This window comes from Bacteroides sp. 3_1_13 (genome assembly GCF_001185845.1).
GTDB lineage: Bacteria > Bacteroidota > Bacteroidia > Bacteroidales > Bacteroidaceae > Bacteroides > Bacteroides xylanisolvens.
The window spans coordinates 96,179-153,849 of record NZ_KQ236958.1; the positions used below are offsets into that span (position 1 = coordinate 96,179).

A 57,671-nucleotide genomic window follows, 5' to 3' on the forward strand; every position below is an offset into this window, starting at 1 on the left:
TCGGAACTACCGTAAGTACCGGAGTATTGCGTGAAAGGAACAATCTTCCCATTAATGGAAATTCCCGAAGCGGTATATACGTATGCTTGTGTTGTGGTGCTGTATGCGGTGGTTCCTCCCGAGTTACCTGTGATACCGTAGCTCACTCTCAATTTCAGGTTGTCCAGCCAACTACGTGTCTTTTCCATAAATGCTTCGTCCGATATTCTCCACGCCAGTGCGCCTGCGGGGAAAGCATCCCATTTATGTCCGGTGGAGAATTGTGAAACACCGTCCCACCGCGTAGAGAAATTAAACAGGTATTTGCCTTTGTATGAATAGTTCAGACGGAAGGCAAAAGACATTTTCTGCGTCTGTGCGAAGTCGGATTCTACATGTTGGGAAGTGCCCGATGTCAGTCGCCAGAAAGACCATTGATCTACCATTTGACCGCTGGCGGCAGCCATGCTACTTTCCGACTGGTTCTTATTCCAGGAAGTAATCAATGAACCTCCCAGATTATGGTCTTTGGCGATGGTTGTGTTGTATGTGAGAATATTTTCCCAAGTGTAATTCCAGGCATTGTTGTTGGTGATGGAAGCATGCGGTGAACCTGCATAAGACGGACGGTTGGCATTGCACTTCTCTCCCCAGTATTGCCCGCGGCGTGAGTGATTCAACGTACCATTGACACGACTGGTAAAAGTCAGGTCTTTGACGGGAGTTAGTTCGACATAGCCGCTCATGTTCAGATAGGTGGAACGTGTGTTGTCTACATACTGGTTCTCTATAAAATCACTCATCGGGGAATATTGTCCCGTGATGTATTCGTGATTGATCTCCCCTTTTTCGGTATAAGCATCACCCAACGGGATGGCGGAGAGAGATTTGGTGAATGTGTTTTTTACGCCGGAGTTCAAGTCCCGGTAGACTAAATTGGAGGTAAAGCCCACCTTTGCCCATGAAAATATCTGTTGATCCAGGTTGAGGCGTAACGAATATCTGTTCAGATTTTCGTTATTAAGTAAACCCTCTTCCCGGTTGTAGGAAGTCGAAGCAAATAATTTTGTCTTTTCAGTGCCACTGCTGACCGAAAGACTGTATTTCTGTGTGGTAGCCGTGTTGCCCGACACTTCATCTATCCAGTCTATCCATTTGCCGTCGTTGTATGCATCTATAAAATCTTGTTTCCCTAGTAGGGCAGACATATCGGTAGGATAGTCACCGTTTTTATATTTATAGGCTTCTTGCTGGTAGGTGCCCCATTCATCCCGCGTCATCCCATGTCTGTAGTTGGGTGAACCGCTGAATCCGTAATAAGCATCGAAGTTTACGGTCACTTTTCCCTCTTTTCCTCTTTTGGTGGTGATGATGACAACGCCGTTTGCTCCTGCGGAACCATAAATGGCGGTGGAAGAAGCATCTTTCAATACATCTACACTCTCGATGTCTGACGGGCTGACCTGGCTATAGCTGCCGGGGATTCCATCGATAATAAACAATGGTTCGTTGCTGCCATAAATAGATCGTGAACCACGTAACAGGATAGTGACATCACCTCCTACCTGTCCCGAAGTTTTGGTGATATCCATTCCGGGTATCTTGCCTTGAAGGGCTTCCATCACATTATTGGTAGGAGCGGCTAGTACTTCCGCACTCTTGACGGAGGTGACTGCCCCCGTCAAATCCCGTTTTTTGACCGATCCATATCCTACCACCACTACTTCATCAATCAGTCTGGCATCTTCCGTCAGTATGATTTCCAGCTTGTTCTTGTTGCGTGTATTGACATCCTGCTCCGTGTATCCCATATAAGATACCTTTAATACTGCATTGGGCGATACGCGCAGTGTGAACAGTCCGTCTACATTCGTAATCGTCCCGTTGCTGGTACCTTTTTCAACGATATTCGCTCCGATAATCGTCTCTCCTTGAGAGTTTTTCACTATACCCGATATCGTTCTGTTCTGTTGGCAATAAGCCCGTGTTGATCCAAGTATCGATAATGAACCTATTAATAGGAATAATAGGTAAAAATTCATTCTATAAACAGTCTTTAGGGGATTATTCTCCCCTATGTTTGTTTTATCAGAAAATGATTTCATGCTTTTTGTTTAATTGTATGTTTACTAATTTGTTTTTGGATAGCTAAATTCCAGGATGATTTAAAGCTATGTTTCGATTGTAATGACTTTACTTACCCCATAGGCTATTAGATTTTATTGGTTAAATGATGATTGTTCAGAATGTCAATGCCAATTGAACATTATTCTGTTACTGTTTTGAATGTGGCGCCACGATTCATGTCAGTAAAAAAACTGACAGGGCAAAATTATGCATATAGAATTGGGGATTGAAAAAAATAAAGTTGACTTTTATCAGGACAGAGTTGTTTCTTACTACCTGTTGTATATTTGATTTTATTAAGGTAATATTGTTGTTGATTAAACCTTTACCCGTCGTAAACTTTACAGTAGTAAAGTTTTAGAAGTAGATAAAAATGATAAAGACCGGGATAAAATAGATCTAATTAGGTTATATTCAAAAGAGAAACAGATAGAAAGCTGTCTTTTTCAAAGGGCGATATGTAGTTGCGAATTTTATTTTCATTATCTTTGTCTCAATGTATTTACTAAAGCAACAATGATATGGATATTAAAGTAAAAGACAAGGTGAATCAAAGGCATGTCGGTCGCAATCTGCAAAGAATCCGTGTATATCTAGGTATGAAACAGGAAGCGTTGGCTTCTGATCTGGGTGTTAGTCAACAGGAGATCTCGAAAATAGAGAAACAAGATGAAATAGAGGATGGACTGTTAACCAAAATAGCTGAAGTCTTGGGAATATCTACTGATGTCATCAAGGATTTTGATGTTGAAAAAGCCATTTGTAATATTAATAATTATAAAGATGCTACCATTTCTCCGGGAGCAATTGCTACTGTTTATGCTCATAACCAACAGATTAATCCTCTAGAAAAGGTGGTTGAACTGTATGAACGCTTGTTGAAAAGTGAACAGGAGAAAATAGAGATTCTAAGAGAGTGCATAAAGCAGGGAAAATAATCAACAGACTGGAATATGGAAACGGAAAAGTACACAAATACGATTCATCTGGGAAGAAAAATTGAACGGGTGCGTCGGCTTCGGGGAATGACTCAAGCGGAACTCGGTGATCTGTTAGGTATAACGAAACAGGCTGTTTCAAAAATAGAACAAACAGAGAAGTTTGACGATGAACGATTAGGCGAGATTGCTTCAGCATTAGGCGTTACTGTAGATGGCCTGAAGAATTTTAATGAAGAGACAATCTTGTATAATACTAATAACTTCTACGAGAATTGCGGTGTTAAAAGTGCTGTCAGCAATACAGGCAATAATCAGACCTTTAATAGTTTCCCTGTTGAACAGGTAATTGAGATTTTCGAAAAGTTGTTGGATAAACAAAAGGAGCAATTTGAAACTTTAAAAAAAGAGAAGAAATAAATATCTCCAAGATATTGAATTTTATCAGTCGTAATTATACTCCTAATGCAATGATAGCTGAATTGATTTCTTCAAAAAATAAGGAAATAGATTGGTTGAAAGAAGAAATTAAGTTTTTAAGAGGGGAAAATGAAAAATTGCTGTGGATTGTGAACGAAAGGACATCTTCGCTATAATAATTGTGATTTTAAACATAGAGGTATCCAAACTCTCTTCATTCCAAGAAGTTTGGATACTATTTTTTTAGTTTGTTGCATTATGACGTAACGTTCACAGTACAAAAGCTGCTATCTCAGGTGATAAAATAATACTTCTGTCTTCACTAAAAACTATGAAATTAGCATTGTACAATGCATTGAGTATTTCATTGTACGTTGTTTTTCCTAACCCTTCGAGTCGTTTTAATCTACTCCACCCGTATTGGTAAGTGAATTGTAGTAGCTGATATACGGTTTCTGCTCTTTCATCTTTTTCCTTGAAAGAAAAATGGTGATACTTTTACTACTTTCACGCCTGAAATATCGATGAATAAGGAGATTGACGCAAGGGTGAGGATGCGAGGGTAAAACTGATAATAACCTTTATTTGATGACTAATTTAGGTATTCTGAGCATTTTTACTTTCTGTATCATTATTATAATCCATACAGATATAACAAAGGGAGCGGTTAAGGTAATAATACCCAAACTCATTCATAGAATTTGTAATACGGTGAACAGTAAGACAGAGCATCCTGTCCATAAGCCACTTTTCCAGGTCGTCCCTTCTAAAGCTATGGCACATAATACACCATTATAGCTCATTAATCCGGCATTTAAGTTTATAGCATCCACTTCAAGTGAAATGGCTAGGGGGCTAGGAAGAAGCGCTCCCAAGATAGTATAGAGACTTGCCTTTCGAGAATTAATCAAAATGCCTATAAGGAAAAATAATCTGGCTAGAACTGTATTTCCCTGAAACATGACTTGCCCTAAACCTAAACAGAAGGCTTGGAAATAAGTAATATTCTGTGTAGTATCAATAACCGTATCGGAAACTAATAGTAAATCTGGTATAAGCTAGCTGCAAACTCCCAACATTCCCCATACAGCAAGAATGAAAGGAACTGTAAAGCCAGAAATTAAACGTTGCTGACAGAAAAAATAGGCAATCCATGTGGAAAGGGCCGAAGCGATAATCAACATGATTAAACCTTCTACCGATAATTGTAGAAATACGCCAACTGTTATACCTGCTAAAGTTCCATTAAATCTGTATAATCCATTTTTAATATCATCATACTTATATCCCGAAAAATAGGCTGTCAGTATACTTATTATATTACCGCAGACTGCTAGTGTTCCCATTTGCCATGAGTTTAGAAATATTCCAATTAGCATTAATAATCCCGAGAAAGCATTATTCTGAAACATCACTTCTCCTATTCCACGTTCCAGAATGAGCAATAAATTGTGTATAAAGGCCATTCGTGTAAATTATTAACTAATAAAATGATGACAAAAGTATAATCTTCAGTTGAGAATATCAAGATTAAGAAATGTGTAATAAAGGATTGTGATATTATAAATTAGTAGTATGCATTTGTGGAGGCTCGTTTTATGAACAATTAAAGTTTTCTTTGTGGATTATTTGTGTTGAAATAATAGGATGAATTCTTCAAGATTGAGCAGTCTCAAAATTATGTAATATATTGCCAATATAAGCCCTACTATGGTATAATTATTTCTATATTTTAATGGATTATTACAGATTGGATGATTTTATTACTCTAATGATTAACTTTTATTCATTTGACTGGTAGAATCATTATAGTGTACTTTATCGGATGCTTACATAATTTCCATTTAAGTAGGTTTAGCCGGTGACCTGACGTTATGCGTATCCCGTACTATCGTGATGATGAGATGGAATGTTTTTCAAAATTTCGGCAGTATTTTCTTGTTACTGCCGAAATTTTGATATATATTTGTTCGTGAATTATAAAGAATATATATGAATAGCAAGTTGCAAGAAAGTAAGGTGAAACAGTTATTTGCTCAGCAGGAAGTTATCACCAATACGGATATACTTTATTTATATAGAGAAAAGGAACCTGAAATACCGGAGGCGACCGTAAACTGGCGGATATATCATTTGGTTCAGAAAGGGGTTATCCAAAGAATCGGCAGGGGAAAATATCGTGAGGGCAAAGCACTAACCTTTTCCCCCGAATTGTCGGCGAAGACTATAAAGGCTGGAAAATTTGTCGGGAAAGAATTTCCCTATATTAATTATTGTATTTGGGAACTGTCGGCAATCAATAGTTTCAGCCAACATCTGATTAATTATAACGTGGTTTTTCTGGAAGTGGAACGTGAAGTTATTGATTCTGTTTACAGAGCTTTGAAGGATATGAGGTACAAGGTTGTCCGTATCAAGGATATAAAAGAGGATTTGTCCGATTTTGCCGGATATGTTTGTGTGCGTGCATTGGTTACCGAGGCTCCCGTACTGAAAGAAAAGAGTGGTCAAGTAGCTTCGCTGGAAAAAATATTGGTCGATTTGTATTGCGACAAAGAGTTTGCACCCTTTCAGGGGAACGAGATATACCATATATATAAGAATGCTTTCGATGACTATACCGTAAATGAAAGCACTATGTTAAGATATGCAAGACGCAAGGATAAAAAGACGGAAATAGAGGAAGTTATTAATTCTATAAAACGGTAGTAATTCACTTGTACTGCCAAAATTTTGATATTATGATAGATATAGAAAGTATTGAAAAATACTGGATTGAGAGTATTTCCAAGAAAAAGAAAGTCGATAAAATCCTTATAGAGAAAGTTATCAGGGCATTGATGCTACTGGAGGGATTAAGCAGCTCCGGTTTGGATTTCGTTTTTAAAGGTGGAACCGCCCTTATGCTGTTGTTAGGTACAACCAAACGTCTGTCTATAGATATTGACATTATTGTACCTAACAAGAGCGTTGACTTGGCTGATTATCTGGATAAGTTCATAACAGAAAAAAGATTTACCCGATACGAGAAACAGGAGAGAAAAGTACAAAGCAACATAGAGAAGGAACACTATAAACTGTTCTTTATATCTGCACTTAACGGAAAGGAATCGCATATCTTACTGGACGTGCTGAAAGAGGATATTCATTATAAAACTCTTGTAAAAACTCCAGTCGGCAGTAGTTTCCTTAAAGAAACGGGGACTCCCGTCATGGTTACCACTCCTGACTTTAATAATATATTGGGAGATAAACTGACTGCGTTTGCTCCTACTACAACCGGTATTCCTTATATTAAAAAGGATAAAGAGATGGGTATGGAGATTATTAAACAAATGTATGATGTGGGGTGCCTATTTGATGAGATTGATGATATAAGCATGGTTAAGGACGTATTCAAAGCCTTTGCCGCCATTGAACTAGAGTATAGGGGAAACACACATACAATCTCTGACGTATTGGATGATACGTTTTATACTGCATTGGCTGTCTGTTTCAGAAAGAATATTCAGAATACCAATTTTACTGTTTTGAATAATGGGATTATTTCAATCAAGTCTTATATATTCTCTGATTCCTTTCACTTGGATAAAGCTGTTACATACGCCGCTAAAGCTGCTTATTTGGCTATATTGATAAAATACTCCAAAGAAGAAATAATCAGATTTGACCCTAAAGTAAACTTAAAGGATTTAGAAATAAAGCAGTTCAATCCGGAACATCCTTTGAATGAATTGAACAGGCTGAATAAACTGAAAAAATCCAATCCGGAAGCTTTCCATTACTGGTATCAGATTTATAAGATTATTCAAGAGAATAAATAAATTCAGATAAGAAAAACAGCCGTTGCAACTGTCAATCACAGTGTAACGGCTTTCTTTTAGAGTTTAAAATCGGACCAAAACAAAGTCCACCTATTTCGGCTCAGTTGTAATTCTTGGGGGATTAAGTTTAGTCAATTCCCTTCATGCATATACCTTTGCTAGCCTAAAAAGGAAGAAGCTCATATCCACTACTCCTCTAAATGATGCCCTAAATGCTTTGATTTTAGCATTAAATGCTTCCGCTGCTGCATTTGTACTCCTGTTCACAAAGAAGTTCAGAATCCTTTCATAATGATTCTCAATAGAGTTTGCTACTGTTGTGAATGTATCGTATCCATATTCTTCAATCTTATTATACCATAGTGCCAGCTTTGCTCTTGCTACATCCTTGTCATAGTTTGTGGAAAAGATCTTTCCCAACTCCAATGAGTAGTAATATACGTGCTTAATATCTTCAAACTGCTTGAAAAGTAATTCTGCCCTGATTTTCTGACTCTTGGTCCATTTATCAGGTGATTTAAATAATAAATATCTGCTTCTGGCCAATAATTGCCTGAGTGTATCTCCGTTTTCGAGTTCTTCTGCTTTATATACTTCCCCCTTCTCTTTTGCCGCTTTCATAGCTTTATTCTCCTCTTTTATCACTTGCCATCTATATGTAATGCGCAACTCTTGTACAGCTTCGTATACAAGTTTTTGTACATGAAACCTATCAATCACCTGCATGGCACGTGGAAAGCACGTTTTGGCAATCTTTTGCATGCTCCCTGCCATATCCAGTGTAATTTCTTTGACCTGATTACGCAGCTCCTGTGGCATCTTTGTAAGTACCGCAATGATATCATCGGTTTTAGTGCCCTGAATTACAGCTATAATAGAACCTTTCCTACCTCGCTTATCTCTATTTATTAAGATGGTATAAAGATCTCCCTTACTTAAAGCCGTTTCGTCAATACATAGGTGATAACCCATATTCTTTGGATAAAGGATATACTCTTGGGCATGTGCTCTCTGATCCCAATTCTGGAAGTCACTCAGGTGGTCTTTATATTGGCTTTGAAGCTGTTTGCCATCCATACAGTAATGCTCAGCTACACTTTGGCAGCTAACGGCGTGATTATCTAAGTAATTCTTTTAAAAAAGCACCGAACTCAGCGGTTATGCGAGTACCGGTGGCTACCAAACTCCAGTCACGACTATATGTCTGCCCAGTGGATGGATCTTCCCAGCGACGACGCTTGATACGTAAATAAACGGCTTTACCACGGATAGGGAAGTCCTGAACTTCAATCTCAGGGAGGAAACCTTTTGAGTGAAGATGGAGATCAGAGTACTCAGCAGGAATAGTGGCTTTCTCCTCTAAATAAAGAATAAAGCAAGTATCCTGAGAAACATGATTGACTAGGGTAAAGTAATCAAGGATTCCTGAAGGCAAGAACAAGCTTAAAGAAGCAACAGGATCAATCGTTTGGGAAGAGGATGTTTTCATGATGCAAAAATAAGAATTTTAACGCAATCCCCCAAGGTTTCAGACTGAGCCATTTTAACGCAATCCCCCAAGGTTTCAGACTGAGCCCCTATTTCACCTGTTTTTCTTGCTGTAAATACCCAAGAAAACAATGTGACCCTATTTCCTGCTATCTGCCAGAAAAAAGAAATCCCCGATAACACTTGATTATCAGGGATTTGCTTGATTTTTCTTTTGTTTTTCGTGATCCGCCTGGGGCTCGAACCCAGGACCCCAACATTAAAAGTGTTGTGCTCTACCTGCTGAGCTAGCGAATCAATCCTTATTTGCGAATCAGTTATTTCCTGATTGCGGGTGCAAAGGTAGTTACTTTTATTTAATTTGCAAGCATTCCGTAGAAAAAAGTTTCAATTATTTTTCCTCGTTATGGCTTGTTTCTTGATTATCAGTAGTTTCTACTTCATCATATTTTATCTTTTCTTTGTTGATAATAAAGCGTTGGTAGTAGGAGAGCATTAAAGTTGTTAGTGGCAAGGCGATGATCATGCCGAGCATTCCCATTAATGAACCCCAGATGGAAAGAGATAAAAGGATGATGGCAGGATTCAGTCCGGTAATCTTTCCCATGATTTTGGGGACAAGGAAGGTATCCTGTATGATTTGTACGATTGCAAAGACAGCTAATGCACATGCAATGATAATCCAGAAGTTCTGTCCGGTGTCGGCAGCTTTGAGGATTGCCAATAGAATGGTGGGCAGGAAACCGATGATTTGCAAGTAGGGAACCATATTTAATGCTCCGATGAAAAGTCCCAAAGCAATAGCCATGGGGAAATCGATAATCAGGAAGCCAATGCTGAAAAGAATACCTACGCAGAAAGCAACCAAAGCCTGTCCACGAAAATATCTGTTCATACCATCCTGTACGTCGTGAACCAGATTGGAGGCAAACGTACGGTATTTATTAGGTAGCAGATGCAACCATCCTTCAGCTATCGCTTCGTAATCTAATAATATAAAGATTACATATAATAATATAATGAAGGAGGCAAGGATGCTGAATAGAATGTTGAGAGATTCTGCAAGCAAGGTCCACACTCTGGGGACGGTATCCTTGATTGCCGCCAAAATATTCTCTTCACTTAATACACGGTTCAGCGCTTGAAGATCGATATTTTCGTGGATAAATTCAGAAAGACTCTTAGGCACATTGTTTCCGGCTCCATTGGTGAGGTAAGTCACCAGCAAGTCGTTCATTCTGCCTATTTCCGAAATCATCGGCGGCACTAATAGGTAGAATAAAGTGACTCCGATAACCGTAATAAGGAATAAGGAACAGAAGATGGAAATAATGCGGCTTTTCAATCGTAGCTTATACTGGAAAAATTTGACTAGCGGATAGACCATGTAAGCTATCAACCACGCAATAAAGAAAGGTAATAACACTCCGCTAAGGCGTTCTACAAGCATTAATATTCCTACAACTAACACACATCCGATAGAACCGCGTATAAAACTGTCGAATGTTATCTTTTTCCTTTCCATAATCTTTTTCTTTTATAGAGTTTATACTTTCTGCTCATCTTCCCCTCGTGCACGGAGATAACATTCCCTGCACAGAGGCTCGTATTCGGCTGTTTCGCCTAAAAGAACCTGTTTCTCATTCTTGACAGTACGATGTGAGAAAGAAGCCAGCTGGCCACATTTCACACAGATTGCATGAACTTTGGAGACTTCATCGGCAATGGCGCATAATTGTGGCATTGGTCCGAACGGATTTCCTTTGAAGTCCATATCCAACCCTGCAATGATAACACGGATTCCATTGTTGGCGAGCTGGTTGCATACATCAATCAAACCACTGTCGAAGAATTGTGCTTCGTCAATGCCTACTACATCTATCTCGGAAGTAAAGAGTAGGATACTGGCTGACGAATCGATGGGAGTGGAGGCGATAGAATGGCTGTCGTGAGAGACTACATCTTCTTCTGAATAACGGGTGTCGATAGCCGGTTTGAATATCTCGACACGTTGTTTCGCGAATTTCGCTCTCTTCATTCTACGAATCAATTCCTCTGTTTTTCCGGAGAACATGGAACCGCAGATTACTTCGATCCTGCCTCTTCTTCTAGTTTCCTGTATGTGGTCTTCTGAAAATAATACCATGAGATTTTGTGTTTTCTTGATTAAGTAAATATGTGGACAAAGGTAAGCAATTCAATGTGCAAGAACTGTTAAATTATCCATTATTTTAAGTTATTGCATAAATTATTCCTACATTCGCACCGTATAAACAATGGACTGACATGAAACAGAAGCTATTAACAGATATTGAGTTGGATGTTCATGAGTTGAAGTATCTCATGGATTCATTTACCAAGGAGCCGACTCCGACTTTGTCTGAACTGTTGAAGCGGAGCATTACACGGATGCAGGGACGTTTGGATGAACTGCAGCAGGAAGTGGATGCTGTTCAGGTGACTTCTCCGTCAGCTGTAGAAGAAACAGTGGAAGAGACTAATGAAGTTGCCGAATCTGAAGTAGATTCACCCAGCATTATACAATCTCTTGAATCTGTTGTTGTGAAAGAAGATGAGGAAGAAGAGATTATTGTTGCGGAAGAGAAACCAGTCGTAGCGCTAACAGAAGAAGGGAAAAAAGAGGAACCAGCAATTGTTGAGGAATCTGTAGCTGAAACTGTTGTGAAAGAGGAAGAACCTAAATCGGTAGTGTTGGGAGAAAGTCTCAAACTATCTGCTGGCTTGCGACATGCTATCAGCTTGAATGATTCTTTCCGTTTTTCTCGTGAACTATTTGGAGGCGACACAGAATTGATGAATCGTGTTATTGAACAGATATCAGTAATGGGTTCCTACAAGACTGCGGTCGCATTTCTGTCCTCGAAAGTCGAATTGAATGAAGAAAAAGAGGCGGTGAACGACTTTTTGGAACTACTAAAGAAATTTTTTAATCAATCAGTATAAATCAAAAACAAGATGGGAAAGCTATATGTAGTGCCTACGCCGGTAGGGAATCTGGAGGACATGACTTTTCGGGCTATCAAAGTTCTGAAAGAGGTCGATCTGATTTTGGCGGAGGATACACGTACTTCCGGTATCTTGTTGAAACACTTTGAAATAAAGAATGCAATGCAATCCCACCACAAATTTAATGAACATAAAACGGTGGAAAGTGTTGTTAATAGAATAAAGGCAGGTGAAACGGTGGCACTAATTTCGGATGCCGGAACGCCTGGAATTTCCGATCCCGGATTTCTGGTTGTTCGTGAATGTGTGCGCAACGGTATTGAAGTGCAGTGTTTGCCGGGAGCAACCGCTTTTGTTCCGGCACTCGTTGCATCGGGATTGCCGAACGAGAAGTTCTGCTTCGAGGGGTTTCTCCCCCAGAAGAAAGGACGGCAGACACGACTGAAGACATTGGCGGAAGAACACCGCACGATGGTGTTTTATGAATCACCCCACCGTCTGTTGAAGACGTTAACACAGTTTGCCGAATATTTCGGTGCTGAACGTCAGGCAACCGTGTCGCGTGAAATATCCAAGCTCCACGAAGAAACAGTTCGGGGCAGTTTGGCTGAATTGATAGAACACTTTACCGCCACCGAACCCCGGGGCGAGATTGTGATAGTATTAGCAGGAATAGATGATTAAATAATTTCATTAAAAAACGTAAAACGTAAACGTATGAAAAAGTTAGCTGTTTTATTTGTATGCGTAGCCATGTTAGCTTCGTGTGATAGCTTTAAAGGTGGAAGTAAAGACCTGAAAGCTGAAAATGATTCTCTTTTGATGGAACTGAACCAGCGCAATGCTGAACTGGATGATATGATGGGTACTTTCAATGAAGTTCAGGAAGGTTTCCGTAAGATCAATGCTGCCGAAAGCCGTGTTGACTTGCAACGTGGAACCATCACTGAAAACTCTGCCAGCGCCAAGCAACAGATTGCTTCTGACATCGAATTCATCTCTAAACAGATGGAAGAAAACAAAGCGCAGATTGCAAAGTTGCAGGCACAGTTGAAGAACAGCAATTACAATTCTGCACAGATGAAAAAAGCTGTTGCCGCTTTGACTGCTGAATTGAACGCTAAACAACAACGTATCGAAGAACTTCAAACAGAACTGGCTTCCAAGAACATCCGTATCCAGGAATTGGATGCTGCTGTCAGCGACTTGTCTGCTGCTAAAGAAACGTTGGCTGCAGAAAACGAAGCGAAAGCTAAAACCGTTGCTGAACAGGAAAAGAGCTTGAATGCTGCCTGGTTCGTATTCGGTACTAAATCTGAATTGAAAGCTCAAAAGATTCTTCAGAGCGGAGATGTATTGAAGAGTGCTGATTTCAATAAGGATTATTTCACTCAAATCGATATCCGTACAACCAAAGAAATCAAGTTGTACTCTAAACGTGCTGAGTTACTGACTACTCATCCGTCCGGTTCTTATGAATTGGTTAAAGATGACAAAGGCCAGTTGACATTGAAGATTACTAATCCTACTGAATTCTGGAGTGTATCCAGATACTTGGTTATCCAGGTAAAATAAGGTAGACATCCCTTTTTGAATTGCCAATGTGCTGATTCCTGGATTCAAGAAATTAGCACATTGGCTTTTTTATTTCTTATATACGCTAACTACTGATGAAATATAAAAATCTCTTTTTTGATCTTGATGATACCATTTGGGCTTTCTCTCAAAATGCCCGTGATACTTTTGAAGAAGTATATCAGAAATATTCGTTCGACCGCTATTTTGATTCGTTCAATCATTATTATACCCTTTATCAGCAAAGAAATACCGAACTTTGGATTGAGTACGGCGAAGGAAAAATAACGAAAGATGAATTGAACCGTCAACGTTTCTTTTATCCTTTGCAGGCTGTGGGAGTGGAAGATGAAGCGCTTGCCGAACAGTTCTCGAAAGATTTTTTCGTGATTATTCCCACTAAAAGTACTTTAATGCCTCATGCAAAGGAGGTATTGGAATATCTTGCTCCTAAATATAACCTCTATATCCTTTCCAATGGATTCCGTGAATTGCAATCACGCAAGATGCGTTCGGCAGGAGTGGACGGGTATTTCAAAAAAGTGATTCTTTCGGAAGATCTCGGAGTGTTGAAGCCTTGGCCGGCGATATTCAATTTTGCCTTGTCTGCCACTCAATCCGAATTGCGCGAATCCTTGATGATTGGTGACAGTTGGGAAGCGGATATAACCGGAGCGCACGGAGTAGGGATGCATCAGGCTTTTTACAATGTGACGGAACGGACTACTTTCCCTTTTCTTCCCACTTATCACATACATTCCTTGAAAGAATTAATGGATTTATTATAGGTTTTCTGGATTAAGTCGTATTTTTGTTGCGTTTTAATTTTGCATAAAATACGATATAATCATGGATAGTACGCTTCTGCCTTTTGCCTTACTTTGTTTCACTTCATTCTTTACATTGACCAACCCATTGGGAACGATGCCTGTCTTCCTTACCATGACCCATGGTATGACGGATAAGGAACGTCAGTCTATCGTACGTCGCGCCACCATTGTGTCGTTTATTACAATAATGGTATTTGTCTTTGCCGGGCAGTTTCTTTTTAAGTTTTTCGGTATCTCTACCAATGGTTTCCGTATTGCGGGTGGGGTAATTATCTTCAAGATAGGCTTTGATATGCTTCAAGCCCGTTATACACCGATGAAACTGAAAGATGAAGAAATCAAAACGTATGCGGATGATATCTCCATTACTCCTCTCGGCATTCCTATGTTATGCGGTCCCGGAGCGATTGCCAATGCTATTGTCTTGATGCAGGATGCACATTCTTATGAAATGAAGGGAATTTTGATCGGCACTATTGCCCTGATTTATCTGCTGACTTTCTTTATTCTTCGTGCTTCTACGAAATTGGTAAACGTATTGGGCGAGACGGGAAACAATGTAATGATGCGCCTCATGGGATTGATTCTGATGGTGATTGCGGTGGAATGTTTCGTCAGCGGATTGAAACCGATTTTGGTGGATATTGTGAGAGAGGGGATGCTTCCTTGATGATAAAAGATAGAAGGGTTGAAGAGTCCTTAAAATGAAATTTATCTTTGCTGTAAAAAATGAACTACCCTTATAGAAGTTAATAAGATATATATAAATAAAGCCGTAAATGGATGACAACTATCAGGAATATTTTATTTTAAATTACTTTTGTAAAAAATAGATTCCCGAGTTTTTTTATAACCCCCTTAATAGAAATGAGACTAAAACTCCAAGGCTTGCCAAAGAGTTTAGTCTCATTTTTACCTTTATAAATCAGTATCTTTTTTATATCTTGGAATTGGATATATTGTATCTACTCTTTTTTATTTCATTAAAAAGAAGTGAATTGTTTATGGATTCTGATCAGTGGCAATATTTAAGCTTTCATTACCGTCGAACTCTGTCATTGGAATCATCATCGTCATTTCCCAGTCTTCCGGATCAATATAACGTCTGTAGTCTAATAGACGTGCTCCTTCTCCCCATTATTCGATACGATGTTGAAGTAAATGTTTCTTACGTAAAACTATTTATGTATATATTTATAAATAATAAGACCTGCAATTTCGATTAATTCTAAAATTGCAGGTCTCATCTACTTATTTAAAACTTATCCTTATATGGAGGCAATATTAAAAAATGTTTTATCGAGGTAGATTATCACTCCATCCCTCTGTTTGTATAACTCCAAAACCTGAATTAACTTCAAAAGAAGGTATTGGGTACACAAATTTGGCAATGTTGAAATTAGTATACGCTCCATCTGCCACACTAATAATTTTGCCTAATCTTCTTGCATCAAAGAAGCGATGTCCTTCTTGAACCAGTTCTAATTTTCTTTCTTTGTCAATCACATCAATAATCGTCTGATCCTCTGCAATTTCACTATCATCCAAATCCGGGTTTCTTTTTGCCGCTACTTCCAACAGTTTTTCTTTAGCTTTACCATAATCAGGAGTTGATTGTTTTGCATATGCTTCTGCCTGTATTAAATACATTTCAGGCAGTCTGAAAACCGGCAAGTTAGAAATCTGATTATTGGTTGTGATACCACGCATTTTTCCACCAGTCCACGTACCGCCAAGAAGTGCCAGACGAATATCATTAGATGAATATTCTGCTATTGTTGCGCTGTTAATAGACAAACCGTATTTATTCCATAAAGTATTCAGAGCATTAGCAGATAAATAATCATCTTCGGCTTTTGCTATAAAGAAAATGTCTTCTGTCGAAACAGCCAATGTCGTGTACATATTCTTATAGTCTTCTTTGGTTGATACAATTGTACCACCACTTAGGGTTATTGCCTCTTGAGCCGCCGTAATAGCCCCTTCGTAATTTTTCATATAGAGTTTTACGCGAGCTTCAAGTGCAGCAACTGCAGCCGTATTCATATACTGTTTACCTACATTTTCAACACCTTCTTTAGCATAATATTCTTTAGCCTTCGTTATATCATCAAGAATCAAGCTATAATTTTGTTCTACACTAACTCTTGACACCTGTGAATAGGCAGGGACGGGCTCAGTAACGTTTACGATACCTAATGTCGTTTTGTTGGCTTCCGAATATGGCAAACCAAACATGTTAGTCAAATAGAAAGAACAGAGGGCTTTAATTGCATAGGCTTGAGCGATGCATCCTTCCACTTCTGTCAGATCCCCCTTTGTTACTTCTTTAAATGAAGCACCTTCTTTAATGATACGTGCACAACGGTCGATAGCCCAATATCCGTATGCCCATATTTCTTCTATGTATGAATTAGTATCCAGTATCTGATAGCGGAAGATGTCATAGAAATGAGACGTTGCAACGGAATGTGAAGTGATATCCGTTGGCGCATCTCCAATTGCTAATACATCACGTCCCAGAAAACGATATGAACCTAATGTGTAATATACACCATTTAAAGCATTCTGAAAATCTTGGGTAGTAACCAAGGCTTCTTCTGTCGGAACAGAAGTTGATGGCGTTTCTGTCAAGAAGTCATCGCATGCGGTGAATGAAATTGCCATCCAACCGGTTAATAAAGCAAATAATATTTTCTTCATTGTCATAAATTTCTAAAGTTATTTTTTAGAAGCTAAGATTAAGACCGAACATGATATTTCTAGGTACAGGATATGCCCAAGACTGCATACCGGTAGATCTAGTTTGTGGATCAAATCCTATAAAATCTTTAGCAGTGATAGTGAACAAATTGTCAGCAGAGATATAAACTCTTAAATTGTCAATAGCCACTTTATTCATAAGGTTCTTCGGAAGAGTATATCCTAAAACCATGGATTTCATTCTCAAATAAGAACCGTTCATTAAGAAACGGCTGGAATTAGTTTCTGCTCCCGAGTTGTCTCCAGCTACAAATTTGGGTACGTCGGTTATATCTCCCGGCTTTTGCCAGCGGTTGTCATAAACATAGTTAGATACCGGACCTAAGAAATAATGTCCAACCTGCATATCAAATGCAAATCCGGAGTTATATACTTTATTTCCCAAGGTGAAACTGGTATCAAAAGAGAAGTCAAAACCTTTGTATTTGAAATTCATTCCAAAGCCACCATAAAATTTAGGATCGGCAGAACCTACAATTCGCTGACCGGCCTCATTTACATTTTTTGTTTTCTCATCCCCTTCTTGTCCTTTATACCACATTGCTTCTCCTGTTTCAGGATCCACTCCTGCATATTCCGGCATATAGAATGTATTATACGCCTCGCCAACTTTTCTGATAGTTAGAGTATTCTCAATTGGTTTTTCTGTGGCAAGTTTTATGATTTTATTTTTATTTGCCGTACCAGTGAAACGAACATCCCAACTGAAATCCTTATTTCTAAGTACGTTAGCGTTAATCAAGAATTCTATACCTTTGTTTTCCATCTCACCTACATTTTTTAGGATAGACCCGAATCCAGTTGTGTAAGAAAGTGGTACATCAAATATCATATCTTTTGTCCGTTGGTTATAATAGTCTACTTCGAGTGTCAGTCTTTCGAAGAAAACAGCATGGATACCGATATCGGCTTTTGCAACAGTCTCCCATTTTAGATCCGGATTGGCTATTTGGTAAGGAATAGCTCCTGGTTTACCATTATAAGAATATCCATAATTATATAATCCCATTGCTGCATAATAACCAATATCCTGATTACCTACAGTTCCATAACTACCTCTGATAGTCAAATCTGTCAACCAACTTTTGGTATTTTCCATAAAGCTTTCGTTAGAGATGCGGTATTTTGCTCCTATAGACCAGAAAGGAGCCCATTTGTTGTTTACACCAAATCTTGACGAGCCGTCATAACGGAAACTGCCTGACAGATAATATTTATCATTCAAGTTATATTCTGCATTCATAAAGAATGAAGAAAGAGTGCTTGCTTTGGTTGAAGATCCCGCCCCTGTTGGCTTGGAAGCATTGTCCAATTCAAAAACAGCATCACTAGGATATCCACTGGCAGCTGCATAAATTGTTCTATAAGATATTTTCTGTGCTTCTTGTCCCAACAATACATTCAAATGATGCATGTCTTTGAAAGTGCGGTTGAAGTTTACGGTATTGGTAATGGTCAAGGTTGTTGCCCTTTCCTGATTTCTTTGACCAAGCATACCGCTACCGGAATATTGAGGATTATAAATTGAACTGTAAAAGAACTCGTCCAAGTCAATTAAGCTCAATCCTGCATTTGTCTTCCATGTTAAGCCATCAATAATATTATAAGTAAAATATGGATTCACAACCAATGTAATCTGCTTTTGATTGCGTTTATCACCTTTTTCTTTATCGTTAATGGCTACAGGATTATAATTAACATTTGTATTATATGTTCCATCTTCATTGCGCACCTGTTCAAACGGACGGATGTCATATACTGCTACAATAGGATTAGTATATTGGCTTTCAGTCATAGTATTGTTTATATCGGAGAGTGCTCCATTCACCGAAAGTCCATATCCTATCCGCCCGCTTTTTCCATCTAAACTAATACGTCCGCTATAGCGTTTCATTCCAGTTCCGATGACGATACCTGTATTCTGAAAATATCCTCCACTAATATAATAGCGCAAATTTTCATTCCCACCTTGAGCACTGATATCATATTCTTGTGAAAAACCATTTTGCAGAATCTCCTTCAGCCAATCCACACTCTTGATATTTTGCGTCAAGTCCACATTATACCAATCCATAACATAGGCATTCAGCCATTCAGCAGAAGTCATGCCATCCTCACCGTCATATCCTGCATTTGTTAGTCCTTCGGTCCAGATCTCTTTGTATTTATCCAGATTTGTCGTACGATAATTATGATCTATCTTACCTACAAAACTAGTTCCGACTTTTGCATTCACATTAAAACGCGCTTTTCCCAGACTACCTTTTTTAGTAGTAACTACAATTACTCCATTCGCTGCACGAGCTCCATAAATAGCTGTAGCTGTAGCATCTTTCAAAACTGTGATGGACTCAATGTCGTTAGGATTGATATTAGCCATCGGACTTGCCGCCATATCCCCTGTTCCGGCTTTGTTATAAGCCCCCATTTTGTCTGTGTAAATGGCAATACCATCAATTACGTATAAAGGTTCGGTTCCAGAATTCATTGAACCAACTCCACGAATAGTAGTAGAAGCGTATGCACCAGGTTGTCCAGTCAAGCTATTTACTTGTAAACCAGCTACTGATCCTTCCAAAGACTTCATAAAGTTTGCATCTGTTTTTTTCATCAAGTCCTTGTTATCCACCGTTTGGGCAGATCCCGTAAATGCCGCTTTTTTAGTTACCCCATATCCGGTTACCACAACCTCATCTATTAGCTGTGCATCAGATTTGAGAACCACTCGCAAATTGGGCTTTATCGCCACTTCCTGCGTCTGCATACCAATATACGAAATCTGCAAAGTCTTTGCAGAACTTGGTACATTCGACAAATTAAAATTACCATCTACATCTGTGATTGTACCTTGAGTGGTACCTTTTACCAACACAGAAGCGCCAACAACTGGCTGCCCGTCTTCTTCAGAAATCACAACGCCTGTGATTTTTTGAGTTTGGGCAGTTACCAGGCCTATGCCCACAAAAAGGCATGCCAATAACAGCATCAATTTTCTTTTCATAAATTCTCTCTTAAAGTTTAACTTTACATTATTTGTATCTTTACTCTAACAATTTGCAAATATATTAATAAAACTGAAACTAACAATTATATTAATAAAAAAAGGTTGCAAATATAACATTTTGTTATTTTATGTGCTGTATTTATGCCGATAAGCATGTTTTTTCTTATTAAAAGCGCTGATTGCTAAAATAGCTAGTAACACTTTGCATGAGCAAAATGCATCTTTTAATATTTCTTTTACTCGTTTTTAGTCATAAAACACCTTTAAAAGCTATTCTTTTTGCTTTTTTCGTGGAAAAGCGAATAAAAAAGTGGCATTTAATTTAAAGTTTTGTGAATACTCGGTTATTTGGAGATTTGTTTTTTTTAGAGATATTAATGCTTATTCGTCTCTGATATAGCACAGAATTACGTCTAATTTGTTCTATTATTAATTTAAAAATGAAAGTATGGAAAAGATCAGTTACAACCTTGTGTTTAACAGAAAGAAGAGATTGAATAAAAAAGGAATGGCGTTAGTACAGGTAGAGGCCTATCTGAACAGAAAAAAAATGTATTTCTCCACCAAAATATATCTCAAACCCGATCAGTGGGATGCTAAACGAAAGATGGTGAAGAATCATCCTAACGCCAATGTTTTGAATCGTATGTTGTATGAGAATATAGCAGCTATTGAGCATACTGAACTTGGATTATGGCAACAAGGAAAGCCAATATCGCTAGATTTATTAAAGAATTCGATTGATAAGCCTCTAAGTAACGGGAGCTCATTCTTAACTTTCTTCAAAGAAGAAGTAGCTAATTCTCTTTTGAAAGAGAGCACCAGACAAAATCATCTTTCCACCCTTGAATTACTTCAGGAATTTAAGAAAGAGATATTATTCACCGATTTGACATTTGAATTTGTGTCCTCATTTGATAATCACCTGCAGTCTAAAGGCTATCACCTTAATACCATTGCCAAGCACATGAAGCATCTAAAACGATATATTAACGTTGCTATAAATAAGGAATATATGGATATACAAAAGTATGCTTTTAGAAAGTATAAAATTAAAAGTATAGAGGGAAGTCATACGCACCTGGCTCCGGAAGAGTTATATCGCTTTGAAAATTTACAGCTAACAGGAAGATATACGAGGCTACAAAAAACAAAAGATGCTTTTTTATTTTGTTGCTACGCAGGGTTACGATATTCTGATTTCACCAGTCTGACCTCCGCAAATATTGTTGAATTCCATCAGGAAACCTGGATTATATACAAGTCTGTTAAAACTGGTATTGAGGTACGTCTTCCTTTATACTTATTATTTGAAGGCAAAGGAATCGAGATATTGCAACGCTATAAAGATGATCTTGACAGCTTCTTTAAGTTAAAAGACAATTCTAATATCAACAAAGAATTGAATTTATTAGCAGGCTTGGCGAAAATAGATAAACGTGTGTCATTCCACACCGCCCGGCATACAAATGCCACCTTATTATTATATAGTGGTGCCAATATTACTACGGTACAAAAGCTATTAGGACACAAAAGTGTGAAGACTACACAGGTATATGCAAATATAATGGATATAACAGTGGTACGTGATCTTGAGAAAACGGCCTCATCAAAAAATAATAATAGGTACAAAAGCTAGATGAAAGTGTTCTGTTTTTAAGATTTAGTTTTAGAAATGGAGGGTCTAATTTTCTCTAATAGAAAGAAAAGTGTATAATTAAATGAAAGAATATGCAATATCAGTTTCAAAAACGCATATACATAACCTAAATACACATCGTTATTACGAATATTATCACTCGTCCCATTTAAAGGAATAAAGTGTTCCTTTAAAAGGAACGGGTCATTGGTCGTAGAGAAGCCCTTGCTTTCTTTAAAAGGAAAGGATTAAAAGTTAATTTATAACCCTGATAGCCTCTAATAGCTATTAGAATCCGGCATTTGGGGTTCTTTCATTTTGGCGTCAGATAAATGATAAATACTTCTTTTTACATAATTAGATGTAATTACACAATCTCTTTGATACAGAAAAAGCATATAACCATCCAATATGAATATTCATCAATCATATTCTCTGCGATTTTGGAGAATATTTAAATCCACCCCTGCATATTTTAAAATATACAGTAATAAAATATGCATTTTTTCATCTGGAGTTTTTCTTTTTCTTAGATTATCGTTTGCTAATGAATATATTATTATAGTCAATAATTATTGGATATAATTTAGAACAATAAAACCATCTTCAACAGTTAAGATGGAAATAAGTTTTAGCTTATATCATATAAGATAAGAACTTAAATAATTAATAAATAGATGGTTATGCCCTATTTTTGATAGAAATCTGGTATCATAAATCTGCAAATTAATACGTTTGGTAGGTATTTAACATATTGATAATCTGCATAATAACGGCAACGAAAGATTTATTGCCGAAGGAAAGTAAACATCGTGTATATTATTAGTAATCAAGATATTATAGTTGTATTTAGTTCTGCAAAGACTTTGCAGATTTCGTATATTGGTATGCAGACGCAGGAAGTGGTTATAAAACCGAATCTGAAAGTTGTGCTAAAATCTGATTCTCAGAAACTTGATGAGGTTGTGGTGACTGCGATGGGGATTAAACGTTCTGAAAAGTCTTTGGGATATTCAGTGACAAGTGTTAAAGGTGATGAAATAACCAAGGCACGTGAAAGTAATGTTTTAAACTCCTTATCAGGTAAGATCGCAGGTGTACAGATTGGACAGTCGTCAGGTACTGCAGGGGGAAGTTCTAGTATTCAGATTCGTGGTGCTTCTTCTATTGGTAGCGTGTCGTCTCCACTTTTTATTGTTGATGGTTTGCCTATTGACAATGGGGCGTTCAATCCGGACAGAACTAATGGCATTGTTGATGTTGGAAACCGTGCAGGAGATATTAGCTCGGATGATATCGAGTCTATTAATGTTTTAAAAGGGGCTGCGGCAACTGCATTGTATGGTGCGCGTGCGAAAGATGGTGCTATCGTAATAACTACCAAAAAAGGTAGTCGCAATTCGCAGGTATCTGTTACAGTTAATTCTTCCACACGTTTTGAGAATGTTTTGAAACTGCCAGATTTTCAAAATGATTACGCACAAGGAAGTTATGGCAAATATAATGTAAAAATGTTGAATGGTTGGGGGCCTAAGATATCTTCTGTGCAAGATCAGACATTTGCAGATTTTAAAGGAGAACAGGTTACTTTGCAAGCATATCCTGACAATGTAAAAGATTTCTATGAGACAGGTATGAGTTATATAAATAATGTCGCAATTGCTGGTGGTACAGAACGTTCTGATTTTAGAATCAGTGTCTCTACTACTAATCAGACAGGGGTGGTGCCCGGATCCGATTATAATAAATATGCTTTTGCCGTTAATGGTGGTATGAATTTCACCAAGAACTTCACAGGGCGAGTTTCAGCACAGTACATCCGCTCTGATTCGGAAGGACGGCCTGCTCAGGGATCTAATGATAATAACTTGCTCATTCCTTTGATAAACGGAATGCCGCGTACGGTAAATATCAACGATGTGAAAAACAATTGGATTGACGAATACGGTAAGCAAATATCACTGGATCCGGAAGGAAAGAGTAACAATCCGTATTGGATAATCAACAAGAATAAATTTACTAATCAGTTGGATCGTCTTATCGGCAATATTGTTTTGACTTATAAACCGATAGAAGGACTGACAATCTCGAATAATGCAGGAACTGACTTTTATACAGAAACCAGACGTAAAGTATATTCGAAAGGGACAATTGGTAATCTTGAAGGACAGTTCCAGACATGGGATCTCTATAAGCGTATTTTGAATAATGATTTGATGATATCGTATGAGAAAACATTTGCGGAAGATTATGGAGTAAAAGTAATGTTGGGACACAATATATATCAGGAAGACTGGAGAAATAATAATGTGTTGGCGCAAAATCTGGTTGTAGATGAATTGTATGCATATACTAATGCTAAGACAACGAGTCCGGTAAATTATACCTCTAAGAAACGGCTGGTTGGTCTTTATGGAGATATAAGCTTCAGTTATAAGAATATGGTATTCTTGGATGTGACAGGAAGAAATGACTGGTCATCTACATTACCTGTAAATAACCGTTCTTATTTTTATCCGTCAATTAGTGGTAGTTTTATTTTTACAGAATTGATGAAGAATAAGGATGTTTTGAGTTATGGAAAATTGCGTATGAGTTATGCTAATGTCGGTAGTGATGAACAACCATACCAGTTGGCGTTTCAATATACTCCGGTTAATTCTTATTTTTTGCAGTATAATTTAACGAATGTTTTTCCCCATAATGGATTAGTAGGATTTACAGGCCCTCGTGTATTGCCGAATGAGAATCTTAAACCACAAAATCAGGCATCGTTTGAGGTAGGTACTGATTTACGCTTTTTCCAAAATCGTATTCGTTTAGACTTGACTTATTATAAAAGTGTAACTAAAAATCAAATCGTAAGCATTGATGTTCCTTTGTCCACGGGGTATTTTGCCAATAATATTAATGCGGGAAAAGTATCTAATAAAGGGATTGAAGTAGCATTAGGAGTTACCCCTGTACAGACTAAGGATTTTAAATGGGACTTGGAGGCTACTTTTGCAAAAAACACCCAGAAAGTTGATGAGCTGGCAGAAGGGTTGGATGAGTACTCGTTGACTAGTGGATTGAGTGGATTGCAGATAAAAGCGGAAGTTGGTGGTTCGTTTGGTCTGTATGGTACAGGTTGGAAACGTGATGATTCGGGCAATTATGTTATTAACGAAAAGACAGGACTCCGTGAAATTGTAAACAATGTGCGTTTGGGAGATGTTTACCCGGACTTTACAATGGGTATTAATAATACGTTCTCTTACAAAGGTTTCACATTGAGTTTCCTGATAGATATTCGTCAAGGTGGTTCTCTTTACTCTGAAACAGTGGGTACTTTACGTACTACCGGACTTGCTGCTGAAACTGCTGCCCATCGAGAAGATGCGTCGTTTATTGAACCGGGAGTCATCTTACAATCTGATGGAACTTACAGAGCTAATGATGTGCCGGTTAAAAGTATGCAAGATTATTGGGGGCATGTGGCAAAATCAAGTAATAATGAGGGTAATATTTTCGATGCTTCATATGTTAAATTACGTGAGTTGAACTTTTCTTATAGTTTTCCTAGAAAATGGTTTAGAAGTTTCTTTGTCAAATCTCTTGATTTAGGCTTTGAGGCTCGTAATCTTTGGATTATAAAAGATCATGTGCCTCACATTGATCCGGAAGCTAACTTTTTTGGACCTGCACAGATCGGTGGGGGAGTTGAGTTCAATAGTATCCCGACAACAAGAAGTTTCGGATTTAATATTAGATTGACATTATAATAATTATCAAAGAGAAATAATATGAAAAATAAAAGATCAATATATACTATAGCAATCATATTTACATGTGCTATTTTGAGCTCATGTAGTGATTGGTTGGATGTTAATCATAATCCAAATTCTGCGGAAAAGGTGGATCCCGGATATTTATTCAATTATGCAGTAGTGAATTGGGCTGGTAGTCGTACCGGAGGAGATGCTTACATTCCTCTTTCTCAAAGTATCCAGTGTCAGGCAGACGGCGGCGATGATTATGGGGGCTGGGCGGAAGGTTATTATGTCATAGATCCATATAGCCTTGGTAATACATGGAAGCATTACTATTCTGTTGGAGGTAATAATTTGCAGTTAGCTATCAAAAATGCTCAAGAAGCTACTCCTGTCAATCATAATGGAATTGCTCAATGTAAAATTATTCTAGCTCAACATATTTATGAGACAACAATGATATGGGGAGATATTCCATTTACAGAGGCTTGGGTAGAAGGAGTTAAGTATCCAAAATTTGATTCTCAGGAAGTAGTTTTGAATGGTGTAGTAAGCTTGTTGGATGAAGCGTTGAATGAGATCAACTTGGATGATCCTTTGGCCATTACTGATTACGATATTTTTTATAAAGGTGATATGCAAAAGTGGATTCGGTTGGCCAAATCTTTAAAATTCAGAACTTTAATGACAATGGTGGATAAAGATCCGACGAAAGCAGAACAGATTGGAAAGTTGATAAGTGACGGTGGTATGATTAGTTCGGCTGATGATAATCTGCAGTTCCCATATTTACAGACTGCCGGTAATGAAAATCCTAAATATAAAATATTGGAGAAGTATACAAATGGCATCAATATTATGTTTTTTGCAAATAATAATGTATTGAAGCCTATGCAGGAACGTAATGATTCTCGTATTTCCAGATATTTTGAACCGGGAGCTGACGGGGTGTATCGAGGCTTGGATACTCGGCAGGCAGCAGAAGAAACTGATGATGAAAATGCGGATTTATTATCTTCCGTTATAAGTAAGTATCTTTTTAGAAAAGAGGCACCTGAATTAATTTATTCTTATCAGGAACAGTTATTTTTTGAAGCGGAAGCGTATGTACGTGGGTTGGGAGTAACTTCTAATTTGGTGAAGGCTAATGAATTATATAAGAAAGCTATTCAAACAGCTTGTGATTATTATGAAGCAGATCCGGTAAAGACAACTGAATTTATTGATGCTTTGGATGATTTAAACACATTGGAACCTGATAGAGCTTTATATGAGATTCATATTCAGCAATGGATTGATTTGATGGACAGACCGTTGGAAGAATTTGTACAGTGGAGAAGATCAGGATCCAATGGTAACGAGGTACCTGTACTTACTGTGCCAACAGAAGCTACTTCTCGGGAACTTATTCGTAGATGGGAATATAGTCCTGAGGAAATGACTGCTAATCCTAATGCACCCAAAGAATCTCCTAAAATTTGGGAAAAGATGTGGTTTGATTTATAGATTCTAAGGTGATAAATGATACGAAAAAGAGGACAATAAAACATTGTCCTCTTTTTTTTTGTTATATTTGCGCCCACATTATTATATATAGAAGTAAAGAATGAAAGAATTTGTAATATCCGAAGCCAAAGTAGAGACAGCAGTGCTTGTCGGACTCATCACACAAACGCAGGATGAGCGTAAGACGAACGAGTATCTGGATGAACTGGCTTTCCTTGCCGAGACGGCTGGGGCGGAAGTAGTGAAACGATTTACGCAGAAGTTGCCGACAGCTCATTCAGTGACTTATGTCGGAAAAGGAAAGTTGGAAGAAATCAGACAATATATTCGTAACGAAGAGGAAGAAGAACGTGAAGTAGGAATGGTCATCTTTGATGATGAGCTTTCTGCGAAACAGATTCGTAATATTGAAGCCGAACTGAAAGTGAAGATACTGGACCGTACTTCACTGATCCTTGATATATTTGCCATGCGTGCACAGACAGCCAATGCGAAGACGCAGGTAGAGCTGGCACAATATAAATATATGTTGCCGCGTTTGCAGCGACTTTGGACTCACTTGGAACGCCAGGGAGGAGGTTCCGGTGCCGGTGGCGGTAAAGGTTCCGTGGGACTTCGTGGTCCGGGTGAAACACAGCTCGAGATGGACCGCCGTATCATCCTGAACCGTATGTCATTATTGAAAGAACGTCTGGCGGAGATTGACAAGCAGAAAGCTACCCAACGAAAGAATCGCGGACGCATGATACGTGTTGCACTGGTTGGTTATACCAACGTGGGAAAATCAACCATGATGAATCTTCTCTCCAAGAGCGAAGTGTTTGCAGAAAACAAACTATTTGCGACTTTAGACACCACTGTGCGTAAAGTGATTATTGATAATCTACCGTTCTTGTTGTCGGATACGGTAGGATTTATTCGCAAGTTGCCTACCGACCTGGTAGAATCTTTTAAATCTACCCTGGATGAAGTGCGTGAAGCAGATTTGCTTGTACACGTAGTCGATATTTCCCACCCCGGATTTGAGGAACAGATTGAGGTGGTGAACAAGACACTGGCAGAGATTGGCGGCAGTGGCAAACCTATGATACTTGTATTTAATAAAATAGACGCTTACACCTACGTGGAGAAAGCGCCGGACGACCTTACCCCCCGAACAAAGGAAAACTTAACACTCGAAGAACTGATGAAGACGTGGATGGCAAAAATGGAGGATAACTGCCTCTTTATTTCCGCCCGCGAACGAATCAATATAGACGAACTGAAAAATGTAGTTTATCAGCGAGTGAAAGAATTACACGTTCAGAAATATCCCTATAACGATTTTCTTTATCAGACCTACGAAGAAGAGGAAGAATAAACGGGAGGGATTTATGATTTCTGATTTCTGAATTATGAGTTGGCTGTGCGATTATGACGGACAACATCACAGTTCATAAATCATAATTCATAAATCATAACTCATAAATCATTTAGTATATGAAAGACTATCGTAGATTGACTGAAGATGAGGTACTTCAGTTGAAGAGCCAGTCGTGTCTGGCCGATGATTGGGGAAATGTATCAGTGGCAGAGGGCTTTAATTGTGAGTACGTTCATCATACCCGTTTCTCGGGTGAAGTGAAACTGGGGGTATTTGAATCAGAATTTACATTGCCGGGGGGAATCAAGAAACATTCGGGATTGCGTCATGTGACGTTGCATAATGTATCAGTGGGCGATAACTGTTGTATTGAGAATATCCAGAACTACATTGCTAACTATGAGATCGGTAGTGATACCTTCATTGAGAATGTAGATATTATTTTAGTGGATGGATTAAGCACTTTCGGTAATGGGGTAGAAGTGGCTGTCTTGAATGAAACAGGAGGTCGTGAAGTGTTGATGAACGATAAACTGTCTGCTCATCAGGCGTATATACTTGCGTTGTATCGCCATCGTCCCGAACTGATTAACCGTATGAAATCTATTGCGGATTATTATTCCAATAAACATGCTTCTGCCGTCGGCAGTATTGGCAATCATGTCATGATTCTCAATACAGGTTCAATCAAGAATGTCCGGATTGGTGATTACTGCCATATTTGTGGAACTTGCCGTTTATCCAATGGAAGCGTCAATAGTAATGTGACAGCGCCTGTACATATCGGTCACGGGGTAATTTGTGACGACTTCATTATCTCTTCCGGTTCAAAAGTGGATGACGGTACGATGCTGACCCGTTGCTTCGTCGGGCAGTCCTGTAAATTGGGACATAATTATTCCGCTTCCGATTCTTTGTTTTTTAGTAATTGCCAAGGAGAGAACGGTGAGGCATGTGCTATTTTCGCAGGTCCTTTCACCGTGACACATCATAAATCTACTTTGCTGATTGCCGGAATGTTCTCGTTTATGAATGCAGGTTCGGGATCCAATCAGAGCAACCACATGTATAAGTTGGGGCCTATCCATCAAGGAACGATGGAAAGGGGAGCGAAGACCACTTCTGATTCCTATATCTTGTGGCCGGCACGTGTCGGAGCTTTCTCATTGGTCATGGGACGTCATGTCAATCATGCCGATACTTCTAATCTTCCTTTCTCCTACCTGATAGAGCAGCGGAATACGACTTATCTGGTTCCGGGAGTCAACTTAAGAAGTGTAGGTACTATCCGTGACGCACAAAAATGGCCGAAACGTGATAATCGTAAAGACCCGAACAGGCTGGATTATATCAACTATAACCTGTTGAGTCCTTATACCATTCAGAAGATGTTCAAAGGGCGTTCCATTTTGAAAGAATTGAAACGTGTGTCCGGTGAAACTTCAGAAATCTACTCTTACCAGAGTGCTAAAATCAAGAACTCTTCTTTGAACAACGGAATCCGTTTTTATGAAATTGCTATTCACAAGTTCTTAGGAAACTCCATTATAAAACGACTGGAAGGCATTAACTTCCAGAGCAATGAAGAAATCCGCCAACGCCTGAAACCCGATACGGAAATTGGTATCGGCGAATGGGTAGATGTTTCCGGGTTGATTGCTCCCAAGAGTGAGATCGACCGATTACTGGATGGTATTGAGAAAGGAGCAGTCAATCGTTTAAAGTCCATCAATGCAAGCTTCGCGGAAATGCACGAGAATTATTATACTTATGAATGGACATGGGCTTATCATAAGATCCAGGAATTTTATGGCCTAGATCCGGAAACGATAACAGCGCAAGACATCATCGGTATCGTGAAAGCCTGGCAGCAAGCTGTTGTCGGATTGGATAAGATGGTATATGAGGATGCTAAGAAAGAATTTTCGTTATCTTCTATGACTGGATTCGGTGCTGATGGCTCTCATGACGAAATGAAGCAGGACTTTGAGCAAGTGCGAGGTGATTTCGAAAGCAATACATTTGTGACTGCGGTGTTGAAACATATTGAAGATAAAACGGCTCTTGGAAATGAGCTCATCGAGCGAATCAAAATGATTGATAAAACGGAAATAGTGTAGCGAGTCAAAAATAAGTAGATAAATAAATGAGAATTTAGGGGCGTAGCGCCCCAACAAGGTTTCCATTCGGCATGTTATCGTTTTAGACATACCCTAAAGGGTGGAACTGTATCTCTTTCAGGGAATACCGAATGGAAACCTTGCTCCGGCGCTACGCCGGTAAATGGGAATTTAGCGGTTAAATGGGAATTTTGCGGTTAGGCTGAAAGCCTTACAATTATATATTTATTGGGGTGCCCTGAAAGGGCTTAATTATATAGCGTAGGGCAACGCCCTACGAAAAAAACACACCAGCCACAAGCCCTGAAAGGGCGGAACTGTATACAATTATGCCCTTTTAGGGCGCAAATTCAGATTACCGTTTTTTCGTAGGGCGTTGCCCTACGCTATATAATTAAGCCCTTTCAGGGCACTCCGCAAAATTATCATTTATTGACCTGCCTATTTTTATCCTACAATGTTTTATTTCTCAATTTTTAATTCTCAATTCTTAATTTATCATTACCTTTGCCACACTAACTAACATTACGTAATAAAATAAGAAACTTATGGCAACACCTCCGTTTAAGTATCAGCCCATGTTTGAAAAGGGAAAAGATACAACTGAGTATTATCTGCTTACAAAAGACTATGTATCAGTAAGCGAGTTTGAAGGAAATCCCATCCTGAAAATTGAAAAAGAAGGTTTGACTGCGATGGCTAATGCTGCTTTTCGTGATGTATCATTCATGCTTCGTCGTTCGCACAACGAACAAGTTGCTAAGATTCTGAGTGATCCGGAAGCAAGCGAAAACGATAAGTATGTGGCGTTGACTTTCCTGCGCAATGCAGAAGTTGCTTCAAAAGGCGTACTTCCATTCTGCCAGGACACCGGTACTGCTATTATCCATGGTGAAAAGGGACAGCAGGTATGGACTGGATATTCTGATGAAGAAGCACTTTCACTGGGCGTATATAAAACATACACTGAAGAAAACCTGCGTTATTCACAGAATGCGCCTCTGAATATGTATGATGAGGTAAATACAAAATGTAACCTCCCTGCACAGATTGACATCGAAGCTACCGAAGGTATGGAATATGAATTCCTTTGTGTAACAAAAGGTGGTGGTTCTGCCAACAAGACATATTTGTATCAGGAAACAAAAGCGATCCTGAATCCCGGTACATTGGTTCCGTTCCTGGTTGAAAAGATGAAGACATTGGGAACAGCCGCTTGTCCTCCTTATCATATCGCTTTCGTAATCGGTGGTACTTCTGCTGAAAAGAACCTGTTGACAGTGAAATTAGCTTCTACTCATTTCTATGATAACCTGCCGACTACCGGAAACGAATATGGTCGTGCATTCCGCGATGTCGAACTGGAAAAAGAAGTATTGGCAGAAGCTCACAAGATTGGGTTGGGTGCACAATTCGGAGGTAAATATCTTGCTCACGATGTACGCATCATCCGTCTGCCTCGTCATGGTGCATCTTGTCCGGTAGGTTTGGGTGTATCTTGCTCTGCCGACCGTAACATCAAATGTAAAATCAATAAGGAAGGTATCTGGATTGAGAAACTGGATTCAAATCCGGGTGAACTGATTCCGGCTGAACTGCGTCAGGCAGGTGAAGGTGATGTTGTGAAGATCGACCTGAACCGTCCGATGCCTGAAATCCTGAAAGAACTGACTAAATATCCGGTTGCTACCCGTCTGTCATTGAACGGAACGATTATCGTAGGTCGTGACATCGCTCATGCTAAACTAAAAGAACGTTTGGACCGCGGTGAAGACTTGCCACAATATATTAAGGATCATCCTATTTATTATGCAGGTCCGGCAAAAACTCCGGAAGGCATGGCTTGTGGCTCTATGGGTCCTACTACGGCAGGACGTATGGACTCTTATGTAGAACTGTTCCAAAGTCATGGCGGTAGCATGGTGATGTTGGCAAAAGGTAACCGTAGCCAGCAGGTGACAGATGCTTGTCAGAAATATGGTGGTTTCTATCTTGGTTCTATCGGAGGTCCGGCAGCTATCCTTGCACAGAACAACATCAAGAGCATCGAATGTGTGGAATATCCGGAATTGGGTATGGAAGCTATCTGGAAGATCGAAGTAGAAAACTTCCCTGCATTTATCTTGGTAGATGATAAGGGTAACGACTTCTTCAAACAGTTGAAACCGTGGAATTGCAAAAAATAACCGGTTGATACCTGTTGGGATAAAACGGTAAGAAGAGGCTGTAAATGCCTTGAATTAATAAAGGGGCTGTCTGACTATTTTATTGTTAGACAGCCCCTCTTCTTATTTTAAGGACTTAAAGACTTTCCGGATATTAACTTTTTCAGTGTAAATATCGACCTTTCATCTGTTATGATTACTTATTCTGTTCTTTTTTCCATTTTTCATATCTCTTCAACACCTTGCTTCCATCTTTGTTATACCAACTATAACCATTTCGGCGTTCGTGTCCGATTTCCGATATATCATATTTTTTAATGCCATCACGGTCGCAGAAAAAAGGCCGGTTTGTTTCCAGATCATAAAAACGTGCCCAAAGAGTAGGACAGTCTTCACAGGGAACCATGCGATAGTCTTTTTTGCCATCACTGTTGGTGAAATATTCCTTCTGTATTCCTTTTATTTCAGACTTTTGGAACCATTTGATAGCACCTTCTATGGATTTTACAACGTCTGCAGATGGATGGGGAAGTGACATCAACAGTAATACAATATTGTCCGACTCTTGTCCGCTTAGTGACGGGAGTTCATAGGCACGTGCCTTGCAGGGTTCCAAAGTGACACGGTCATGTTGGGCGCACCACACTGTTAACTCTCCATTTTGGCGCACCTGCGTTTTGAGTATACACTCTATCCCTTTATTAAATGCATTACGTGCTTGTTCACAGATATTGTCAGGAAGGAAAGTGTACGGAGCTTTCTTTTCGTATATGCTCCGAAGTTGATTCATGACTCTCACCATTGCATTGTCATTGTAGGTGATTTGTACGTAATAACCTTTGGGACGCGGATAAAATTGAGGCCATCCACCGTTTTCATACTGCGATTTGAGCAGATATTGAATACCGTTCAGCACTCCTTCTTTATATTTCTCCTTTTGCGTAGCCAGATAAAGCCGTGACAAATATTCTATTTCTGTCGTGGTGGCATTGTTGTCGATGGTGCTTTGGTTGGTATCTTCTTTAGCTTTTAGTGCCGCATTATATTCTTGTTCCGTCAGTTCTGCCGGCATATAGATATTCTTGGGCCAGCCTCCGGTCGTTTGTTGATAGAGTAACACGTTGTCACCGATGCGTTGGGCTTCTTCCGTCTTGAAGAAATCATCGTCAAATTTAGGGGCGATGTGTACCCATTCTTTGTAGTTCTGTTGTTTTCTGTAATCTGTTGCTTTTTGGGCTGAGGCGTTTGTCAGGATAAAAAGTAGCAGTAAGAAAAGACTTAGTTTTCTCATGGCTTTTATTATTTAATGTTTTTATAGTATGCAAATGTAGGAAGAAAGAAAAACATCGGTATGTAATAACTGTTTTTTATACAGTAAAAATTGGGTTAACCCTCCCGATAAGAAGATTAACCCAATAAAAAAAATAAATGGAAACTACTTCCTTATTCCAGATATTTCGTAATCTTTCCGCTGATTTGCAACAGGGATATTTCGCAAAGTTTCGTGTTATATTCAGCAGAGAGGATGCGTTCTTCTGCATCTAACAAACTTTTTTGTGCTTCACGCACTTCAAAACCGGAGAGGTCCCCCTGTATATAACGGTCCATGGCAATATCGTGATTATCTTTGGCAGTTATCAGGTTTTGACGTTCCAGATTCAACAATTGAAGATTGTTGCGATAGGCTTGCCATAGGTTACTGAGATCAGAGCGGAGTGCTAATTCCAAGTCCTGTCGTTCCAGGCGACGATTTTTGAAAGCCAGACTTGCATTTCTCTTTTCGCGGCGGCGATTACCGTCGAAGATATTAAAACCGACAGTTATTCCGGCATTGAAGCCCAGTTCACCTCTTCTGCTGTTTGCATTGATGTCATACTTGTTGAACGTATATCCATATCCGGTATTTAATTTGAGATATGGATAGTTGCGTGAGTTTATTTTCTTGTAGTCCAATTGGGCAAGTACCGTGTTTTGATCGGCCTTGAGCAAAGAAGCATTGGTTGCTAACGTAGAATTCCACAAATCATCAAATTGCAAGTCGCTGTGTACGTCGATGGTGGAGTCTTTGATAATAATGTTTTGATTGACATTGTTGTTAGCCATCAGTTCATTCAACTGGATGCGTGAAGAATGTAGCAATTCCTGTTGTTTGATGTATTGGGCACTGTCTGCATTGAAATCCACTTTTGCCTGCTGATAATCCAGCCCTGAAAACTTACCGACCAGGTGACTAGCCTCGGCTATGCGCAAGCGCTCTTTGGAAAGTGACATTGCATAATGAAAGTTTTTCAGGCGAATCTTCTGCTGGATAAAGTTATAGTATTCGGAAGTCAGGGCAGCAATAAAATCTTCAATAGCAATACGCGTGTTGGTTTCCCCCTGGCGTTCCAGCTCTTTCAACTGTTTGTAGGTGGTACTGATATTGAATCCGTCGAAAATAGTCCAGTTGAGGTTAAGGCCGACATTAACCGTCTGATCGTAGACTCCGTTATGCTTTGTTATTTCCCCGGTAGCACGCGCCTTGGTCTCAATATTGTCGAGGTTTCCGGTATATCCGGCAGAGAAGTCCAGTGTAGGCAGGTATCCCGCATTTCCCAACGTTGCGTTGTTTTTGCTGATCTGCTCTTCGTTATGGATGATACGTAAAGAGTAATTGTTTTGCAATCCTTCTTCCAGACACTCCTTGAGAGTGAGAACTTGTGCCTTTGCAAAAGAGACTGATAAGAAGGCACATGCAATGGTGATATAAATGATGCGTTTCATGCAAATTCCTTTCTGTTTCATTCTTGTAGTTTTTTGATTCGGTTAGTCGAAATGTAACTGTAAATAGCCGGTACAATGTACATCGTAAGCAGAGTGGATACGACCATACCACCCACTACCGCCGTACCCATGGCAATACGCTGGTTACAACCTTCTCCGGTGGCAAATGCCAGCGGGATAAGTCCCAAAACCGTAGAGGCACTTGTCATCAGAATCGGACGGTGGCGTTGAAGGGCAGCATCTTTGATGGCACTCATTTTATCCTCTCCGGCTTCCTGTTTCTGATTGGCAAATTCTACAATAAGAATACCGTTCTTCGCCACCAGACCGATCAGCATGATAATACCGATCTGACTGAAAATATTCATCGTAATATCTCCGAAATACATGAAGACCAAAGCTCCGGCAATAGCCAGCGGCACTGTCAACATGATAATCAACGGATCTTTGAAACTTTCAAACTGGGCTGCCAGAATCAGATAAATCAAAAGGATAGCCAGGATAAAGGCGAACATCAGACTGGAGGAACTTTCACGATATTCTTTCGAGTCTCCCGACAGGGCAGTGCGGAAAGTGTCATCCAATGTTTCTTTGGCAATCTTATCCATTTCATCCAAACCTTGCCCGATTGTTTTGCCGTCTGCCAATCCCGCAGAGATGGTAGCTGACACAAAACGGTTATAACGATACAACTTTGGAGGTGCAATACCGCTTTCCAATTCAATCAAGTTGTCCAGCTGAATCATATCCCCGCTACTGCTACGGACGTAAATAGCTTTCAGGTCGGCCGGTTTGTTTCGTTGCTGGCGGTTGATTTCACCAAGAATTTCGTATTGTTTACCGTTCATATAGAAATATCCCATACGCTGTCCACTTAATCCATATTGCAGCGTTTGAGCAATGTTTTTGGTACTTACTCCCATAATACTGGCCTTGTCGCGGTTGATCTGAATACGAGCTTCCGGTTTACTGAACTTCAAATCAACGTCCGCCATCTGGAAAACAGGATTCTCATATACTTTAGCCATAAACTTGGGCAACACTTCTTCCAGCTTTTCCAAATTGGTAGCTTGAAGTACATATTGTACAGGCATGCTTCCACGACGTCCGCCGAAAGAAGACTGCTGCTGTACGAATGAACGCGCCATTGTTTTCTTCTGTACCGCTTTTGATATTTTCTCTGCCACATCCATCTGGGTATAATTACGTTCATTCATATCCTTCAGCGTGATGCGCACGTTTCCGCTACCGCTGGATACACGGGCAGTTACAGCCTCGGCATCAGGCAGAATGGAGTCTACCAGTTGATTGATGTCTTCTGTGTAATCCCTGATATATTCATAGGTGACGCCTTCCGCTCCTCGTGTATTGATACTGATTTGCGAACGGTCTTCAAGTGGGGCCATTTCCGCAGGAACTGCATTCCACAGAATACCAATCAGGCAAATGGTGATGAAAGTAAATGGAAGAGCGATCCAGCGTTTGCTAAGAAAAGCGGCAAGCGAACGGCTGTATAGCCGGTTCATTCCTTCAAAGAACGGTTCTGTTTTTGCATAGAACCAACTTTGTTTTTCCCGTTTAATGAGTAACTTCGTTGCCAACATCGGAGTGAAAGTCAATGCGGCAAATGAGGATATAATCACCGAACCCGAAATTACGATACTGAACTCACGGAATAATCGTCCCGTCATTCCATCCATAAAGACGATAGGGAAGAATACCGCTACCAGCGTAATAGTGGTGGAAATAACGGCAAAGAAAATTTCTTTGGCTCCTTCTATTCCCGCTTCTTTCGGGGCCATTCCTTTCTCTATACGGATGTAGATATTTTCTGTCATAACGATGGCGTCATCTACCACCAGTCCCACCGATAGTACGATGGCGAGCATGGAAAGCACATTGATGGAGAATCCTGCCAGATACATAACGAAGAAAGCACCGATAAGCGAAACAGGGATTACGATACAAGGTACCAACGTGACGCGCCAGTCACGCAGGAAGAGGAAGATAATGATGATTACGAGTACAAAAGCTTCATATACAGTGGACTTAACCTCATTGATAGACGCACGGATAAACTTGGTATTATCAAAACCATAATTATAGTGTACATCTTCCGGCAAGTCTTTTTTCATTTGCTCCATACGTTGGTATACAGCATCCGCAATCTCAATGTGGTTGGCTCCCGGCTGTGGAATGACTACGACACCCACCATAGGAACGCCGTTCATCTTCATATAACTCTTAATATCAGCCGGGCCCAGTTCAGCACGTCCGATATCACTGAATCGTACAATACGGTTATTCTCTTCTTTGACAATCAAGTCATTGAATTCATCTGCGGTATGCATCAATCCTAGCGTACGGATCGTCAACTCGGTGGTATTTCCTTCGATACTACCTGAAGGAAGTTCCACATTTTCGTTATCTACAGCGTTTTTAACATCGACGGGAGTGATACCGTAGCCTGCCATCTTTACCGGGTCGAGCCAAAGGCGCATGGAGTAACGCTTTTCTCCCCAGATAGATACACTACTTACATCGGAAATAGTCTGTAATTGTTCTTTCACAGTCAGGTCCGCTATTTCACTTAACTCCAACAAAGAACGTTTGTCACTTTGAAGGGCAACCATCAAGATAGGCATGGCATCGGCATCCGCTTTTGAAACTGTCGGTGGGTCACAGTCGCGAGGCAGATAACGTTGGGCACGTGAAACCTTGTCACGTACGTCGTTGGCCGCTGTTTCCAGATCGACGGACAATTCAAATTCTACAGTGATACGGCTTTGCCCCTGCTGGCTCACACTGGACAAAGAACGGATACCGGGAATACCGTTGATATTCTGTTCCAACGGTTCAGTTATCTGGTTTTCGATAACGTCGGCATTAGCTCCCGGATAAGAGCAGCTGACAGAAATAATCGGATTATCTACCGACGGATATTCGCGGACACCCAAATAGTTGTATCCGATGAATCCGAAAAGGAGGATAATAATCGTTAATACTGTGGCTAATACCGGGCGACGTATACTTAATTCGGAGATGTTCATTGATTTATGATTTCTGATTTCTGAATTATGATTTCTGAGTTATGGATTGAAGATTTCTGATTTTTGAATTCTGGTTTCTGGTTTCTGAATGTTTGCTGTATTCTGCTGACTTATAAATCATAAATTATTTGGCTTATAAATCATAAATCAGAATTCATAAATCAGACATTCTCATTCTTCAATATTGTCAAGTGTTACGGCGAGTCCGGTACGGAGTTGCAATGTTCCTGAAGTGATGATTGTGTCTCCTACGTGCAATCCTCTAATCACTTGCACTTCAGATGCGGTGCGGATACCGGTAATAATATCCACCGGTTCGGCCTTTCCTGATTTATATAGATAGACTTTATCTTTACCCATTTCCGGCACAATTGCTTCCGTTGGGATGGCTATTGCATTAGGAATTTCATCCTTTTTCAACAGCACACTGGCATAACGGCCGGGGAGCAGGGTGCGATTGACATTCGGGTATAATGCACGGGCGGTAAATTGATGCAGATTCGGATCGATGGCAGATTCTACAGCGTATACCTGTGCGCCGAAAGCATCCAATGTTCCTTCAACGCTGAAATTGAGATTGGTACCCTTTTTGATTTGCTTGGCATAGCGTTCCGGAACGGAAAATTCAACCTTCAGTGGAGCGATTTTTGTCAGCTTGGCAACGACTGTGGTCGGAGACGCATACGTACCGATACTGACTTGGCGAAGTCCGATCACTCCGTCAAACGGAGCACGTAGCTCTGTCAGTTCAATATTAGCTTTGATAATTTCTATATCGGCATTCAGAGTTGCTAAATCCGTTTTCACCTGTTCGTAGGCTTCTTTACTGACAGCATCCCGTTTCAATAAAGCATCCTGGCGGAATACACGGTCTTCTGCCAGTTTCAATTGCGAAATCAACCTTTGCAATTGTGCCTGCAACTGCCTGTCATTCACTTTGGCTAGTAATTGGCCTTTCTTTACGGCTGTTCCTTCTTCAAAGTTGATTTCTACAATCTTTCCCGACGTTTCGAAAGATAAATCCACTTCTTCATCGGGTAGAAGTACACCAGTAGTGGTGAACTCATCTGTCAGAGATTGTGGTTTTATGACCTTGGCATTTACATTTAAAACTTGTTTCCCTCTTTTTTTATTACTGCCCATCACTTTGTCGGCGGCTGCTAGTTCGTCGTTTTTTTTCGGTAATTGTGAGTAGATTCCTCCACCGATAATCCCGGCACCAACAAGAATAATGATGCCCCATTTAGTCTTCTTATTCATGGTTTAGTATTGTATATGGCAATTATATTGTACATCTTCAAAAATTAGACTTCCCCTGATGGGAAAGGTTTAAAGAAAGGAAGAGTAAAAAAGAGTTAATCAGTAAGCAGCCCGATATTTTCCTTCCTCTTTATCTTCCAACATATTGAGATAAGAGGTATAACGGGATTCGCTGATGAGGTGCTCTTCCACTGCTTTGCGTACGGCACATCCCGGTTCATGACGATGTGTACAGTTGCCATATTTGCAGTCGGCGGAGGTTTTGAATATTTCGGGAAAATAATGTCCGATCTCTTCTTCTTCCATATCGAATGTGCCGAAGCCCTTGATACCCGGAGTATCGATGATATAGCCATCTCCTTCCACAGGGAACATTTCGGAGAAAGTAGTAGTATGCATTCCTTTGTTGTGGTAAGAAGAAATTTCGCCGGTCTTGGCTTCTATGCCCGGCAGTATGGAATTGATAAGAGTCGATTTGCCGACTCCCGAATGTCCGGAAAATAAAGTAATCTTGCCTTCCAGTGCTTTTTTGATTTCAGCCACTCCAGTGCCGTTCTTTGCGGAAACTTTGAAGCAAGGGTAGCCGATTTGTGTGTATAAGTTGATAAGGGCGTCCAGATAGCGGAGCTCATCTTCGTCGTAAGCATCTACCTTATTAAATACCAGTTTGACAGGGACGCGATAGGCCTCTGCGGATGCAAGAAAGCGATCAATAAAAATAGTGGAAGTTTCCGGATAATTGATGGTTACCACCAGCATACACTGGTCGAGATTGGCAGCAAGGATATGAGATTGTTTGGAAAGATTGGACGAGCGGCGGATGATGTAGTTCTTTCTATCTTCTATTTCACTGATAAAAGCAGTGCCTTCCTGATTAAGTATAATCCGGACACGATCACCCACTGCAACAGGATTAGTACTGCGAATCCCCTTCAACCGGAAATTCCCTTTGATTTTACATTCAATAGATTGTCCGTCATCGGTTTTCACCTGATACCAACTACCCGTGTTTTTGATTACTAATCCTTTCATATAAATTATAAATTAAAAATGAAGAATGAAGAATTCAGGCTGTGTTTCAACTGAATAATACAGCATTATAATTCCTCATTCTTCATTCTTAATTCTTCATTATTTTTTAGACGGTCATAATTTCTTTATCCTTTTCAGCCAGCATATCATCGATTTGTTTGATATACTTATCATGAATTTTTTGCAGTTTGGCTTCCGCATTCTTCTGCTCGTCTTCTGCCAATCCGTCTTTTACGGCCTTTTTCAGTGCGTCGATGCCGTCACGACGCGCGTTGCGTACGCTTACTTTAGCCGTTTCGCCTTCTCCTTTACACTGTTTTGCCAGTTGTTTACGGCGTTCTTCCGTCAGGGGAGGGATACCGATACGGATCATTTCTCCATTGTTTTCGGGCATGATACCGAGGTCAGAGTCGATAATTGCTTTTTCGATGACACGGAACATGCTTTTATCCCAAGGCTTGATCACGATACTGCGGGCGTCCGGAGTAGTAATTGCTGCTACATTGCTGATAGGTACCATACTTCCGTAAGAATCTACGCGGATACCATCTAATAAGCGTGCACTCGCTTTTCCGGCGCGGATATGTGCCAGTGCTTCTTCCAGATACATGATGGCCATATCCATCTTTTCTTGTGCATTGTCAAGGCAAGTCTTTACGTCTACCATATTTTTTGAGATTTAAAATTGCATTTTGATTGATTAAGTAGCAAAAGTATATTATTTTTTGTTCATCTGCAACAGCATACCCATCTTTTTTATGAGTGACTTGCCAATGATAATCAGGGTAACGGCGGTGATAATCATTAAAATACCCATCATTAAGCGGGGAGTCAGTTTTTCGTGAAACAGGAGAACACCGAAGAATAAAGCTGTCACCGGTTCCAGAGCACCCAATATTGCCGTTGGTGTAGAGCCTATATAATGGATAGCAAGTGCGGTACAGACCAGTGATACGGCAGTTGGCAGGATGGCGAGTGATAGTACATCGACCCAGAGCCAGGCAGACGGTATTACTTGCAGTTCCGTACAGAAATTTAAACGGACGATATAAACCGATAGTCCGAACAGAATGGCATAGAAGGTAAGTTTCGTGGTCGGCAGGTTTTTCAATGTCGAACGGTTTACACCTACTATATATATAGCATAAGAGAGAGAAGACAACAGAACAAAGATAATTCCCAAAGTCGATAGCGGTTTGTTGCCGTCTCCCTGATAAAGCAAGGCAATGCCTGAAAGTGCCAGCAGGATGGAGAAAACGGTAATGGCGGAAATCTTTTCCTTGAAGAATATTCCCATAATGACAGCTACCATCACCGGATAAACAAACAGAATCGTTGAAGCAATTCCGGCATCCATATAATTATAACTCATAAACAAAAGCAGTGATGAAAAAGAGAATAACAGCCCCATAATGACTAAGGGCAAAACGTCTGCCTTATGAAGTGTAAAAGACTGGTGCTGCATTTTCATCAGAATACCCAATACGATTGTCGCAAAGAAGTACCGGTAGAATAAAACGGTATCGACACTCATTCCGGCTGCATAGAGCGGAAGTGCAAAAAGAGGATTCATACCGTAGCTCGCAGCGGCAATCGCTCCATAGATAAAACCTTTGGTTTTGTTAGTCATTGTTTTGCTTTTTTTAATGGCGTGCAAAAGTACGCAGTTCACCAATGATAAACAAGTGTTTAGGCGGTTGATAGTATAATTTAATCTTTCGTATGCTAAAAACTATTTCTTGGTAAAGAGATAACTAATCTTGTTTATGCATAAAATTAATCGTCTGACTATAGTCGAACTTGCGTCTGACTACTGTTAAACTTACGTCTGACTATAGTTGAACTTTCGTCTGACTATAGTCAGACGAAAAAGAATTAACCGTCAGATGATTAATTTTATTCGGTAGGGAGATTAGTTATACGCCTCCCGAGTAATAGTCTGCAGGCAATAGGCAATCAGGTTTTTGAATAAACACTTGCATATATCTTGGATTTTCCCGAATATTGCATCTGAATTATCGAAAAACACAGATGACCAAAGCTAAATTTCTTGTTGTTTATTGCCTGTTCATATCGGGACTTTGTTGCATGGCAAATGTGACGAAGGATATCAATATGCGCTTTAAGGACGTAAGGCAGGGACTTTCTCATCAAACAGTCAATTGTTTCTATCAGGATGAATTCGGATTTTTGTGGATCGGCACTCAAGACGGGCTGAATCGATTTGACGGACGTAAGTTTGAAGTATTCAAACCGGATAACGCTAATCCTTATTCCATCAATATCAATAATATCAGGCAGGTTTGCGGAAATAAAGCCGGATTGCTCTTTATCCGTAGTTTGCAGAGCGTGACTCTTTATGATATGCGTTTGAATCGTTTTAGGGTGTTGCGTGAAGGAGAAGTTGCGGGAATCTGTTATGCGCACGATGCATTATGGATAGCTACCGGAAAGGAAATCTACCGTTATCGCAACCTCGACCAGGCGCCCGAGTTATTCTTTTCATTTCCTTCGGATGAGGAGGATGTATTGATGAACAGTCTCATGGTTCGTCAGAATCAGACAGTGGTGGTGGGTACTTCTTCGAAAGGTGTATACTGCATCGACCAGTCTGCACATATCACCCGGCGTATGGATGTGGGAGCTGTCAATTCAATAACAGAAGATAGAAACGGGAGTATCTGGATAGCTACCAGAAACAGAGGGCTCATACGGTTGGATGAAGATGGAACACTTACTCATTTCAAGCATAATAAGGTAGCTGAAAATACGATTAACCATAATAATGTGCGTCATGTGACGCAAGCTAATGATAGTCTCCTGTATATCGGAACCTATGCCGGTTTGCAGACTTTAAACCTGTTTACCGGAGAGTTTACAGATTATGAATATGACTTGAATGTGGAGGCGGCCGATATACGTTCCATTATTTCGATGCATTACGACACTTCGGGGACTTTATGGTTGGGGACTTTCTATCAGGGAATCCAATATTATAATGTAGCGAATGATGCTTTCCATTTTTACCGCTCGTCTACGGCTGTTGGCGGTCATTTGAATTCTTATATTATCAGTTCCATTGCCGAAGACCGTTCCGGCCGGATCTGGTTTGCAAGTGAAGGAAGCGGGTTGAACTATTATGATAAACATACCAAACGCTTTTTCCCTTTAAAAAAGGTCTATTCTCAAGAGCTTTCTTTTAAGATAGTGAAGTCTCTTTATTATGAGAAAGAGCCGGATTATCTTTGGGTAGCTTCTCTTTATCAGGGAATCAACCGGATTAATCTGTCGACCGGACATATAGAATCTATCTCGGAAAACATCTATACTCCGGAAGGAAAAACAGTTGTTGACAGAGCCTATAATCTGGTGAAAATGATAGAGTTTGCCGGCCACGATTCTTTATTGATAGCTGCCAAGGGAGGATTGCTTGTATTGGATAAAAAACACCTTCGACTTCATCATTTCGAACACCCTTCGTTGGCTGCCAAACATCTGTCGCAGGTTTGGGATATGACGTTTGACAAAGACGGGGATTTATGGCTGACTACCTCTTTTGATCTGATACGAGTCAACCTCAAAGCGGGCAGTGCCCATAGTTATCCTTTCTCCCAAATAGCGCAGAGCACAGCGCAGCATCACATCAACCACATTTTATGTGATAAGAAAGGACGTATATGGCTGGGATCGACAGGCTCGGGAATTTATCTATTTGATAAGAAGACAAATTCTTTTGTGGGATACGGAGCGAAACAGGGATTAGAAAATGGATTTATAACCGGATTGGTGGAGAGCCCTTTGGATGGTTCTATCTATGTGGCAACCAATGGTGGTTTCTCTAAATTCAACCTGGCAACGACTACATTCGAGAACTATAACAGACAGAGTGATTTTCCCTTGAATAATGTAAATGACGGAGGGCTGTATATTGCGTCCGACCACGATATTTACGTGTGTGGTCTGGCGGGTATTGTCTCTATCGCCCAGGAAAAGCTGAACAAACAGTCTGTTGACTATGATGTGTTTGTAAAACGGGTGCTTGTGGATAATACGGAAATACAACCGCTTGATTCGTTGGGGCTTATCAAAGAAACCGTATTGTATGAACATCGGTTAGTATTGCCGCCCAGATATTCTTCCGTCACTTTTGAGATAGCAAGTAACACCCTGAATAATATTTCTAATATCGGTCTGGAATATAAACTTGAAGGCTTTGACAACGAATATATGAAGGCGGGCGATAATACGATGATTACCTATACCAATCTTCATCCGGGGCATTATACTTTCCATGTCCGTGGCGACCAGGTGGGCGTTCACGGTCAGGAAGCACCTTCCGTTAGTTTTGAGCTGATAGTGGAGGCTCCGGTTTATCAGCGGGCATGGTTTATTTTGTTGATGGTGCTGGCAGCTATCCTTATTGCCGGCTATATTATCCGTATGTTCTGGATACGAAAAACCTTGCGGCACTCTTTATTGGCCGAGAAACGGGAAAAAGAGTATATCGAAAGTGTGAACCAGTCCAAACTGCGGTTCTTTACCAATGTATCGCATGAATTCCGTACTCCGTTAACGCTTATATCCAGCCAGCTCGAAATGCTCCTGATGCATAAGGACATTATTCCTGAAGTATATAATAAGATTCTGGATATTTATAAAAATTCCCGCCGGATGAATAACCTCGTGGATGAAGTCATTGATATCCGTAAGCAGGATCAGGGATACTTGAAACTAAAGATTTCTAAAGAGAATATTGTGGCGGTGATAGAGGAAATTTGTGGCTCTTTCTATAGTTATGCCCAACTGAATAAGATAGATCTCCGCTTTTCTTCCACTCTGAAAGAAGCAGATTTGTATATTGACAAAACACAGATAGAGAAAGTATTCTATAATTTATTGTCCAACGCTTTTAAGTATACGAAGCCTGGTGACTGGATTTCTGTTGAGCTGTCAGCGGAAGGAGATAATGACATTGTGATTTCAGTCAACAACCTGGGGGTAGGCATTGATAAATCCAAGATCAAACATGTATTTGAACGGTTTTGGCAGGATGATTCGGCAACAACCACACGAACTGTCAAAGGATCGGGCATTGGATTGGCGATGGCGAAAGGAATTGTAGAGTTGCATCAGGGAACCATCGGAGTGGAAAGCGAACTGAATGGAGTTACCTCTTTTACCGTTACTCTCCACCGGGATGCGAATATGAATATGGAAGCCTCTTCCTCCGCAGACGAGCACGTTGCCGAACATTATATAATAGAGCCTCAAGAAATCTCGGAAATGGTGAAGCCGGATAAAACGGTGAAAATACTGATTGTAGAAGATAACCCGGAAATGCGTAAAGTATTGACGCAGATTTTTGAACAGATATATGAGGTATATACGGCTGCCGACGGGCAGGAAGGATTGGAACGGGCTTCTTCGCTCCAACCGCAGATGATTGTAAGTGACATCATGATGCCTGTCATGTCCGGACTGGAAATGTGCGAGAAGTTGAAAAGTAATTTGCAGACCAGCCATATACCTGTTGTCTTGCTGACAGCCCGCAACCGGGAAGAACATACCTTGGAAGGCTTGCAGACAGGTGCGGATGATTATATCTCCAAACCTTTTAATATCAAGATATTGGTAGCCCGGTGCAACAATATCATCCAGACTCGTAAACTACTTCAACAACGGTTTGTTCGAAACGACGAACCTAAAGTGGAAGACCTTCCGTTTAATCCGATCGATAAAAAGATGTTGATGGATGCTACGGCGATTGTGGAATCTTATATTGATAACCCAGACTTTGACGTAGCTACTTTTGCACGAGAAATGTGTATGAGCAGAACGTTGCTTTTCACCAAATTGAAAGCATTGACCGGACAGACCCCGAATGACTTTATTTTATCTTTGAGACTGAAAAAAGCAACAGAAAAATTGCGGAATGACCCCAATGCCCTGATTGCTGATATAGCATTTGATTACGGTTTTTCTAATCCAAGTTATTTTATCCGGTGTTTTAAAAATGCTTATGATATTACTCCGGCTGCTTATAGACGGAAATATGCAAACTCTTAATTTATAGTATTTTAGGTGCTTTCTGCCTGACGAAATTTGTACTATTTGAACTTTTATACGGACGATTCTATTATTCGAAATCATTAATAATTGGGATTTTTGCGCTGTAATCATTCAAATTATTACATAGTATGAAAAACATCGTAATTAAATGGGCTGTGTTCCTGACAGCCTTTCTTATCTCTTTAGAGGTTAGTGCTCAAAACGTCAGAGTTTCTGGAGTGGTGACAGACGCACTTGGACCGATCCCCGGAGTTAATATCATGGAGGAGGGGACTACTAACGGTACAGTGACGGATGTAAATGGAAAATATTCAATCAGTGTCTCGGCTAAATCTACCCTTGTTTTTTCTTGTATAGGATATAAGGAACAAAAAATACGTGTCGGTACGAAAACGGTACTGAATGTGAATATGGTGGAAGAGTCGAAAATGCTCGATGAATTGGTGGTTGTCGGTTATGGAGTTCAGCGTAAGAGTGATGTAGCCACTTCGGTAGCTTCGGTCAAAGCGGATGAAATGAAAACATTTCCCGCCGGCAATGTGGCTGATATGTTACGTGGACGTGCCGCAGGTGTGAATGTAACGAGTAGTTCCGGACGACCGGGATCGACTCCTTCGATTACCATTCGTGGTTCCCGTTCTATCAGTGCAGACAATGCACCTTTATATATTATAGATGGTTCTCCTTCCAGTGCAACAGAGTTCAGTACGTTGAGTGCGGATGATATTGAATCGGTTGAAATCCTGAAAGATGCTGCGTCACAGGCTATTTATGGTGCACGCGCCAGTGACGGTGTGGTACTGGTGACTACCAAACGTGGTAAAGCCGGAAAAGTGGAAGTCAACTATAATGGTTATCTGGGTATTCAATCTCTCTGGAGAAATTTCGATTTCTACTCTCCCGAAGAATATATGCAGCTTCGTCGTGAAGCAAAGGCGCATGATAAAGGAATAATTGATGCGCGTGAGATTTCTATAGCCGAAGCGTTGGAAGACGAGGTGATGCAACGGGTATGGGCCAGCGGAAAGTTTATCGACTGGGAAAAAGAAATGTTCAGAAATGCAATCTATCATAATCATGACGTCAGTGTACGTGGAGGAACAGAAAAAATCAAAGTATCGGCAGGTGCCAACTACTTTGACCAACAAGGAATGGTGGTTACCGGATCGGGGTATCAGAAGTTTTCTTTAAGACTGAATCTGGACTTTGAAATAGCCAAATGGATTAGTTTCGGTATCAATTCTTCTTATGCGATGACAAAACAAGATCGTGAGGATGGTAACTTTAATGATTTTATTACCAGTTCTCCATTGGCGGAGATATATGATGCGGATGGCAAGTATACAAAATATATCAACTCGGAAGGAAATTATAATCCTTTGTACCGTGCCGAACATTATGGACGTGAAGTAACCCGTGATAATTACCGCCTGAACTTTTTTATGGATGTGAAACCTTTCAAGGGATTCAATTATCGTTTGAATACTTCTGTTTATAATCAGACGTCTGAAGACGGTTCTTATAAAGATTCCCAATATCCGGGAGGCGGAGGAACGGCCGTTCTTGACGAATCGCGTACACAGAACTGGCTGGTTGAGAATATTGTGACCTATAAAGTGCCTATCCGGAACAAGAAACACCAGTTGACATTGACCGGCGTTCAGTCTGTCGACCATAATGGGTCGAAGTCTATCGGGTACTCGGTTGAAAATCTTCCGGTGGATAAAGACTGGAACTTCATTTCTCAAGGTGAGTTTACAGGCAAGCCTCGTCGTCAGTTTAATGAAAATAACCTGGTGTCTTTCATGGCTCGGGCGCAGTATTCGCTTTTAGATCGTTATTTGTTGAACGTGGCTGTCCGCCGTGACGGTTCCAGCCGTTTCGGAAAAGAAAATAAATGGGGAACTTTCCCGTCGGCAGCTTTTGCCTGGCGTCTCAATCAGGAGAGTTTCCTAAGAGATGTGTCGTGGATTGATAACCTGAAACTGCGTGTGAGTTATGGTATTGTAGGTAATCAGAACGGTATCGGCAATTATACTACTTTGGGACTGGCTGATAATAAAGGATATGAGTTTGGAAATGTTTTTCAAATGGGATATTTGCCGGGCAAGGAACTGTCTAATCCAAACCTGAAATGGGAACAGTCTGCAACAGCTAACTTTGGTGTTGATTTTAGTTTCTTCAATGGGCGTCTGAATGGTACGGTTGAGTATTATAATACTCATACGAAGGATTTGTTGGTGAAACGTTCCCTGAATGCGTCACTCGGATATACTACCATGCTAGATAATCTGGGAAAGACGAAATCCAGTGGTATCGATCTTTCTTTAAATGGTGACGTGGTACGTACAAAGGAGTTTACCTGGACACTCGGAACTAATTTCAGCATGTATAAGAATGAAATTGTCCGTATTGACGATACTCTCGATGAGAACGGGAAACCGGCAAGTCAGGTAGCCCAGGGGTGGATTATCGGAGAACCGATCAATGTATACTATGATTATCTGATAGATGGAATTTTTCAGTATGATGATTTTGATATCACTCGTGATGGTACAGGAAATCTGGTCTATACACTGAAAAATACCTATGATAGTGATAATGACGGTGTGGCCGACAGTCCGATTAATTACGGTGGCGCTATTGAACCGGGAATGGTCAAGGTGCGTGATAACAACGGGGATGGAAAGATTACAGCTGATGACAGGGTACCTATCCGTAAAGATCCGAAGTTTACACTCTCCCTTTCTTCTACATGGAACTGGAAAGGATTTGACCTGTTCATGGACTGGTATGGAGTTTCCGGCAGAAAGATTAAGAACGGTTATTTGTACGAGTATAATTCCGGTGGTTCTTTACGTGGAAAATTGAATGGGGTGAAGGTGGATTATTGGACTCCGTTCAATCCTTCGAACAAATTCCCACGTCCTTCTTATAGTGCGGACCCTGCATATTTGAGTGCCATTGCCATTCAGGATGCTTCTTATATCCGTTTACGCACCTTACAACTGGGATATACTTTCCCCACCCGACTATTGAAGAATACTCCGATTCATAAATTACGATTGTATGCAACAGCTACTAACTTGCTGACATTTACGGAGTTTAAATCTTATAGTCCCGAACTGACTCCAGGGTCTTATCCGGAGTCCAGACAATATGTGTTTGGTGTCAATGTTTCATTCTAAAATAAAGAATCCTTATGAAAAAGTTAATATATACAGCCTTTGTCATTTGCGGAATGTTGACCGCTTCCTGCTCGGATTTATTAAATCTGGAATCAAAAACAGACGTGACGAATAATTATCTGTTCACTACTCCCGAAGGGTTGAATACTGCCGTTACAGGATTGTATTCCCTGGCACGTGAATTGCCGGGTGGAGCGGATAATAACGAATCTAATCTGTACATCGTTACCATGTGTGACTTTAATACGGATATTGCCATACTTAGAGCAGGTGTTTCTACCTCAATCGGACGTTTGAATACAAGTTTTACTCCAAGTACTGGAGATGTCAATAAGTTCTGGAAACATCACTATGGGATTATCGGAAAAGCAAATGAAATTATTGTAGCGGCAGAAGCCTTGGGACTGGATGACAGCGATGTATTGCACGCATGGAGTGAAGCGAAATTCTTCAGAGGACGGAGCTATTTTGAACTTTGGAAACGCTTTGACCGCCTTTATCTGAACGTCACTCCAACCACTGTCGATAATCTGAAACGGGAGTATAAACCGGCTTCTCATGAAGAACTGATGACACTGATGACAACTGATTTGGACGATGCAATGAAAGGTCTGGACTGGTCACTTCCTCAAAATAACGGAAATGTATTGTATGGACGGGTAACGAAAGCGACTGCCAAACATGTCCGTGCACAGGTTGCCATGTGGGAATCGGATTGGGATACAGCCATTGAGGAATGTGAAGACATCTTTAAACAGGAGGGCATTTACTCAATGGAAAAGAAGGCCGAGAATGTATTTAATAGCGCAGATTTGAAATCGCCGGAAGTGTTGTGGAGTTTCCAATATTCACAAAACTTGGGTGGAGGAGGTTCCGGAACTCCGGTTGCCGGACATCGTATCTCTATTCAGACTACTACCCGAATCAATAAAATTGCAGGTTGTATCAATACGGCCGATCAGGGTGGATATGGTTGGGGACGTATTTATCCGAATACCTATTTATTGAGTTTGTATGATCAGGCTAAAGATACACGATACAATGAATTGTTTGTACACCGTTTCAAATACAATGATCCTACTTCTCCTAAATATGGCGAATTGATTCCCCTAGCGAAAAGTTCCAGTTATTGTGAGACGTTGCATTTCATGTCGAAAAAATACTTTGATCAGTGGACTATGGCCGATAATCCGGACCGGACAACGGGATTCAAGGATTTGATTGTCTATCGACTGGCTGAAACTTACTTAATGGCGGCAGAAGCGTATATGCGCCGTGACGGAGGAATGAGCACGGATGCTCTGCGCTGTTACAATAAAACATGGGAACGTGCCGGGAATGACAAATTTGCGGGACCTCTGACGCAAGATATTCTTTTGGATGAATATGCCCGTGAACTGAACTTCGAGGGAGTCCGTTGGCCTTTACTAAAACGTTTGGGGCTTTTGGGTGAAAGGGTGAAAGCGCATTATGGCGAGACAAAAGCTGAAAATCCTTATTTAGATAAAGATTATGCGGAATGTCGTACCAGTTTTGTAGTTGGAAAGCACGAATGTTGGCCTATTCCACAGGAGCAGATTGACTTGATGGGAAAAGAGAATTTTCCGCAGAATGAGAATTGGTATTAAGCGATTGATTATCTGTAAAACATGAATGAGTATGAAAAAAATAATATACCTGTTATTGATTTTAAATCTGGGGCTGCTTTCCTGTGTCGATGATGCGTCGGTACGTGTGATGCCTGAATTTAATTGTAAAGATACAAAAGTAAACCTGGCAAAAGCGGCGGGTTCTTCCGTTACATCGCTATTATATACTAATGTCGGTCAGGTTGTTGCTCAATATCAAGCGGAGTGGCTTTCTGTAGATGTAAACGCTAAAAGTGTAATATACACTGCCTTGACGCAGAATGACGGTGAGGATGCAAGGAGTACTGTCGTGAAACTGACTTGCGGTTCATATACAGTGGAAGTGACGGTTACACAGGATTCCAAAGAACCGGACCTTTCTTTGAGGGTAGGACAAAGTGTAGATGATGGTATCGGTATGATTTTCTGGGTGGATCCTTCGGATAAGATGGTAGGAAAAGCTGTATCTGTAAAACGTCAGGGAGGAAATCCTTTTGAGGCCTCTGTGATGTCTCATAATGCGCTTTCCACAGTGAATGGATATGCCAATACGGCTTTGTTTACTGCTCCTGCTGCAAATGATGCAGTGGCATACTGTCAGTCGTTGGGTGATGGATGGTATCTGCCTGCACGTGATGAGTTATGGGAGTTGTTTGATGTTTACAACGGTATTGGACATGCTGATCCGGATTTTGCTTCGGTTGTACCTGATAAGTTGACGGAAGTTGAGAAAGCGGCACGTGCGGCATTTGATAAGATGTTGACCGATTTGCAGGGTGATGTGATAAACGAGGCTGCCGGTTCGGGCAATGGGGAAAGCTATTGGTCGAGTACGGAAAATGCAGCAGGGGATAAGGCTTATTGGGTACGTTTCGGAAAGTCTGGTGCTGATGCAGGAAATAAAACAGCTACCAACCGTTTTGTGAGATGTATGCGCACAATTGGTGATTATACTTATCCTGAAGAGCCGGCAACTCTGACGGTTGCTCCCAATCCTGTGACATTGGAAGGTGCTAACGAAGCGGAAGCAAATGTTACGTTGACATCCAATAAGAGTGTATTCAGTGTAGTGTTGGCAGATGATTCCTGGCTTTCATATACTATTTCAGGTACAACAGTTACGTTCAAGGCAAAATCAAAAAATACCACTGGTAATATTCGTACGACAATTGCTACAATAACAGCCGGTACTGGCGCAGCCGCAAAAGCAGTGGAGGTAACGGTGAATCAAAATGTAGCTGCCGAGGGAGACGCTTCCCTCGAATTGAGTACCAATGCGGTGTCTATTACTCCTGATGCGGTAGCAAAATCAGAGGTAATTACAATGATTTCTGATGAGACGGAATTTGCAATAAATATCACTGATGAATCTTGGGTGAAAGCGTATGTTGATGTAACAAGTAAAACTCTTTATTTTTGGACTTTATCTCCCAATCTGAATAGTTCTAACCGGGTAACGACTGCTACGGTAACAGCCGGAAGCGGAGCGAATGCGCCTAAACAAGAGGTCACGATTACACAGAGAGGACTTTTAAGTTCCGAGTTTGCGGTGGGACAGGTAATTGCGGATAATGGTTCGTTAAAAGGAGGCATTGTTTTCTGGGTAGATGCAACTAATCGTGGTAAGGCTAAGATTATGTCGTTGGACAGAGAGAATTTGGCATGGTCTACAGCAGGCACTCCGGCTTCTACCGGAGTGACTTTATCTAATGATAACGGTTTGGCAAATACTACTGCCATGGCAGCATTGCCGAATGTAGTGGAAATGCCTGCTCTTAAATATTGCATGGATAAAGGTTCCGGATGGTATTGGCCTACAAGATCGGATCTGGAACAGATGTTTGAAACCTATAATGGGACTAAAGTAGCAGATGCGACGGAGGATAATCCGAATGCGATTACTGATTTTGAGAAAGCAAATCGTGCGGCATGGGATCTGATAGTTACTAATGTAGGAGGAACTGCTATGAATACGGCAGCGGCTTCTTCTACCGGAGATTCTTATTGGGCTAGTCGTGAAACGTCAAGTGGTACAAATGCATTTTATGTACGTTTTGGAAAACCGCTTGCTTGGGATAAAGCAAATGGGAAAAAGTCTGGGGCAAGATATATTCGTGCAGTCCGTTCAATCTCGAAATAATGGTATTAGGTATGTATAAGGTATATAGAAAAATAATCTTAGCCTGCTTGTTATTGATTGTTGCCGGCACGGTCTGCGGTCAGCGTGTGACGCAAACGATCAACGATGGTTGGAAGTTCTCCCTCTTTGAGGGAGACGCGTCCATTGTTGACTTTGATGTGTCCGGTTGGACTGACGTTTCCATTCCTCATACTTGGAATGCAAAAGATGCAGAAGATGAAATTCCCGGTTATTTCCGGGGAAAAGGCTGGTACAGGAAAGCCGTGACAGTGGAGGAACTGATTGCAGGTCAAAGAGTTTATCTTTGTTTTGAAGGAGCCAATCAGGAGACAAATGTATTTGTGAATGGAAAGTTGGTAGGGAATCATAAAGGTGGTTATTCTGCTTTTACGTTTGATGTGACTGACTATGTTCATACCGGACGCAATCTGGTGGCAGTGAGTGTTGACAACTCTTATAATCCGGATATTGCTCCTCTTTCGGCGGATTTCACTTTCTTCGGCGGACTTTATCGGGATGTTTATCTGGTGTATACTTCGCCCGTGCAACTGTCTACCACTCATTATGCTTCCAGTGGAGTATATCTCAAAACTGTTGGGATAACAGATGCTCAAGCAGAAGTGTGTGCAAAAACATTCTTGTCCAATGCTTTGAAAAGTAATCAGGCATTGATTCTTGAAACGGAGATTTTGGATGCAGACGGTAATAGAGTGGCACTTTCCGCAAAGAAAGTGAATGTGAAGGCAGGAGAGAAGAATGTAGCCTTTGAAGCGTTGATGACTATTGCGCAACCCAAACGGTGGGATGTTGATTCTCCTTATTTATATAAGGTGTATAGCCGTTTGAAGAATAAAAAGGGAGAAGTTCTCGATTGCGTTGTTAATCCGCTGGGAATCCGTGAATATCATTTTGATGCGGAGAAAGGTTTTTTCCTGAACGGGAAATATCGGAAATTGATTGGTACCAGCCGGCATCAGGATTACAAAGGAATGGGGAATGCCTTGCGGGATGAAATGCATATCCGGGATATACAGTTGAGTAAGGATATGGGAAGTAATTTCTTGCGAGTGGCTCATTATCCGCAAGATCCGGTTGTGATGCAGATGTGTGATAAGTTGGGGCTGTTGACTTCGGTTGAAATTCCGATTGTAAATGCCATTACTCAAAGTAGGGCGTTTATGGACAACTGTGTGGAACAGGCTACGGAAATGGTTTATCAGAACTATAATTATCCGTCTGTCATCATTTGGGCTTACATGAATGAAGTGCTTTTGCGTCCTCCCTTTAATCCTGACAACAAGAAAGAACGGGCGGAATATATGAAGTCTCTTCATCAAATAGCTTCGGCTGTTGAGGCGCAGATCAGAAGTCTGGACTCGGAACGCTATACCATGTTGCCTTGTCATTCTGCTTCCCAAATCTATCAGGAAGCAGGGATTACTGAATTGCCGATGTTATTGGGATTTAATCTTTATAATGGATGGTATGGTGGTAATTTGGACGGATTTGAAGAGAAACTGGAAGAACTTCACAAGGAGTTTCCTCATAAACCGTTGCTTATTACCGAATATGGGGCGGATGTAGATACTCGTATTCATTCTTTTTCGCCTGTGCGGTTTGATTTTAGTTGTGAGTTTGGCTCTGTCTATCATGAACATTATTTGCCTGAAATTCTAAAGAGGGATTATATCGTGGGGGCTATGGTCTGGAATTTGAATGATTTTTATTCCGAAGCCAGAAGAAATGCCATGCCTCATGTGAACAATAAAGGGTTGGTAAGTACGGATAGAGAACGTAAGGACGGATATTTTCTTTATCAGGCTTATCTGAAAGAGTCACCTGTTCTGCATATTGCTTCTAAATCTTGGAAGAATAGGGCAGGAGCCAGTCGGGATGGAAAGAGTTGTACGCAACCGCTGAAAGTTTATACTAACGCGGATAAGGTGGAGGTCTTTTTGAATGGAAAAAGTTTGGGAGTATATCCGGTAGCAGATAAGGTGGTTTCCGTGGACATTCCTTTTGTAAACGGAAAGAATGTGGTGGATGCTGTGATTGAAAAGGAGGGACGTGAATATCGTGACCAGTATGTTTGTGATTTTAAATGTGTCAATGTGAAGAATTGCTTTACGGAAATCAATGTACTACTGGGTGCTCGACGCTATTTTGAGGACCGGATAGCAGAGATGTGCTGGATACCCGAACAGGCTTATGCAGAAGGTTCATGGGGATATATTGGTGGGGAAGTGGCTCCGAACAAAACTCGTTATGGCTCTTTGCCTGCCAGCGATACAGATATACTGGGGACGGATCAGGATCCTGTCTTCCAGACACAGCGAGTAGGTATTGAAGCTTTTAAGGCAGATGTACCGGATGGTGTTTATGCTGTATATTTATATTGGACAGAACTTACTTCTGAAAATAAAAGAGAGGCTTTGGTGTATAATTTAGGAAATGATGTGGTGAGGGAGGACTATATTAACCGGGTATTTTCTGTGGATATAAATGGAGTATCTGTTGCCAAACAACTGAATATTGCAGAAGAATACGGTTCCGAACGTGCGGTTATTAAGAAATATATTGTTCCGGTTTCACAAGGAAAGGGGCTTGTCGTTCGTTTTGGAGCGGTGGAGTCTGTGCCCATTTTAAATGCAATACGAATCGTAAAAGAATATTAGATGATGAAAAATAGTATAGTTATATTGTTTTTACTGCTGTTATCCCAGTTTGGTTATGCCCAGGGACGTACATTTAAGGTCACTGCCCGTCCGTGGGTGAAAGGACAGAAAAAACTGCCTTGGAAAGAGTATGATACCCGTACTATTGCTCAATTGGATGGGTTCAAACCTACTGGTAAAGTACGTGTGAATAAGTATGGAAGTGATCTGGATGCTCCCAGGTATCGGGCTACAGGATTTTTCAGGGTAGAACGTATTAGAGATCGATGGTGGATGATTGATCCCGATGGGTATCGGCATTTGCAGAAAGTGGTGGTAGGAGTACGTTTAGGTACTTCCGAACGCAATAAACAAGCAATGCTGGACAAATTCGGTACGGAGGAAAAATGGATCGAAGGAACGGCACGGATGATTCATTCGCTGGGCTTTTCCGGGGCCGGCTCCTGGAGTAATGAAGAAGCTATTGCCTCTTACAATGCCTCTCACAAGGAGGTACTGACTCGCTCAATCATTCTGAACCTGATGAGTGGATATGGGAAGAAACGAGGAGGAACTTATCAGTTACCTGGTAATACGGGATATCCTAATCAGTGTATTTTCGTTTTTGACCCGGAGTTCGAAACCTATTGCGATGAGATGGCACAAAAACTGGTCGCAAATAAAACGGATAAAAATATCATCGGCTATTTTTCGGATAATGAACTGCCGTTCGGGCCGAAGAATCTGGAGGGGTATCTGACTTTGAAGAATCCCAATGATCCGGGAAGATTGTATGCAGAATCCTGGTTGAAACAGCAGGGTATTACCTTGCAGCAAATTACGGACGAACATCGGGAAGAGTTTGCGGGGGTAGTAGCGGAACGATACTATAAAGTGGTGTCGGAAGCGATTCGGAAGTATGATCCCAATCACCTTTATTTAGGTAGTCGTCTACATGGAAAACCTAAGTTTATCCGCCAGATTGTGGAAGCGGCAGGCAGGTATTGTGATGTCGTTGCTATTAACTACTATGGTGCATGGACACCGAGTGAGAAGACCATGAAGCATTGGGGCGAATGGGCTCAAAAACCTTTCATCATCACGGAATTTTATACGAAAGGAATGGATTCCGGGCTGGCAAACACAACAGGGGCAGGTTTCACCGTTCAAACCCAGCAGGAACGTGGATATGCCTACCAGCATTTTGTTTTGGGATTATTGGAAAGTGGGAATTGTGTCGGATGGCATTGGTTCCGTTATCAGGATAATGATCCGACAGCAAAAGGGGTAGATCCTTCGAATCTGGACTCTAACAAAGGGCTGGTAGATAATGAATACAATCTTTATAAACCGTTGGCTGATGCTATGAAAGAATTGAATATCAACGCTTATCGTTTGGCTGACTGGTTCGATCAACAATCAACTAA

General features: G+C 40.5%; 35 protein-coding genes, 1 tRNA gene and 1 pseudogene (2 of these 37 running past the window's edge). 21 read left to right on the forward strand and 16 right to left on the reverse strand.

The window, feature by feature from the left end:
- Window positions 1-2,084: the 5' portion of a SusC/RagA family TonB-linked outer membrane protein gene (locus HMPREF9009_RS23755; RefSeq protein WP_049703576.1), read on the reverse strand. Its footprint begins 1,003 nt before the window's first position; the window shows 2,084 of its 3,087 coding nt (coding positions 1-2,084); its start codon is at window positions 2,082-2,084; its stop codon lies beyond the left edge, outside the window.
- Between the two features lie 543 nt (window positions 2,085-2,627).
- Here HMPREF9009_RS23755 and HMPREF9009_RS23760 point away from each other — a divergent pair.
- Both HMPREF9009_RS23760 and HMPREF9009_RS23765 read left to right on the forward strand, forming a co-directional pair.
- A complete protein-coding gene (locus tag HMPREF9009_RS23760; protein ID WP_015531339.1) occupies window positions 2,628-3,044 on the forward strand; it encodes a helix-turn-helix domain-containing protein in 417 nt (138 codons plus the stop codon).
- 15 nt (window positions 3,045-3,059) lie between these two features.
- Window positions 3,060-3,464, forward strand: coding sequence for a helix-turn-helix domain-containing protein (locus HMPREF9009_RS23765; protein WP_004299170.1), 405 nt, complete (start codon window positions 3,060-3,062; stop codon window positions 3,462-3,464).
- Window positions 3,465-4,045: 581 nt separating this feature from the next.
- Here HMPREF9009_RS23765 and HMPREF9009_RS23770 read toward each other — a convergent pair.
- A pseudogene (locus HMPREF9009_RS23770) lies at window positions 4,046-4,930 on the reverse strand (urea transporter).
- A gap of 526 nt (window positions 4,931-5,456) precedes the next feature.
- Between HMPREF9009_RS23770 and HMPREF9009_RS23775 the strand changes: the two are divergent.
- Both HMPREF9009_RS23775 and HMPREF9009_RS23780 read left to right on the forward strand, forming a co-directional pair.
- Window positions 5,457-6,173, forward strand: coding sequence for a DUF6577 family protein (locus HMPREF9009_RS23775; protein WP_049703577.1), 717 nt, complete (start codon window positions 5,457-5,459; stop codon window positions 6,171-6,173).
- A 32-nt stretch (window positions 6,174-6,205) separates the two neighbouring features.
- Complete coding sequence (locus HMPREF9009_RS23780) at window positions 6,206-7,288, forward strand: nucleotidyl transferase AbiEii/AbiGii toxin family protein (protein ID WP_118220007.1); 1,083 nt, start codon at window positions 6,206-6,208, stop codon at window positions 7,286-7,288.
- 141 nt (window positions 7,289-7,429) lie between these two features.
- On the opposite strand, the gene HMPREF9009_RS23785 is transcribed toward HMPREF9009_RS23780, so the two are convergent.
- From HMPREF9009_RS23785 to HMPREF9009_RS23805, 5 genes are all read right to left on the reverse strand, one after another.
- On the reverse strand, window positions 7,430-8,365 hold the full coding sequence (locus tag HMPREF9009_RS23785; protein ID WP_008025715.1) for an ISAon1 family transposase: 936 nt from the start codon (window positions 8,363-8,365) through the stop codon (window positions 7,430-7,432).
- A 40-nt stretch (window positions 8,366-8,405) separates the two neighbouring features.
- Window positions 8,406-8,777: an ISAon1 family transposase N-terminal region protein gene (locus tag HMPREF9009_RS23790; RefSeq protein WP_008640050.1), complete on the reverse strand. Its 372-nt coding sequence runs from the start codon at window positions 8,775-8,777 to the stop codon at window positions 8,406-8,408.
- Between the two features lie 223 nt (window positions 8,778-9,000).
- Window positions 9,001-9,073 (reverse strand) — tRNA-Lys (locus HMPREF9009_RS23795).
- A gap of 94 nt (window positions 9,074-9,167) precedes the next feature.
- A complete protein-coding gene (locus HMPREF9009_RS23800; protein WP_049703579.1) occupies window positions 9,168-10,301 on the reverse strand; it encodes an AI-2E family transporter in 1,134 nt (377 codons plus the stop codon).
- A gap of 21 nt (window positions 10,302-10,322) precedes the next feature.
- A complete protein-coding gene (locus HMPREF9009_RS23805) occupies window positions 10,323-10,922 on the reverse strand; it encodes a thymidine kinase (protein ID WP_004299175.1) in 600 nt (199 codons plus the stop codon).
- 140 nt (window positions 10,923-11,062) lie between these two features.
- Between HMPREF9009_RS23805 and HMPREF9009_RS23810 the strand changes: the two genes are divergently transcribed.
- From HMPREF9009_RS23810 to HMPREF9009_RS23830, 5 genes are all read left to right on the forward strand, one after another.
- The gene (locus tag HMPREF9009_RS23810; RefSeq protein WP_049703580.1) at window positions 11,063-11,740 is read left to right on the forward strand and encodes a hypothetical protein; all 678 of its coding nucleotides are present in this window, start codon (window positions 11,063-11,065) and stop codon (window positions 11,738-11,740) included.
- Window positions 11,741-11,752: 12 nt separating this feature from the next.
- Entirely contained in the window at window positions 11,753-12,427 is a 675-nt protein-coding gene (gene rsmI, locus HMPREF9009_RS23815) for a 16S rRNA (cytidine(1402)-2'-O)-methyltransferase (protein WP_004299177.1), read from the forward strand.
- A 33-nt stretch (window positions 12,428-12,460) separates the two neighbouring features.
- Complete coding sequence (locus HMPREF9009_RS23820) at window positions 12,461-13,318, forward strand: Cbp1 family collagen-binding glycoprotein adhesin (protein ID WP_004299178.1); 858 nt, start codon at window positions 12,461-12,463, stop codon at window positions 13,316-13,318.
- A 95-nt stretch (window positions 13,319-13,413) separates the two neighbouring features.
- Window positions 13,414-14,106: a YjjG family noncanonical pyrimidine nucleotidase gene (locus HMPREF9009_RS23825; RefSeq protein WP_049703581.1), complete on the forward strand. Its 693-nt coding sequence runs from the start codon at window positions 13,414-13,416 to the stop codon at window positions 14,104-14,106.
- A gap of 61 nt (window positions 14,107-14,167) precedes the next feature.
- Window positions 14,168-14,818 carry a MarC family protein gene (locus HMPREF9009_RS23830; protein ID WP_004323496.1) on the forward strand — a complete coding sequence of 217 codons (651 nt, stop codon included), beginning with the start codon at window positions 14,168-14,170 and terminating at the stop codon, window positions 14,816-14,818.
- A 626-nt stretch (window positions 14,819-15,444) separates the two neighbouring features.
- On the opposite strand, the gene HMPREF9009_RS23835 is transcribed toward HMPREF9009_RS23830, so the two are convergent.
- Window positions 15,445-16,857, reverse strand: a complete 1,413-nt coding sequence (locus HMPREF9009_RS23835; RefSeq protein WP_004299182.1) for a RagB/SusD family nutrient uptake outer membrane protein — start codon at window positions 16,855-16,857, stop codon at window positions 15,445-15,447.
- Window positions 16,858-16,876: 19 nt separating this feature from the next.
- Window positions 16,877-19,912: a SusC/RagA family TonB-linked outer membrane protein gene (locus HMPREF9009_RS23840; RefSeq protein ID WP_008640806.1), complete on the reverse strand. Its 3,036-nt coding sequence runs from the start codon at window positions 19,910-19,912 to the stop codon at window positions 16,877-16,879.
- A gap of 451 nt (window positions 19,913-20,363) precedes the next feature.
- On the opposite strand from HMPREF9009_RS23840, the gene HMPREF9009_RS23845 reads away from it, so the two are divergent.
- From HMPREF9009_RS23845 to HMPREF9009_RS23870, 6 genes are all read left to right on the forward strand, one after another.
- Complete coding sequence (locus tag HMPREF9009_RS23845) at window positions 20,364-21,554, forward strand: site-specific integrase (protein WP_004315066.1); 1,191 nt, start codon at window positions 20,364-20,366, stop codon at window positions 21,552-21,554.
- A gap of 812 nt (window positions 21,555-22,366) precedes the next feature.
- On the forward strand, window positions 22,367-25,318 hold the full coding sequence (locus HMPREF9009_RS23850; protein WP_009041213.1) for a SusC/RagA family TonB-linked outer membrane protein: 2,952 nt from the start codon (window positions 22,367-22,369) through the stop codon (window positions 25,316-25,318).
- Between the two features lie 21 nt (window positions 25,319-25,339).
- On the forward strand, window positions 25,340-26,812 hold the full coding sequence (locus HMPREF9009_RS23855) for a SusD/RagB family nutrient-binding outer membrane lipoprotein (RefSeq protein WP_008025100.1): 1,473 nt from the start codon (window positions 25,340-25,342) through the stop codon (window positions 26,810-26,812).
- A 100-nt stretch (window positions 26,813-26,912) separates the two neighbouring features.
- Window positions 26,913-28,172, forward strand: coding sequence for a GTPase HflX (gene hflX / locus HMPREF9009_RS23860; protein WP_004315613.1), 1,260 nt, complete (start codon window positions 26,913-26,915; stop codon window positions 28,170-28,172).
- 119 nt (window positions 28,173-28,291) lie between these two features.
- Window positions 28,292-30,295: a DUF4954 family protein gene (locus HMPREF9009_RS23865; protein WP_004315614.1), complete on the forward strand. Its 2,004-nt coding sequence runs from the start codon at window positions 28,292-28,294 to the stop codon at window positions 30,293-30,295.
- Window positions 30,296-30,843: 548 nt separating this feature from the next.
- Entirely contained in the window at window positions 30,844-32,481 is a 1,638-nt protein-coding gene (locus tag HMPREF9009_RS23870) for a fumarate hydratase (RefSeq protein WP_004306525.1), read from the forward strand.
- A 175-nt stretch (window positions 32,482-32,656) separates the two neighbouring features.
- Here HMPREF9009_RS23870 and pelA read toward each other — a convergent pair whose 3' ends face one another.
- The 7 genes from pelA to HMPREF9009_RS23905 form a co-directional block, all read right to left on the reverse strand.
- A complete protein-coding gene (pelA, locus tag HMPREF9009_RS23875; RefSeq protein ID WP_004306527.1) occupies window positions 32,657-33,751 on the reverse strand; it encodes a pectate lyase in 1,095 nt (364 codons plus the stop codon).
- Between the two features lie 152 nt (window positions 33,752-33,903).
- On the reverse strand, window positions 33,904-35,244 hold the full coding sequence (locus tag HMPREF9009_RS23880; RefSeq protein WP_081357948.1) for a TolC family protein: 1,341 nt from the start codon (window positions 35,242-35,244) through the stop codon (window positions 33,904-33,906).
- Window positions 35,241-38,273, reverse strand: a complete 3,033-nt coding sequence (locus HMPREF9009_RS23885; RefSeq protein WP_049703582.1) for an efflux RND transporter permease subunit — start codon at window positions 38,271-38,273, stop codon at window positions 35,241-35,243. The genes HMPREF9009_RS23880 and HMPREF9009_RS23885 overlap by 4 nt, the downstream gene beginning before the upstream one ends.
- Before the next feature lie 171 nt (window positions 38,274-38,444).
- Window positions 38,445-39,533, reverse strand: a complete 1,089-nt coding sequence (locus HMPREF9009_RS23890) for an efflux RND transporter periplasmic adaptor subunit (RefSeq protein ID WP_004316320.1) — start codon at window positions 39,531-39,533, stop codon at window positions 38,445-38,447.
- Between the two features lie 99 nt (window positions 39,534-39,632).
- Window positions 39,633-40,565 carry a ribosome small subunit-dependent GTPase A gene (gene rsgA / locus HMPREF9009_RS23895; protein WP_008025096.1) on the reverse strand — a complete coding sequence of 311 codons (933 nt, stop codon included), beginning with the start codon at window positions 40,563-40,565 and terminating at the stop codon, window positions 39,633-39,635.
- A 106-nt stretch (window positions 40,566-40,671) separates the two neighbouring features.
- On the reverse strand, window positions 40,672-41,232 hold the full coding sequence (gene frr / locus HMPREF9009_RS23900; protein ID WP_004299198.1) for a ribosome recycling factor: 561 nt from the start codon (window positions 41,230-41,232) through the stop codon (window positions 40,672-40,674).
- A 51-nt stretch (window positions 41,233-41,283) separates the two neighbouring features.
- Window positions 41,284-42,195 carry an EamA family transporter gene (locus HMPREF9009_RS23905; RefSeq protein WP_049703583.1) on the reverse strand — a complete coding sequence of 304 codons (912 nt, stop codon included), beginning with the start codon at window positions 42,193-42,195 and terminating at the stop codon, window positions 41,284-41,286.
- A 401-nt stretch (window positions 42,196-42,596) separates the two neighbouring features.
- Here HMPREF9009_RS23905 and HMPREF9009_RS23910 point away from each other — a divergent pair, with 401 nt between their 5' ends.
- The 6 genes from HMPREF9009_RS23910 to HMPREF9009_RS23935 all read left to right on the forward strand — a co-directional run.
- Window positions 42,597-46,631, forward strand: coding sequence for a hybrid sensor histidine kinase/response regulator transcription factor (locus tag HMPREF9009_RS23910; RefSeq protein WP_049703584.1), 4,035 nt, complete (start codon window positions 42,597-42,599; stop codon window positions 46,629-46,631).
- A gap of 131 nt (window positions 46,632-46,762) precedes the next feature.
- Window positions 46,763-49,822 (forward strand): SusC/RagA family TonB-linked outer membrane protein, encoded by a 3,060-nt coding sequence (locus HMPREF9009_RS23915; RefSeq protein ID WP_049703585.1) that lies wholly within the window; start codon window positions 46,763-46,765, stop codon window positions 49,820-49,822.
- A 14-nt stretch (window positions 49,823-49,836) separates the two neighbouring features.
- The gene (locus HMPREF9009_RS23920; protein WP_015531347.1) at window positions 49,837-51,450 is read left to right on the forward strand and encodes a RagB/SusD family nutrient uptake outer membrane protein; all 1,614 of its coding nucleotides are present in this window, start codon (window positions 49,837-49,839) and stop codon (window positions 51,448-51,450) included.
- A 25-nt stretch (window positions 51,451-51,475) separates the two neighbouring features.
- Window positions 51,476-53,590: a BACON domain-containing protein gene (locus HMPREF9009_RS23925; protein WP_053095331.1), complete on the forward strand. Its 2,115-nt coding sequence runs from the start codon at window positions 51,476-51,478 to the stop codon at window positions 53,588-53,590.
- A gap of 11 nt (window positions 53,591-53,601) precedes the next feature.
- The gene (locus HMPREF9009_RS23930) at window positions 53,602-56,265 is read left to right on the forward strand and encodes a glycoside hydrolase family 2 TIM barrel-domain containing protein (protein WP_049703614.1); all 2,664 of its coding nucleotides are present in this window, start codon (window positions 53,602-53,604) and stop codon (window positions 56,263-56,265) included.
- A 3-nt stretch (window positions 56,266-56,268) separates the two neighbouring features.
- On the forward strand, window positions 56,269-57,671 hold the 5' portion of the coding sequence (locus HMPREF9009_RS23935) for a hypothetical protein (RefSeq protein WP_049703615.1). The gene runs 10 nt beyond the window's last position; only the first 1,403 of its 1,413 coding nucleotides appear in the window; its start codon is at window positions 56,269-56,271; its stop codon lies beyond the right edge, outside the window.

Excerpts from the sequence above, each read along its gene's own strand:
- HMPREF9009_RS23760 (WP_015531339.1), top strand. The coding sequence starts at position 2,628 with ATGGATATTAAAGTAAAAGACAAGGTGAATCAAAGGCATGTCGGTCGC.
- HMPREF9009_RS23765 (WP_004299170.1), top strand. The coding sequence starts at position 3,060 with ATGGAAACGGAAAAGTACACAAATACGATTCATCTGGGAAGAAAAATT.
- HMPREF9009_RS23775 (WP_049703577.1), top strand. The coding sequence starts at position 5,457 with ATGAATAGCAAGTTGCAAGAAAGTAAGGTGAAACAGTTATTTGCTCAG.
- HMPREF9009_RS23780 (WP_118220007.1), top strand. The coding sequence starts at position 6,206 with ATGATAGATATAGAAAGTATTGAAAAATACTGGATTGAGAGTATTTCC.
- HMPREF9009_RS23785 (WP_008025715.1), bottom strand. The coding sequence starts at position 8,365 with ATGGATGGCAAACAGCTTCAAAGCCAATATAAAGACCACCTGAGTGAC.
- HMPREF9009_RS23790 (WP_008640050.1), bottom strand. The coding sequence starts at position 8,777 with ATGAAAACATCCTCTTCCCAAACGATTGATCCTGTTGCTTCTTTAAGC.
- HMPREF9009_RS23800 (WP_049703579.1), bottom strand. The coding sequence starts at position 10,301 with ATGGAAAGGAAAAAGATAACATTCGACAGTTTTATACGCGGTTCTATC.
- HMPREF9009_RS23805 (WP_004299175.1), bottom strand. The coding sequence starts at position 10,922 with ATGGTATTATTTTCAGAAGACCACATACAGGAAACTAGAAGAAGAGGC.
- HMPREF9009_RS23810 (WP_049703580.1), top strand. The coding sequence starts at position 11,063 with ATGAAACAGAAGCTATTAACAGATATTGAGTTGGATGTTCATGAGTTG.
- rsmI (WP_004299177.1), top strand. The coding sequence starts at position 11,753 with ATGGGAAAGCTATATGTAGTGCCTACGCCGGTAGGGAATCTGGAGGAC.
- HMPREF9009_RS23820 (WP_004299178.1), top strand. The coding sequence starts at position 12,461 with ATGAAAAAGTTAGCTGTTTTATTTGTATGCGTAGCCATGTTAGCTTCG.
- HMPREF9009_RS23825 (WP_049703581.1), top strand. The coding sequence starts at position 13,414 with ATGAAATATAAAAATCTCTTTTTTGATCTTGATGATACCATTTGGGCT.
- HMPREF9009_RS23830 (WP_004323496.1), top strand. The coding sequence starts at position 14,168 with ATGGATAGTACGCTTCTGCCTTTTGCCTTACTTTGTTTCACTTCATTC.
- HMPREF9009_RS23835 (WP_004299182.1), bottom strand. The coding sequence starts at position 16,857 with ATGACAATGAAGAAAATATTATTTGCTTTATTAACCGGTTGGATGGCA.
- HMPREF9009_RS23840 (WP_008640806.1), bottom strand. The coding sequence starts at position 19,912 with ATGAAAAGAAAATTGATGCTGTTATTGGCATGCCTTTTTGTGGGCATA.
- HMPREF9009_RS23845 (WP_004315066.1), top strand. The coding sequence starts at position 20,364 with ATGGAAAAGATCAGTTACAACCTTGTGTTTAACAGAAAGAAGAGATTG.
- HMPREF9009_RS23855 (WP_008025100.1), top strand. The coding sequence starts at position 25,340 with ATGAAAAATAAAAGATCAATATATACTATAGCAATCATATTTACATGT.
- hflX (WP_004315613.1), top strand. The coding sequence starts at position 26,913 with ATGAAAGAATTTGTAATATCCGAAGCCAAAGTAGAGACAGCAGTGCTT.
- HMPREF9009_RS23865 (WP_004315614.1), top strand. The coding sequence starts at position 28,292 with ATGAAAGACTATCGTAGATTGACTGAAGATGAGGTACTTCAGTTGAAG.
- HMPREF9009_RS23870 (WP_004306525.1), top strand. The coding sequence starts at position 30,844 with ATGGCAACACCTCCGTTTAAGTATCAGCCCATGTTTGAAAAGGGAAAA.
- pelA (WP_004306527.1), bottom strand. The coding sequence starts at position 33,751 with ATGAGAAAACTAAGTCTTTTCTTACTGCTACTTTTTATCCTGACAAAC.
- HMPREF9009_RS23880 (WP_081357948.1), bottom strand. The coding sequence starts at position 35,244 with ATGAAACAGAAAGGAATTTGCATGAAACGCATCATTTATATCACCATT.
- HMPREF9009_RS23885 (WP_049703582.1), bottom strand. The coding sequence starts at position 38,273 with ATGAACATCTCCGAATTAAGTATACGTCGCCCGGTATTAGCCACAGTA.
- HMPREF9009_RS23890 (WP_004316320.1), bottom strand. The coding sequence starts at position 39,533 with ATGAATAAGAAGACTAAATGGGGCATCATTATTCTTGTTGGTGCCGGG.
- rsgA (WP_008025096.1), bottom strand. The coding sequence starts at position 40,565 with ATGAAAGGATTAGTAATCAAAAACACGGGTAGTTGGTATCAGGTGAAA.
- frr (WP_004299198.1), bottom strand. The coding sequence starts at position 41,232 with ATGGTAGACGTAAAGACTTGCCTTGACAATGCACAAGAAAAGATGGAT.
- HMPREF9009_RS23905 (WP_049703583.1), bottom strand. The coding sequence starts at position 42,195 with ATGACTAACAAAACCAAAGGTTTTATCTATGGAGCGATTGCCGCTGCG.
- HMPREF9009_RS23910 (WP_049703584.1), top strand. The coding sequence starts at position 42,597 with ATGACCAAAGCTAAATTTCTTGTTGTTTATTGCCTGTTCATATCGGGA.
- HMPREF9009_RS23915 (WP_049703585.1), top strand. The coding sequence starts at position 46,763 with ATGAAAAACATCGTAATTAAATGGGCTGTGTTCCTGACAGCCTTTCTT.
- HMPREF9009_RS23920 (WP_015531347.1), top strand. The coding sequence starts at position 49,837 with ATGAAAAAGTTAATATATACAGCCTTTGTCATTTGCGGAATGTTGACC.
- HMPREF9009_RS23925 (WP_053095331.1), top strand. The coding sequence starts at position 51,476 with ATGAGTATGAAAAAAATAATATACCTGTTATTGATTTTAAATCTGGGG.
- HMPREF9009_RS23930 (WP_049703614.1), top strand. The coding sequence starts at position 53,602 with ATGTATAAGGTATATAGAAAAATAATCTTAGCCTGCTTGTTATTGATT.